Here is a 57,671-nt window from a genome sequence, read left to right as displayed (position 1 = left end):
GAAACGCCGAACGGCGACGAGCGGATCGAATGCGACGTGATCGTCGCGCGGCTGGGGTCGGTCGCGCCGCGCGGCTTCGTCGAATCGATGGGGATCGAATTCACCGGCCCGGACCGCGAAGCCTTTCCCAAATTGTCCCCGACCTTTGAATCGACCGTTCCGGGCATTTTCGTGATCGGTGCGCTCGCGGGCTATCCGCTGATCAAGCATTGCATGAACCAGGGCTATGACGTCGTCGAGTTCATCAACGGCAACAGCGCGCTGACCCCGGCCGACGAAAAGGATCTGGCGGCGATCTTTGCCGATTTGCCGCAGAAGAAATCGGTCAGCGAATGGCTCGACTATCTGCGCACGCGGGTCCGCATCTTCGCCGATGTCTCGCCGCTGCAGATGCGCGAATTCATGCTCGATTCGAAGGTTGCCTTCTATCGCCGCGGCGAGGTGGTGTTCGAAAAGGGCGAGCCGGGATCGTCGCTGTTCGCGATCGCCGACGGTCACGCCGAGGTGGAAGTGGCGCCCGGCGTCACGGTGCCCATCGAACAGGGGTCGATCTTCGGCGAGGTCGGGCTGATATCGGGCCGCAAGCGCGGTGCGACGATCCGCGCCGGCGAGGACAGCATCTTCGTCGAGGTATCGCGCACCGCCGCGCTCAAGCTGATGGCCGCAGTGCCGGGGGCGAAACGCGTCATCAACCGCATCTCGCTCGAACGCCAGTTGCTGCAAATCTTCAAGGGCGGGCTGACCGTCGATGATCTGCAGGAGGTCGTCGACCAGGCCGAGGTCGTGCGCGTGCCGGCGGGCAAGGTGGTCGTGACCGAAGGCGAGCAGGGCGACGATGTCTATGTCATCCGGTCAGGCTCGATGGTCGTCGAAAAGGATATCGGCGGCAAGCCGATCTTCCTACGCTATCTGCCCGCCGGCAGCTATTTCGGCGAGATGGGCGTGCTCAGCGGCGAGCCGCGCAATGCGACGGTCAAGGCCGCGGTCGGCAGCGAGGTCATCAAGCTGACCGGCGAAAGCTTTCGCAAGATGCTCGCCGCGCGGCCGCAGGTGCGCGCCGCGACCGAGGCGGCGGTCGCCGAACGCGCAGCGATGAACGCCTTCATCGAATCGCGCAAGGCAAGCTATTCGAGCGCGGTCGACCTTTATTCGGACACCGCCAGCTTCATCATGAAGGAAGGGCTGGGCGAGGCGACCGACGCGCTGCTGATCGACGAAAATCTGTGCGTCGGCTGCGACAATTGCGAAAAGGCCTGCGCCGACAGCCACGAGGGACTGTCGCGGCTCGACCGCGAGGCGGGCAAGACCTTCGCGCATCTGCATGTGCCGACAAGCTGCCGCCACTGCGAACATCCGCATTGCATGGCCGACTGCCCGCCGAACGTGATCCACCGCGGCCCCGACGGCGAGGTGTTCATGGAGCCGGGTTGCATCGGCTGCGGCAACTGCATGCGCAACTGCCCCTATGGCGTGATCCGCATGGAGGCCGCGCCGCCGCCGAAGCCGGGGCTGCTTAGCTGGCTGCTCTTCGGCAAGGGGCCGGGGCCGGGCGAACCGTCGCCCAAATGGACCAAGAAAAAGCTCGGCGACGAAAAGCCCAAGAAAATCGCGGTGAAGTGCGACATGTGCAAGGGCATTGCCGGCGGGCCGGCCTGCGTTCGCGCCTGTCCGACCGGGGCCGCGATCCGCGTGTCGCCCGAGGAGTTTCTGTCGATCGCGCGGCTCGAGGAGGATGCGGGCTGATGGCGAGTCTGTTTCCCAGAAGGCTTTTGGGCCGCCGCAACCGGGCCACCCAGACCGAACGCGTCCGCGAGCGCAAGCATGAGGGCTTTCTGCGCTACGCCAATTTCCGCTGGGCAAAGATTTCGGGCGGCCTCTGCCTGCTCGTCATCACCTCCTATGCGCTGATCGATGTGACGCCGCGGCCCAATGGCGGAAGCTGGTACGGCTATACGCTCGGCACCATCGGCGCGTTGCTGATCCTCTGGCTCACCGCGCTCGGCTATCGCAAGCGCAAGATGACGCGCGATGCCTGGTCGCTGAAGGCGTGGACGTCGGCGCATGTCTATCTGGGGCTGAGCCTGATCGTCATCGGCACCTGGCACACGGGTTTCCAGCTCGGCTGGAACGTCCATACGCTCGCCTGGGCGCTGATGATGCTCGTCATATTGTCGGGGCTTTATGGCGTCATCGTCTATGCGACGCTGCCCGCGGCGCTGTCGAACAATCGCGACGAGATGACGCAGATGCAGATGCTGGAGGCGATCCGCGCCTTCGACCGCCAACTGCACGCCGCCGCGCAGCCGCTGTCGCCGGAGGATACCGCACCGGTGCTCGCCTCGCTCGACGAAGATCCCTTTGCGGGAGGTATCAGGGCACGGCTTTCCGGGCGCTATCCGAAGGACGCGACGGCGGCGGCGCTGCGCGCGTTGTCGCTCTCGCACGGGGGCAACGCCGACGCGCGGCAGAAGGTCATCGGACTGCTTTCGCAAAAGGAAGCCGCACTGGCCCGTCTGCGCGCGCATTTGCGCATCCGGGCGATGCTGGAGATCTGGCTCTATGTGCATGTGCCGCTGACCTTCGCGCTGATCGCGGCGCTGTCGGCGCATATCATCAGCGTCTTCTTTTACTGGTGAGGCGGGGATCATGAGCTTCATCCTGCGCCGCATATCGACGACCAAGACGGGCAAGCAGATCGTTCGCGATCAGCCGCTGCCCGGTGCCAGCATCACGCTGGGCCGCGACGGCGGCAACACGATCCACGTCGCTGATCTGGCGGTGAACCCGCAGCATGCGACGATCAGCAGCGCCGACGGCCGCCATGTGCGGGTGCAGGCGAGCGAGGGGCTGGGGTTCGACCTCAACGGCCGGACGCTCGACATCGCCGACATCGACAGCGCGGCGGGGGCCGAACTGCGCTTTGGCGGCCACCGGCTGACGATCGCGCGCGAGGGGGAGAATATTATCCTGCTCGTCGAGCGGATCGACGAACTGTCGCAATCGTCGAAGGATGTCGACGAGGCCCGGGCCTTTTCGCTCGCCGCGGTAATGCCGGGGCGCCGCATGGGCGCCTGGGCCTTTGCGCTGGTCGTGCTGCTCGCCTTTCTGATCGGGCCGATCTGGGCCTGGCACAGCTATCGCAGCGTCGATGTCCGGCCGCAGGGCTATCATGCCGACAAGGCGTGGCTGTCGGGGCCGCTGTCGAGCGCGCACGCCAGCCTGAAGAATGATTGCCAGGCCTGCCATGTCGATGCCTTCGTCGCAGTAACCGACAAGGCGTGCGTCGGATGCCACACGGGCGAGCATAAGGCGATGAGCGCGAGCCATGCCGATGCCTCGACCGCGATGCTGCTCGCCGCACGGCACCCGCCGGGTGTCGGCGAGAAAGTCCTCGCCGGCTTCGCCAAGGCGTTCAACAAGCCGCAGGGGCGCTGCGTCGAATGCCATACCGAACATGAGGGCGCGGGGCCGATGCCGCCGACACCGCAAAAATTCTGCGCCGATTGCCACGATGGCATGGCTTCGCGGCTCAAGGCGGCGGGGTTCAAGGTCGATGTCGCCGATGCCGGCGATTTCGGCACCGCGCATCCCGAATTCCGCCCACTCGTCCGCGCGGCGCCGGGCGCCAAACCGGCGCGCGCGATGCCCGGCACGGGGCCGCTGGTCGATTATGACGGCCTGAAATTTCCGCACGACGTCCATCTGGCCGCCAACGGCGGGGTGGCGCGGATGGCGGCAAGTTTCCGCGGCCAATATGATTTCGGCAAGAAGCTCGAATGTCAGAATTGCCACCGCCCCGATGCCGACGGGGTGCGGATCAAACCTGTCGTGATGGAACGCGACTGTGCGATGTGCCACAGCCTGGCCTTCGAAACCGTCGGCGGCGTTACCCGGACGCTGCGTCATGGCGAGCCCGATCAGGTCGTGGCGGACCTCTACGCCTATTATCGCTCGACCCCGCCGAGCCGGCCGCTGCAACTCGGCGGCATGGAACGGCGGCGGCCCGGCCAATATGCCGAGGGTCAGCTTTACAATATCTATTTCCGCGAGGTCGCGGTGCGGCCCAATCGCGCCGCCGATGCGGTGCGCGCGGTCTTCTCCAAGGGCGGGGCCTGTTACGACTGCCACACCATTTTCGCGCCCGCATCGGGCAACAATTGGCGGGTGATGGCGGTGAATCAGACCCCGCGCTATTTGGAAAAGGGCTGGTTCGATCACGATGCGCACAAGGCTACGAAATGCGCCGACTGCCATACCGCCGCGCCGGGTTCGAAGGCGGCCAGCGACCTGCTGGTGCCGGGGCTGCGCCAGTGCCGCGACTGCCATGTGGGCGAGGGTGGCGCGCGGCTGGTGAAGGTCGAGACCGCGACCGAATCGCCGTGCGCCATGTGCCACGAATATCATTCGGACGGCGGCAAACCCTGGATGCCCGCCCGTCAGCGGAAGGTTAACAGCGCGGCAATCACGCATAAACCTCTGGCTGCTATCTATGATGTGAGCCTGATCACAGGCACCGAGGGGCGGGGCCTTTATGATGTGACGTGGCGCACACCTTCCTTGCACGGGGCAAGGCGGGGCGGGTGAGATATTGAAGGCCGCCAGAGGCCGAGCAGGGGACGGATATGCTGATCGCCCAGATCACCGATATCCATATCGGGTTCGATCCGGACAATCCGGCCGAATATAACCGCAAGCGGCTCGACGATGTGCTCGACGTGCTCATCGAGGGCCCAAACCGGCCCGACCTGTTGCTCGCGACCGGCGATATCACCGATCGCGGCGATGCCGACAGCTATCGCCGGCTCGCCACCGCCTTTTCGCGCTGCCCCTTTCCGGTCTGGCCGAGCGTCGGCAACCATGATTTGCGCGACAATTTCCACGCGCAGTTTCCGGGCTTCGACGACGGCAATGGCTTCGTGCAATATGCGATCGACCTGCCTGACGTGCGGCTGGTCACGATCGACACGCTGGAGGAAGGGCGCCACGGCGGCGCCTTTTGCGACGCGCGCGCCGCATGGCTCGACGCCGAGCTCGGCCGCGATACTGCCAAGCCGACCTATATCGTCATGCATCATCCGCCGGTCGAGAGCGGCATCGAGTGGATGAACACCCATCCCGACGAACCATGGGTGCATCGCTTCACCGATGTCGTGCGCGGCCATCCCCATGTTCGCGGCCTGATCTGCGGCCATTTGCATCGCAGCGTTACCGTGGCGTGGGAGGGGCGAACGGTCGCGATCTGTTCGTCGACCGCGCCGCAAGTGTCGCTCGACCTGCGCCCGATCGACGAAAATCATCCCGACGACCGCCCGATGATCGTGGCCGAAGATCCGGCCTATGCGCTCCATCGCTGGAACGGCCGTGAGCTCGTCAGCTTTTATGACCATGCCGGCGCGCACACGATGCTCGCCAAATATGACGCGCGGCTGCAGCCGCTGGTGCGCGAGTTGAAGGCGGAAAGGCCGGCTTAGGCGAGACCGGCAAGGGCAAGCACGCCCTCGATCCCCCGGCTCGTGATCGCCGGTTCGACGCCCAGCGGTTCGGCGGGGACGCCGAAGCGATTGACCCAGGCGGTGCGATAGCCGAACCAGGTCGCGCCCACCGCATCCCACCCGCCGAACGCCGCAAAGCCGATCTGTTCGCGCGGAATGTCCCACGCGTCGAGCGCCATCGCATAGGCCTTGGGCGACGGTTTGAAGGCGCTCACGCGGTCGGTACTCAGCGGCGGGTCGAAATAATGGGCGATGTCGTTGCGCCGCATATTGGCGGTGAGCGAGTCGGCGCCGAGGTTCGACAGAAAGGCAAGTCGAATTCCGGCGCCGCGCAGCGTTTCGAGCGCCGGACGAACATCGGGCCAGACGTCGAGTGCATCGTAAGCGCCGACAAGCGCCGCGCGTTCGGCGTCGCTCAGCGTTACCTGCATCGCTGCGGCGGTGTGCCGCAGCGCTGCGTCGGCGGTCGTGCGGAAATCGCGGTAACGGCCGGCGGCGGTTTCAAGCCAGCTATAGCCGAACAGCTTAGCCGACCATTGGGCCGCAAAGGCCTCTCCCTTGTCACCCACGATGGCTTTGACGCGCGCCGCAACGCCGCGCGGATCGAATATCGGAAAACCGTCGAAGCCGATCGCGCGGATCGGCGCGGCGGCTGCGGCGCGCGCGGGAAGGGCGGCCGCAACGGTCGAAGCCGCGGCGCCGATCAGCAACGTACGGCGAGGAAGAAGGGGAAACATGGCAATCCTTTGCACGATGGGAGAGGCCTCTTCCCATTCGCGCGAAAGGATCGAAAGGTGACGGCGCGGGCGATCAATAACCCAGGGTCAGGTCGACCTGCGGTTCGACCGCTTCACCCTTGTGCCAGCGATCCAGATTTTCAAGGAAGCGCTGGGCCGAGCGGACGAACATCTTGTCCTGCGCGCGGCCCGACAGGTGCATCGTTACATGCGCATTGTCGAGGCTCCACAGCGCATCGTCGGCTGGGAGCGGCTCGGGGGTCGTCACGTCGAGGAAGGCGGCGGCGATCTGCTTCGCGTCGAGCGCCGCGACCAGCGCATCCTGATCGACCACGCTGCCGCGGGCGATGTTGACGAGCGTGGCGGTCGGCTTCATCGCGGCAAGTTCGGCGGCGCCGATCATGCCATCGGTTTCGGGCGTCGCCGGAACCGCCAGAATCACCCAGTCGAAGTCGCCCAGTTTCGCGCGCCACTGGTCGGGCGTCAGCGTGTTGGGGTCACCTGAGTCTTTAGGGGGCGACCGGCGCACGATGGTCACATCGACCGCGAAGCCCTTCAGCCGCTCCTCGATCAGCTTGCCGATCGCGCCATAGCCGAGCAGCAGCGCCTTCGATCCGAACAGTTCGACCTTGCCCGGCGAATCCATCAGCCATTCGCGCCGATCCTGCGCCCGCACGACCTCACGATAGCCCTTGGCCACGGTCAGCATTCCCATCACGACATATTCGGCGATGGTGATCGCGTTGATCCCGGCGCCGTTGGTGACGACCGTCCCGCGCTCCGCGAGCAGATCGAGCGGCATGCCATCGACCCCGGCATAGATGGAGTTGAGCCATTTCAGCCGCGTCGCGGCGGTGATCGTTTCCGCCATGTCGTCCTTTTCGTACATATCGAACCAGCCGATCTCGGCCTCGGGCGCCATCGCCATCGCCTCGTCCTTCGTCGTGAAGAAGCGCGGCTCGACCCAATCTGGCAGGCGGCCTTCGACCAGCGGGCGGATCAGGCCGGACAGGACGGTGACGGTCTTGGTCATAAAATCTCCCCTCCCGCTTGCGGGAGGGGCCGGGGGTGGGCCAGTCCTGCACTGCGGGCGGGCCCTTCATGCCCACCCCTAACCCCTCCCGCAAGCGGGAGGGGAACTTAATTTTCCAGCCGCCAGTCCCAACCGAGCGGGTCGCCGTCCATCACCTCGACGCCAGCGGCGATCAATTCGTCGCGGAGCTTGTCCGAGGCAGCAAAATCCTTTGCCGCGCGCGCTTCCTTGCGGCGGAGAAGAATTGCTTCGATCTCCTCCTCCATGATCGTCGCCGCTTTGGGGCGGATACGCAGAGTTCGCTGAGCCGATCCTTCAAATAGCTCTAAACCGAGCACTTCATTCATCATACTCGCCGCGCGGACGACCTGCCGGGCATCCAACTTTTTGCGGCTAAGCAATTCTTCTAGAATCACGAGTGCTGCGGCTGTGTTTAGGTCGTTGCTCATGGCATCGTCGAATCGAGCGAGAAGGGCCTGAATCTCCGAATCGAACACGACCTGTTCGTTAGCTATTAGGCCGCTTTCAGGTGCTTCGACATGCATCCGGACTTGGGCATTTTTTACAGCCAAGTTCAGCCGCTTTAGGCGGGTAAATGCCGCGCCTAACCCCTCCCACGAAAATTCCAGCTCGCTGCGATAATGCGCCTGCAGGCACATCAAGCGGTAAGCGAGGGGGTGATAGCCGCGATCGACGAGCAATTGCAGGCGCAGAAATTCGCCTGCCGACTTGGACATCTTGCCGCCGCGATCGATCAGAAAATTATTGTGCATCCACATCCGAGCGCCCGAATGTTCGGCGCAGTCGAGGCTGCCGGCATCTCGATAGGCTTGGTTCTGCGCGATTTCGTTCGGGTGGTGGATTTCGCGATGATCGATGCCGCCGGTGTGGATGTCGAAGGGGAAGCCAAGCTCCTCTTCGCCCATTACCGAACATTCAAGGTGCCAGCCCGGCGCGCCCATCCCCCAGGGAGAATCCCATTCCATCTGGCGCGTTTCGCCTGGCGGAGTCTTGCGCCAGATTGCGAAATCGGCGGCGTGGCGCTTGCCGGTGACTTCTTCGATGCGTCCTTCACCCTCGTCGGTGACGGCGCGGGCAAGGCGGCCATAGTCTGCGACGGTCGAGACATCGAAATAGAGGCCGCTGTCGAGTTCGTAGCAATGCTTGTCGGCGATCGCTGTCGCAAATTCAATCATCTGCGGGACGTATTCGGTGGCGACCGTCCATTTGGCGGGATCGCGGACATTCAACCATTGCAGGTCGCGCTTGAATTCGCCCGTATAGAAATCCGCAATTTCGCGCGCCGATTTGCCCAGCGATGTCGCTGCCTTTTCCATCTTGTCGTCGCCGGCATCGGCATCGGACGTCAAGTGGCCGACGTCGGTGATGTTGATGACGTGGCGGAGCTTATACCCCTTGAACGACAGGGTGCGGCCCAGCGTGTCGGCAAAGACATAGGCGCGCATATTTCCGATATGCTGATAATTATAGACCGTCGGCCCGCAGGAATAGACGCGCGCTTCGCCGGGGTGGACGGGCGCGAAGGGTTCCAACTGGCGCGTCAGGCTGTTGAACAGCCGCAGCGGTGCGCCGGAGGCGGGGGCGGGGGGGGCGGGGGTATCGGTCATGCCCGCGCCCATGCCCCGGCCCGCCCGTCGGCGTCAACTGTGCACACGCGCGTCAGGGCGTCGTCGGCGTCCACAGATCGTCGTTGCCCGCGCCGGTAACCGGATCGTCGAGCAGCGGCGCGCCGCTCAGCGGATCGATGCCGCGGATCGTGATGAGCGGCACGGGCAGGCCGGTGCCGCCGCCGTCGCCGTCCTCATCGCCGCCAACCTCGTCCTCGACGACATCCTGCACGGGGAACTGATTGCCCGGATCGATGAAGGTGCAGCCGCCGGTGCTGATGATCAGGCACCCGTTGAAGGTCGACCGCATGTCGATCGTGCCGCTGGTCGGGGCCGAACCGTTGACGGTGAGGAACGGGATGGTGTCGAGCCCGGTGACTTGCCCGTTGGCGCCGAGCCGGACGCCGTTGATGACGATCCGCACGCCCGAAGACGGCGCATCGACGTTCAGCCCGCCCGCGGCGAAGGTCAGCCCGCGCCGCTGTGCGTAGTCGGTCCCGGCACCGCTGTTCTGGACATAGAAGCTGCGGGACGTCGTGACGTTGATGCCGCCGGCGAACAAAGCGCCTTCGTCGCTGGTGACGCCGTCATTCTGTGCGAGGCGCGTGTCGATCGCGCTGGTCGAGGTCGCTGCTTCGACATCGGTGATGGCCGACGCGGTGGCGACGAAGATATCGTTTCCGCGCAGATCCAGCACGCCTTCGGGAGCGCCATTCGCCGAAAGACGGATGCTACCCTGACCCAGAATGATCTCGACACGATCGTCGCCCGAGAGCGTCAGCCGGTTCGCGCTCGTCAGGCCGGTCAGTTCGACCGCGCCGATCACGCGTGCCCGCCCGGGCGTCTGCAGCGTCAGCGAGCCCGCCGCGCCCAGATTGGAATTGCCCGCCAGCGTGAAGCTGTCGACGATCAGGTCGGTCGCCGCTGCACCGTTGGGCGCGTTGACGGTGATGTTCGTCGCGAACAGCCGCGTCATCTCGGTCGCGTCGGCGTGATAGCCGTTCTGTGTGCCGTTGCCGCCGACGAAGGTGGGCGCGGCGCCATTGTTCGTTAGCGTCAGGCTCTGCGTGGTGCCCGCGGTCCCGACGCGGCCTTGTCCGGCAATCACGATGTCGTTCGACGCTAGCGCGATGCGCGGACCGCTGACGATGCCATCGACCTGAATGGCGCCGCTTGCGGTCGCGTTGAGGTCGCCGCCCGCCGACAGGTCGGTGAGGGCGATGCTGCCGCCTGTCGCCGCGAGATCGGCGCTGCCCGCCACGCTGCCGCTTGCGATCGAAAGATTGCCGGTCGAGCGGATCAGCGCGTTGCCGACATTGGCGGTAAGCGACGCGAATTGCATCGCGCCGCCGCGAATGTCGATGCTGTCGCCGCTTGCCGTGATCGGCCCGGCGGCGTTGAGCGCATCGACGCCGACCGCGCCGCCGCTGCTCGTGAGGGTGGTCGTCCCGCCCACGGTGATGGCGCCGAAATCGATGGCATCGACGGCCGTCAGCGCGAGATTGCGGCCCGCAGCGATGGCGTCGCTGCTGATCGCACCCGCCGAAGTCGCGACGATGTCGTCGAACGCGTCGAGGTTGGTGAGGACCGTATCGCCCGCCTGGGTGCGGATGCTGCTGTCGCCGCCGGTGATGCCGAGGCCCAGTGTCGTGCCGCCGTCGAGGGCGAGTGTCGTTGCCGCCGACAGCAGGATATCGTCGCCCGCCGACAGGTTCGCCGCGTCGATCGACGCCGCCGACGACGTGATATTGATGTCCGACCCGTCGATGCTCGACGTGCCTTCGCCCTGACCGATGGTAAAGCCGTTCCCTGGCACATAGTTGATCGCGAAGCCGTCGAGCCCGGCGCCGGTCGCGTCGAGCCCGTTCGCGATGATCGCGCCAGTGGCGCGGACGTCGATGTCGTCACCCGCCGTGACATTGGTCAGATTGGCGGTCGTACCGGCAAGGACGAGCAGATCCTCGCCGGCGGTCGCATTGGTGACCGTGGCCGCCTGTCCCGCGTTGACGCCGAACATGCGCGCCGCACCGCTGTCGGTCAGCGTGGCGTTGCCCGCCGCATCGGCGAAAACATTGCCGTCGGCGATCGCGCCGGTTGCCGGATCGGCATAGCCGCCATTGGCCGTCGCCGATGCGTTGATGTCGGCGTCCGAGGTCAGCAGGATGTCGCCGCCCGAGACATAGCTACCGCTGATATTGCCCACTGCGGCGACGACGATCGACCCTGCGACATCGGCATCGCTGATGCTCACCGCGCCGCCGGTGCCGGTCGCGAACAGCGGCCCGGCGCCAGTGACGGGGCCGGTGAGTGCGATGCTGTTGCCGGAGAGGCTGATCGAGCTGCCCGCGTCGATCGATCCGCCGGCGATACCTTCGGCCCCCGGCGCAGTGCCCGAGGCGTTGAGCGTGACGAAGCCGCCCGCGCCGATATTCGCGAACTGGATCGACTCCCCGTCGACCGAGACATAGCCGCCGGCAGTGGAATTGCCGAGATCGACCGCGCCGGGCGCGGTGACGATGATATTGCCGCCGGTGATGATCGAATTGAGCCCAGTGCGGAAACTCGCCGCGCTGGCGATGAAATCATTGTCCGCTTCGGCATGTTCGACGGATCCCGCACCGCTCGCGGTCACGAATATATTGCTTCCCTGCAGCCGATCGACGGCGATCGCGCCGTTGGACGCCGTCAACGACAGGTCGCCGCCCGCGATCAGGAAAGAACCGGTCGCGCCGCTGATGCCCGATCCCGCGGTCGCCGTAAAATCGCCACCGGCGCGGATCGTCGGCGGCGTGCCTTCGCCGAAATCGTGGCGGATATCGATCTGGTCGCCAGCTTCGATGGTCAGATCGCCCGTGATGTCGAACAACCCCGCCGCCTGCCCATAGACGCCGACCGAGCCGTCGCTGCGCAGCGATGCGTTGCCACCGACATTGATCGTGCCATCGGTCGTCGCGACGAAGATACCGCTGGTCGCGACGTCGGTGTCGTTATTCGTCGGATCGGCGATGCCGTAGGTTTCGGCATCGAGGCTGGCGAAGTCGATCGTGCCGTCGGTGCGGATCTCGATCCGGCCAGCGAGCGCGCCGCTTGCGACCAGCGTCGTGTCGCCAAGGTCCATCGCGCCGGGGCCCGATTGGGTTGCCAGCGCCTCGATGACGATACGCCCGCCGCGGTCGGCGAAGATCGCGCCGTTCGCGCCGTTGCCGCCGTTGCCGTCCGCGTCGACATTGCCGTCGCCGCCGATGCCGCCGTTGCCCGATGTGCCCGCCACGCTGATGTTGACCGGCGCACCCGCCGAACTGACCGTGCCGCCATTGGCAAGCAGATGGACGACGCCGCCCGAGCCCGCCCCGCCATCGCCGCCATCGCCGCCGGTGCTGCCCGGTATTTCACCATTGAAGGCGCCGTTGCCGCCATCGCCGCCGGTGCCGCCGCTCGCGAGCGTGACCGGCCCGCCATTCGCGCCGGCGAGGGTGAGCGTCGCATTTTCGCTCGCGATGGCTTCGATCGTGCCGCCGGTGCCATCGCCGCCCTTGCCGCCATCGGGGCCGACGGGGTTCAGGAAGAAGGTGGAATTGCCGTCGCCGCCGCGTCCGCCGGTGCCGCTGGCCAGGAAGTTGGCCTGGGTGATCGACGCCGCGCCGTTGGCGCCCGTCGCCTCGACGCGCGCGGTGCCGCCGGTTGCTGCGCCGCCGTCTCCGCCCGCGCCGTCATAGCCGGTTCCGCCGCCGCCGCCGAGCGCCGTGGCGTCGAGCACGACGCCGAGCGGTCCGGCGTCGAAATCGGTCACGATCAACTGGGCAAGGCCGCCCGTCGCCGCGCCGCCGTCGTTACCGACCGAGCCATAGCCGCCAAGCCCGCCCGACGCCGCCGCGCGCGCTGTCAGCGTGTTGGCGACCCCGACCGCCGCGGCGAGGTTGATCGTCGCCGTCCCGCCGGTGCCGGATCCGCCGCGGCCGCCGACGCTGATACCCGCAGGCGCGCCGAAGCTGCCCGAATCGTAACTGTTGCCGCCATTGCCGCCGATTCCGCCAGCGTCCGCGATCAAGTTGCCGGTGTCGATCGATCCGTCGGTGACGGTGATCGATGCCTGACCACCGGTGCCCGCACCGCCATCGCCGCCGTTGCCGACCGCGACGCCGATGCTGCTGAAATCGCCGCCACTGCCGCCGCGGCCACCCGCATAGGCCGCCAACGTGCCGGTATCGATCGCGATCGGTCCGTCGATGACGATCGTCGCGGTGCCGCCCTGTCCATCGCCGCCATTGCCCGCGGGCTGAACCGGGTTCGAGAAATCGTCGTAGCCATAACTGCCTTCGCCGCCGAAACCTTCGGCATAGGCGGCTGCGGTCGATGCGCCGAAGCTGCCGCCCGACAGGGTCATGGTCGCGGTGCCGCCGATACCGTTGCCGGTGCCGGTCAGCGTCGAACCGCCATAGCCGTTGGCGGTGATCGACATGTCGCCGAAGCTCGCATCGCCGCCGGTCTGCGTATAGCTGATGGTGCCGCCCTGGCCGGTGCCGCTACCGGACCCGGGTTGGCCGCCGAAACCGTTGGCCGACAGGGCGAAGCGGCTTGCGCTCAGCGTGCCGTCGCTCAGCGTGATGACGACATCGCCGCCGACGCCATTGGCCGCGCCAGTGCCCGCTCCGCCGGGCGATTCGACATTGCCATAGCCGCGCCCCTCGGCATCGGCCGCAAAATCGCCGAGCGTCATCGTGCCGCCGTTCAGCACCTCGATCAGCGCATAGCCGCCGAGGCCCACCGGGATCGCGCCACCGGCGGGGTCGGTGTTGCCGCCCGAATAGCCGCCCATCGACAGCCGGATCGTTCCGGCCAGATCGATCGTCCCGCCGTCGGCGTGAAGCCCGATGAAGCCGCCGAAACCGTTGGCGCCGCCAACGCTGTAGCCGCTCTGTCCATCGGCATTGAAGCTGCTTAACTGGCTGGGGTCGGTGGCGCTGATGCTGCCGCCGCCGCGGGCGAAAAGGTCGATATTGCCACCTTGTGCGGCGCCGGTCGCGCCCGCCGAATTGGCCGAGCTGCCGTTGGCGGTCAGATAATAATAGCTCGCACCGACCGATCCGCCGTCGGCGTTGATGAGGATGTTGCCGCCGTCGCCCGTTCCGCCGCTCGTCGCCACCGTGAAGCCGCCGAAGCTGCCGCCGTCGGCGGTCATCTGCAGCATGCCGTCGGTGGTGATCGACCCGCCACTCGTCGCGTCGATGCGGACGCCGCCGCCCTGGCCGTTGCCGATATTCTCGCTGCTCGAAACGATGCCGCCGGCATCGAGCTGGATATAGAAGGTGCTGGCGATCGTCGCGCCGTTACTTGCGGACAGGCTGACGGTGCCGCCCTGCGAGTCCCCCGAGACGCCCGTATCGCCGCCCGAACTCGACGCGCCGCCATTTTCGCCGTTGGCGAGAACGATCAGCGAGTTGAGATCGAGGGTGAAGGCGCCATCGGCCGACACCGACGCATCGCCGCCGGTGCCGTCGCCGCCTTGCGGCCCGGTGGCCGCATTGGCGCCCCCGCCGAGGCCGCTTGCCGACAGATAGAGGTTCCCCGGCGCGATCTGGGTCGAATCGTCACCGTTCGCGCCGAAGGACGCGGTGCCGCCGACGCCGTTTCCGGCGGAGGCGGAGAAGATCGATCCGCTGGAACTCGACTGGCTTCCGCCGCCAAAACCCTGCGCATTGATGTCGGTCGAACTCGATATGAAGGTCGTGCCAGGCCCGCCAGCGGTGATCCGCGCCGTCCCGCCTGCGCCGTCGCCCGAGCGGACAAGGCCGGTCTCGCCCTGACCATCGGCGGTCACGCGAACGAAGTTGCTGGCCTGAACCGTGGCGCCGTCGGATATATCGAGCGTGGCTGTCCCGCCCTGGCCGTCGCCACTGTCGTCCGTGACGGTAGGACCGCTTGGTCCGACATAGGCGCCGCCGCCGAGTGCACCGGCATCGACGATCAACGAGCCGACATTCAATGTGCTGCCGGGGCCGCTGACGCTGACGCTGGCGGTTCCACCGATCCCGGTTCCGCCGTCGCCGCCGTCGGTAAATCCGCCGAGGCCGCGCGCGCTGACCGTCACGCTGTTCGCCGAAACGCCGCCGCCGTTGAGGATGGTCAGACTGGCATTGCCGCCCTCGCCAACGCCGTTCACGTTATTGGCATCGCGCGAGGCCGTCACGAGGATGTCGGTGCCCGCGGCGAGTTGTCCGCCGTCGACGGTGATTGCCGAGGCCGCTTTCGAACGGACGATGAACTGACCGGTTGCACCGACCGCCTGAACCGCGCCGACGTTGATCGTCGCGCTGTTGTCGCCCTCGAACAGGGCATTGCCCTCGACGAGAATCCGGCCAAGCTGAGGCGGCGGGACGAAGGCTCCGCCGACCGGCGGAATCGTATCGATGGGCTGGCCCAGGAAATCGCCACTCGCGCGCGCGATCGTGCGGCTGCGGAACAGCGTGTCATTGACCGTGATATTGGCCCCGACGCTGTTCGCCGGTGCCGTGTCGATCGCGCCCCCGGTGATGTTATAGCCCGCCGACAGGATGACGGCGCCGTCGGAATCGGTCACCGCCGAAACGGCGTCCTGATAGCCGATCTGGCCCGACACGAGCATCGAGACGGCGTCATTCTTGGGAATGGCGACCATATAGATGCGCTGGGCGCCGCCGCTGACCTGCTGCTCCGGTCCCGTCGTAACGCCGCTGTGACTGATGACCTGACCGCCCTCGGCGCCGGTCAGGACGTTGATGTCGAACAGGCCCGCATTGATGCGGATGTCGGCCTGTTCGGCGGCGACATAGGCCGCTGACCCGTTGACGTTGACGATGCCGTCCTGGACGATGCGTGGGGCGACGAGCGCGACATAGCTGCCGCCCGCCGCGTCCATGTCGGCGGTGATCGAGGCGCCTGCGTCGATGCGGATCGCGGCGGTGCTGCCCGACGCGCCGCGAAAGCGAATTTCGCCCCCCGGTCCGAAAAGACCGCCGGTCGTGTCGATATCGTTGGCGGTGAGGAGAAGGCTGCCGACGTTGATCGCGCTGCCGCTGTTCAGCAGGATGCCGCCGGCGTTGTAGAACCAGATGCTGCCGCCCGGCCCGCTGACGGATGAATCGAAACTGTTGATCGTGCCGCTCAGCGCGATCTGCCGGCTCAGCGACCCACCCGATCCGTTCACGAAGCGGTTGAGCACGACATAATTGCCGTTGCCGTTGAAATTCCACGTGCTGTCGGCGGGCAGGAGGTCGATTGCCCCGCCGGTCGGTGCCGTGTCGGTGGGCACCCAGTTGATGATGCTCTGATTCTGGGTGACGGTGACCGTTGTCGTCTTGGTACCCGCATTGCTCGACACCGAAGAGCCGACCCCGACATTGACGAACACGGGGTTCGCCTGCACCTGCGCCAGTGCCGGCCCGCCATAGGCAAGCGCGGCAAGGCCCGCGGCGATTGCGCAGCCCTGCAACAAGTGGCGCTTCGCCGAGCGCGCGGCGGGAATGCTGGTGTTTGCGGTCTTTCGCATGGCGATCGTTTCCGGTTCGAATTGCATGATCAACGAGCCCTCACACCAAATTGCGTCGTCAGGGACAGCAGGAAGCGCGGGTCGGGCTTTTGCGCCATCAGCGCCGGACGGTTCAGCGGCACGGCGACGGTCATGTCGAGCCGGCCGAGCGTCCCGTAGGCAAGCCGCACGCCGCCCCCGGCCGAGAACAGCTTTTGCGGATTCAGGCCGTTGAAGCTGCTGTCCTTGTTCCAGACCCATGCCGCATCGAAAAAGGCGAAGGGCTGGATGGCGAGCGCCTTGGTATTGGCGGGGACGAACGAGCCGTAGCGGGCCTCTGTCGTCACCGCGACGCCGCTGTCGCCGATCACCGTGCCGGGGTCGAAACCGCGTCCGACGGTGAAATTGCCGCCCGAAAATTCTTCATAGGCGACGAGCGGATCGCTCGCCCATTGCGCGCGCGGCGCCACCGATAGGGCGAATTTGGGCGTCGGTCGCCAGTCGGCCTGTGCGTTGGCGCGCAGCACGAAGGCATCGGGTTTCGCCTCGATCCGGGTCAGCGGAACCGCGCCGGGCAGGAAGCAGGCGGTGCCGCCGGGGCCGCAGTCCTTGCTGGCGCCCAGGAAATCGACGCCCTGGCGCGCTTCGAGCGAGGCGCCGAAGGCCCAGCGCGGCTCGGCCGGGGTGTAGCCGTGCCGGCCCGCGATCGATGCCGGATCGGTCCAGTTGCCATCTATGTGAAGGTTGAAGACGCGCACGCGGTCGCGGTTGAGGGGGACGCCGCCGATGGCGATGTCCTGATCGATGATGTCGAGCCCGCCGCCGATCTGAATTCGCTTCGCCTGCGTCAGCACGAGCGGATAGCCGGCGAACAGGCTGATGATCTGCGTATGCGATTTCAGCGGCAGCGTCGCGACATCGGGGCGCGTCCATGCATAGGTATAGCTGCCGCCAAGCCGCAGACCTTCGCCGCCGACACGCATTTCGTGCGACAGTTGCAGCACCTGCTGCTCTTCGAAATCGGCGGTCGAATACAGGCTGACGGTCGTGAGGTCGCCCAAGCCGGTCAGGCCGGCGGCGCGCGCGCGGACCATGCCGCCCCAGCGGCCGACGTCGTGCGACCCGAAATTCTGGATATTGGCGTCGAAAGCGAACGGCGTGCGCGTGACCGTGACCTCGCCGATCACTTCGCCGGGCGCATTGCCGGGACGCAAGGTCAGCCGGGCATCGAGGCCGGGGATGTCGCGCGCGAGCAGCAGATAGCGCTCGGCATCCTCGACATTGAAGATCGGCGCATCGTCGAGATGCGCGAGATAGCGTTGCAGCAGCCGCTCGTTGCTGCCGGCATCGCCGCGCACTTCGACGCGCGCAAGGCGTGCCGAGAGAATGTCAAAGCGGACGATGCCGTCGCTGATTGTCTGAGGCGGGACGCGCACCGCGGCGAGATAGCCCTTGGCGCGCAGCAGCGTCGCGGCGCGGTCGCGAATGTCGCACACGACCGCGATCGGCAGATCCTGGCCGACCTTGTCCGACCAGGCGGGCGCCAGCATGGCGGTGTCGATCCCCGGCGCGGCGGAGAATTCGGCGCTACGCAGCGTCACCCGGACATTGGCGAATTCGGGCGCGGCGAGCGGGCAGGGGGCGTGTTCGATACTGTCGTCGGCCGACACGACGCGCTCGCCCGCGGGGGCGATCGGCGGCGGCGCGCTGCGGTCAATTTCCTCGCGCGTCGGGACCGGCGGCGCGCTTTGCGCCGATGCGGCGGCCGGCGCCATCAAGGCGGCGATCGCCACCGAACCGGCGAGCGCCGCACCGAAACCTGTCCTGTCGCCCTTGACCGTCATATTACCCCCAACCCCGAGCGCAGGCGTTTTCGAACGCGCTCCAGCGATCCTGCCGCCCCCACGGGCAGCTAGACCAATTTATCGACCCAAGGAAAGGACTTGCGGCTCTATCCGGCCGCATAGTCTGCAACAAATATCAGACCGGCGCGGCCCCTTCAATGCCCGCCAGCCGTGCGTTCAGCCGCCGCTCGCTTCGGCTTCCGCCATCGTGTCGACGAGCCGGTTGAGCTGCGGGGTGCAGCCCTTTGCCATCAGCGCATCGACCGACGCGTCGGGGGTCGCGGGCACCTCTCCCATCGGCTTGAAGCGGATGGTGACGGGGGCGCTGAGACCACCGCCCGACAGGCGATAATCGACATCATATTTGACCGGCATCGCATCGGACGGCCATTTGCGGAAATTGGCGCCGACGACGAAAGCAACGGTCTGCGTCTTGCCGTCCTGTTCGATCTTCAGAAGCTCGTCGGTGTCCATATAGGGGCGCCACAGCATCAGCGTCGCGGGATCGGCGACGCAGAAGGTGCCGGCTTCGCGATAGTCGATGAACCACAGGTTCGGCGCACGCAGTTCGGCGGGCTTGGGTTGGTCGGGACCGCGCGAAAACCCGCCCCGCGATCGCATCGACGGGCCGCTGGCGAGCATCCGCGTCACCGCGCTGCCCATCGTCTGGTTCGACTGGATCGGGCCGCTGGCGCCATAGGTGCCGGGCCCCGACAGGGTGCGCGTCTTGCCGCCCTGCATCAGCACGATCTTGTCGCCCGCCACGAGGGTCAGCTTGTCGCTGGCCTTCAGCTTTGCGCCGGTCGGATATTTGGACGCCGACGGACCGGTCGATCGCACGACCATCGATTGCGCTGCGGCGGTGCCGGCAACCGCGAAGGCAATGGCGGCTGCGGCGGTGGTCAGGCCCAGGCGGCGGGTCCGGAAGTCAGGAAAGGACATAGCTTTCTCCCTTGTCGGTATCGTTCAGGCGTTCGATCAGGAACATGATGGACAAATCCTTACCCCATTCGGCCGCCAATGCTGTGGCGCAGGTCACATAGGCCTTTTTATCGCCCGCCGCATGCGCGGCAACCAGCGCGGCGATCGCGGCGCGCTGATCGGGGCTGAGGTCGGCGCGCGGGGTGAAGACGTCGACCGGCTGCGCCCGCCCGCGCAGCGTCACGCGGCCCATCGGCACCAGATCGTCGCGCCCCGAGCGCTCGGCGGCTTCGGCCGAGATGAGGACGCCGGTCTTCAGGCTCTTGTTCGCCGCCTCCAGCCGCGAGGCGGTGTTCATGCTGTCGCCGAGCGCGGTATATTGGATGCGATCCTCACCGCCGAAATTGCCGACGATCGCGTCGCCGACATGCAGGCCGACGCGCGTCATGCCGATCGGCGGCACGCCCTCCGCCATATCGACACGAAAGGCTTCACCCGCCTGGTACATGGCGACCGCCGCCGCCGCGGCGCGCGCGCCATCGTCGGGGCGGCTGATCGGCGCGCCCCAGAAGGCGACGACCGCGTCGCCGACGAACTTGTCGATCGTCCCGCCATGTTCGAGGACGATGTCCGACAGGCGGTCGAGATATTCGTTGAGCAGCCGCGCCACCGTCTCCGGCGTCACCGCATGGCTGAGCTTGGTAAAGCCTTCGAGGTCGGTAAAGACGCAATAGATGTTGCGCCGTTCGCCGTGCAGCGAAAGCTGGTCGGGATCGCGCATGATCTGCGCGGCGACATCGACAGGCAGATATTTGCCGAGCGCCGACTGCGCGAAGGCGCGCTGACGCGAGCCGATGGTGCGCGCCGCGGTGCCGACCGCGGCATAGCCGAGCAGCCAGCCGACCGCCCAGCCGAAGGCGGGCAGGGTCGTCGTGTCGATGCCGTGGCGGTGCAGCCAGAAAGGGAAGGCGACGAAGAAGGCAAGCTGCCCCAGAAACGCAAGCGCGACCCAGCGCGCACGCATGTCGATCAGGCTGGTCAGTCCCCCGGCGACGACGACGAGGATGGCCAGCACCCACAGCGACGGCCCCGGCACCGGCGCTGGCCAGTCGCCGTCGAGTTGCTGCGCCAGCATATGCGCATGAACTTCGAGCCCGATCATCGTTTCGTGCAGCCCGGTGATCGGATCGACAAAGCGGCTCATTGGCGTGTTGAACTGGTCGTTGTCGATGATGTCGCCGCCGATCAGGACATAGCGTCCGCGCACCAGCTCGGCGAGGCCGGCGAGCATTTCATCGTCCATCGGCACCGCAAATGTGTCGATCGGGATGTTGGCGAAGACCGGCTCCTCCTGTCCGGCATTGGCGCGGGCGGGCAGGAGGAAGCGGATATTGCCCTGATAATCGGCGTGGGCGGCGTCGACCGGCGCCAGCGCATTCGCCATCAGCGGCGGCAGATTCTTCGGCCGGTCGGGCCAACGGCGGATCACGCCGTCGCCGTCGGTGCGGAACAGGACGCTCGTCGGCCGGGTCTTGTCGGTGCGCACGTCGGCGATGAAGGACTGAAGGAATCTCTGCTGTTCGTAGAAGATGGTGTTCGGATTGCTCGCCTGTTCGGCATAGGCGAGCCATGTCGGCGTCGTCATGGCGCGCAACTGCGTCTTGAGCAGATCGTCGTCGGGGCGCGGCGAATCGAAAGCGATATCGATGCCGATCGCTTTCGCACCCATGCGGTCGATATTGGCGAGTGCGCGCGCAAGCAGCGTCCGGTCGAGCGGCGAGCGGATGCCGGTGTTGAACAGCGTTTCGTCATTATAGGTGATCATGACGATGCGCTGATCCTGCGCGACATGCGGTGCCATCAGGGTCGCGCGCGCATCGTAGAGCGCGCGTTCGGCATCGTTGACGAGCGGCATGTCCCAACTGAAGCGCGCGAACAGCGTCGCGACGATCAGGAACAGGATCGTCGCCGCCATCCGCGACGGACCGAGCTGCATGACCAGCCGCCGGACCCGCTTGCGCAGCGGGATCGTCGCCGGGCCGTTGGCGGCCGGCATTGCGTCGGGCGCGGCGTCCGGGGCGATGCTCGCGGCCATCGGGTCAGCGCGCCGCGCGTCGGGTCGAAACTCCGGTGGCGGGGGCGGTGGCCGTCGTCGCGGGGAGGCCGTGCAGCAGCGGTTGCGCGCCGTCGCCGATGATCGCGAACCCGGCCCAATAATAGGGGTGCGAGGTTTGCTCGTCGTCCATCAACTGGCTTTGCGTGGTCCACAGCGCATCGGCGACGCTTTCGCCCTGAGGGGCCGCGAACAGGCCGCCGATCAGCCGCTTCGTTGCGTCGAAATCGTCGGGCGCCGGCCAGTGGCTTGCGATGACCGAACGCCCCCCGGCGCCGATGAACGATCGGACGAGCCCGTCGAGCGCGCTGCCGCCGCCGCTGGCGACGCCGGCCTCGCGCGTGGCGGCGACCGAGGCGGCGCCCGCGGTATCGCACGCCGACAGGATCACCAGGTCGGCGTCGAGTTTCAGGTCGAAGATTTCCTGGAAGGTGAGCAGGCCGTCCGAATCCTTGTCGCCGAACGAGGTGACGAGTGCGGGGCGCGCCGGGCAGGACGGGTTCGGTGCGGTGACGAGACCGTGGGTTGCAAAATGGATGATGCGATAGTCGCTAAGGTCTCCGCGTTCCTTGACCGCGGTATCGGTGAAGGCACCGCCGGTGAGCAGGGTCGAGCTGTCGCGCCCGATGGTGCTGCTTGCGGTCACGAGTTCGGCGGCCGAGATCGGACGCGCCCATTGCGAGGCGCTCCACTGGCAGGTGCCATCGACGCTGTCGCTCGCCGCGCCGCGGGTGCCGAGCGAGGGCAGGACACCGCCGGCGAGCGGCAGATTTTCGCCAAGCCCGAAATATTGCCGCCGTGCGGTCGATGGCGGCGCCTGGCGCGCGTTGCGGAAAGCGAGCGCCGATACCGCGGTGCTCGGCCGGGTCGAGCGACCGAGCCAGGCGATGCCGCGCATGTCGAAGGGGTCGGCGGCGGGATCATTGACCCGCTGTTCATAGGCGGCGAGCCCGGTGTCGGAAGTGATGAGCAGGTTGACGGGAAGTTTCAGCATCGCGCCATCGGGTTCGAAGACAAGGTGCTTGATCGCCGGCAGGTGATCGGCGGCCGGGCCGAACAGCTGGACATAGAGTTTGCGCGCGGTGGCCGCGTCGAACGGATAAGTGACGCGGCGCCCGTTTTCGACCGTCGAAATCGTCGAGCGGATCGCATCGACGGCGTTTTCTAGGCCGTCGGCGTCGATGTCGGCGCGCCAGAGCTGGGCATTGCCCGGCTCGATCAGCATCGCATAGACAGCGTCGCCGACGACGAGCATCTTCAGATAGGCTTCGTCGGGGCGCAGTACCTGCTGCAATTCGCCGAGATCGAGCTTGCCCGACGATACGACGCGATATTGCGGGAACGCCGACAGTTTGGCGACGGTTTCGGCCTGCTGGAACGACAGATTGTCAATCTGTGTCTTCACATCGGCGAGCCGTGCGACGACCTCGCCGGTCGCGGGGAGCTGGATCAGGCGCGCTTCCTCGATCCGCGCGCGTTCGATGTCGCGATTGAGCGTCGTCGCCTGACGGAACAGCCGGGCGCCGTCGCCGTCGCCGCCCGACAGTTCGCGCGCCAGCACAGCCTGCGTATCGGCGACGCCGGGACGAACCTGGAGCTGGCTGGCGACGAAGAAATCGGCGACGGCGGCGGGATCGGTCGGCGCGCGTGCCGCAAGCAGGCGGTAATAGGGCGCCATGATATTCGCCATGCCGGTCGACGACCGCTGCGTGTCGGCGAGCGCCTTTACCACCGCGTGATAGAGGGCGAGCGCCTCGTCGTCGCGGCCCTGGCGGGTCAGGAAGGCGGCGTAGCGCGCGCGCGCCGAAGCGAGCGCATTGGTTTCGGGATATTCGATCGCGAGCGCATCGACCGATTCGCGGAAGCGCGCATCCGCCGCGCCCATGTCGCCCAGTGCCTCTTCGGTCAGCGCAAGCTCGCCGAGCATCTGCGAACGCAGCCGGACGATCGAAGTGACACGCCCCTGCCGCACGGCCAGCGCGTCGGTCAGACCCTTGAGCTGGAGCTGCTTGGCGGTCTTCGCATCGCCGCGGAGGCGATCGACGGTGCCGAGCAGATGCGTCGCCTGTGCGTCGATGATCTGCGCGCGCTCGAGCGGGCTCAGACGCTCGCTGTCCGATGTCTGGCGGATGGCGCGGGCGTTGCTGCCGCTGTTGACCCCCGCGGTGATCGCAGGGGTCAGCGTGACGCTGCCGTCGGCGGTTTCGATCGACGCGGTGGTCGGCGGCACCGGACGCTGCAGGATTTCGGCGGCGCGCGCATAGTCGCGCTGGTTGAGCGCATCGATCGCCTGAAAATTGCGCCGCAGCCGCAATTGCACCGGGTCGCTCGTCGGGATCGCATCGACTTCGGCGAACAGGCGCGCGGCTTCAGCAAATTCGCCGAGGTTCGATTTCTGGAGCGCGCGGTTAAGCGTGAATTCGCTCGGGTCGATGTCGCCGGTCGACGCATCGTTCGCGGTGCGGCGCGACAGCGCTTCGAAAAATTCGGCCGCTTCGGCATAGTCGCCGCTGTGGTTGCGGCGATAGCCTTCGGCGAGCGCCCGGTCGAGGTCGATCGTCCCGGCGAGCGTGCGCGCAAAGCCTTCGTCGCCGCCGCCAACCGATGTGGTCGCGACCTTGATGACGCCCGGTGCGACCTTGTGCCGGCGGATCGACTGGAGCGCGAGCGTCAGCGCATCGCCATAAGCGGCAAAGCCTTCGGCGGTGTAGGCGGTCGCGCCGTCCATTTCGATGCGGCTCGCCCATTCGACGCTGCTGCCCTTGATCGTGCAGCGACCATCGGCGCCGCAGACAATGTTGGGATCGCGCGCCGCCGCCAGTCGCTGCACCGCCTCGGCTTCGCTGGCACGCAGCGCGCGGATATAACCGACGGGCTGGCTCGCGTCGCGGCAGACGATCACCCAGGCGCGGTCGAACATGCCCTTGACGACGGCGTCGCGGACCGTTGCCTGCACCTCGCACAGCGAGCCGCCCTGGCTGCCGATCGAAAAGCTGTCGCGGAGCGTCGGGTCTTCGCCTTGCGCCCAGGCCGGGACAGGCGCCGATGCGGCGAGCAGCGCCAGCAAGGACAGGCGAAACGCAGGTCGTACGGTCATCACGATATTCCCCCAGGGTCACGGCATCGGGCACCTGGCCATCTGGTTGGCGGCAAGGCGCAGTCTGTTGCTGCGGTACGACCCATTCCCGTTGCGGCGGACCCTAAACCCCTTGTGGCGAAAAGGGAAGTGATCTGCCGCACAGGCGGCTTGCGCGCCGGGGCGCGGCCACCTATCTGCCATCCCGACAGGGTCAATTTCCAAAAGAGGGTGAAATGAGCGGATTCGACGATCGTGAACGGGCTTTCGAGGCGAAGTTCGCCCGCGACCAGGAGGTGCAGTTCCGCATCACCGCACGCCGCAATCGCCTGCTCGGCGAATGGGCCGCCGAGCGCATGGGGCTGACGCCCGAGGAAACCGACGCCTATGCCAAGGCGGTCGTGCAGGCCGATTTCGAGGAGGCCGGCGACGAAGATGTGATCCGCAAGCTGGCTGGCGACCTGACCGCCGCCGCGGTCGAGATCAGCGACGCCGAAATCCGCTCGATGCTCAACGAAAAGACGGCCGAGGCGCGCCGCCAGTTCATCGACACGCAGAACTGATCGCGGAACCAGGCAGGACATCCGGCATGGGCATGCGCGAATCCGATTTGCGGGCGATGATCGAGGCGGCGCTTCCCGACGCGGAGGTGACGATCACCGATCTTGCCGGCGACAATGATCATTATGCGGCGCATATCGTCAGCGAATCCTTTCGCGGATTGAGCCGCGTCGCGCAGCACAAGGCGGTCTATGCGGCGCTTGGTGGGCGCATGGGCGGCGAACTTCACGCCTTGCAATTGACCACCGCCATCCCTTCATAGGGGTATGACCCCAATGCGGCGCGCCCGCGCCCGTGCCGGAGACCTGTTATGACCGAAGCCACTCACGACCGCATTGCCAAGCTGGTCGCCGACAATCCCGTCCTGCTCTTCATGAAGGGCACGCCGCTTTTCCCGCAGTGCGGCTTTTCGTCGCGCGCCATTGCGATGCTCGACCGCCTTGGCGTCGAATATGCCAGCGTCGATGTGCTGCAGGACATGGAAATCCGGCAGGGCATCAAGGAATTTTCGGACTGGCCGACGATCCCCCAGCTCTATGTGAAGGGCGAATTCGTCGGCGGCAGCGATATCATGATGGAAATGTGGGAAGCCGGTGAGCTGCATCAGCTCGTCAACGGTCTTCCCGCGCGCGCCGACTGACATGACGCAGACCATCGGCTGACCGGCCGGGCCGGCGGTATAGACCGCGCGCCCGGCTCGACCTTGCCTATTGCCAGTCGACACGCAGCGGCGCTTCGCGAAAGGCGAAGCGGTCGAGATGACGCGCGACCGCGCCCTTCAGTGCCTCGAGCTGGCCTTCGGCGCTCGCATCGATGCGAACCGACAGCGCGGCTTCGCCGGCGTCGAAGGTGACCAGCCCGTCGCCGGGCCAGTCCGCTCCGCGCGCGTCGCGCGGAAAGGTGACGGTGCCGTGATCGGCGGTGAAGGCGACCGCCAGATTATGCTGCCAATGCTTGCAAAGCTGCTGCAGATATTTGCTCGCATGCGCCGTGGGGACCTGCGCGGTGGCGGTATGGGTCATCTGAGCCTCCATCAAAGCCGCTCGATCTTCTGTGCCGCTTCGTCGATCCGCGCCACAATCTCGTGGAGCGTGGCTTCGTCGAGCTCGCGGTCGCGCAGCCGGTTCATCAATACGGCACGCAAATTGCCCATCGCCCGGCGCACTGAAGCGCTGTCGGTGCGCTGCTGCTCATCGCCGACCTCCGCCAGCCGCGCCAGCAGTTCGTCGACGAGCGCGGCATTGGCGTCGAGTTCGGCCTGACCCTCCGGCGTAATCGCGAACAGCTTCTTGGCGCCCTCGCTGTCGGCGGCGGCAATCTGGCCCATGTCGTCGAGCAAGGTGAGGGTAGGGTAGATCACGCCGGGGCTGGGCGCGTAGGCGCCGCCTGTCAGTTCCTCGATCCGCCGGATCAGGTCGTAGCCGTGGCGCGGTTCGTCGGCGATCAGCCGCAACAGGACGAGGCGCAGTTCGCCGCTGTCGAACATCCGGCGACGCCGGCCGCGGCCCTCGTCATCGTGGCCGTGACGGCCACCAAAGCCGCGTCCGCGGCCGAAGCCGGGTCCGAATCCGCGCCCGCCGTGTCGCATGCCATGGCGCATGCCGCATCCGCGATCGCCTCTATGTCCATGAAAGTGCATGTCTTTATCCTTCAGACTGTTTTTAGATAGCTCTAAGATATATCTTAAATAAAATTGCGCAAGGGGTTTTGCGATTTTATGCGCGAGCGCTCTGTGGCCGGAGCGGCTATTTCCCTTGACTCGCTGCGGCTCGCCGCTATTAGGCGCCCCCGTGTTGTCAGGGTTCCGATCCTGGCAATTCCGTCCGAGACAGTTGGTGCGGGGGATTTGCTCCGCTTAATTTCCAGCCTAGACGGGGAACAGTCTTTTTCGGTCGCCCGCCTGTATCCAGGCGCCCGCGGCTTGACCGACCCCATCGGACATCGCCACGCAACGGACAGACGGGATGCGTCCTTTCTGGCCTTTGCGTTCGTTAGCCGCCCGGCGGCGCGCCCTGTTGCGCGCATCCGGGCACAGAGTGGAGAAACAGGCATGGATCGTGCTCAAAAAGCCGATGCCGTATCCTCGCTGAACGCTACGCTGTCGAATGCGGCTTCGGTTGTGATCGTTCGCAACCTTGGTCTTACCGTCGCCCAGTCGACGGTGCTTCGCCAGCAGATGCGCGACGCGGGCGCGAGCTTCAAGGTCGCGAAGAACCGCCTGGCCAAGATCGCGCTCGAAGGCACGCCCTACACCGGCATCAGCGATTATCTGACCGGTCCCACGGCTATTGCCGCTTCCACCGATGCGGTGGCGGCTGCGAAGATCGCCGTGGAATTTGCCAAGACCAACGACAAGCTTGAAATCGTTGGCGGCGGCATGGGGGATGTGGTCCTCGACGTGGAAGGCGTGAAGGCGCTCGCTTCGCTGCCGTCGCTCGACGAGCTGCGCGGCACGCTTATCGGCCTGCTTCAGGCTCCGGCCACCAAGGTTGCCCAGATTGCGGCAGCCCCGGCTGGTCAGCTGGCGCGGGTCTTTGGTGCCTATGGCGCCAAGGAAGCGGCATAAACCCTACCTACCCTTACCAATTCACCGGGCTATCCCGGTTCTGATGGAGAATGAAAATGGCTGATCTTGCTAAGATCGTTGAAGACCTGTCGGCGCTGACCGTTCTGGAAGCTGCTGAACTTTCGAAGATGCTCGAAGAAAAGTGGGGCGTTTCGGCCGCCGCTGCTGTCGCTGTTGCCGCTCCGGCTGCTGGCGCTGGCGCTCCGGCTGCTGAAGAAAAGGACGAGTTCGACGTCGTCCTGACCGGCGACGGTGGTCAGAAGATCAACGTCATCAAGGAAGTCCGCGCGATCACCGGCCTGGGCCTGGGCGAAGCCAAGGCGCTCGTCGAAGGCGCGCCGAAGGCTGTCAAGGAAGGTGTCAACAAGGCCGAAGCCGAAGACATCAAGAAGAAGCTGGAAGCTGCCGGCGCGACCGTCGAACTCAAGTAAGTTCGCTGTCGTTCGCAGCAGTTGCCGCCGGCTCCCGGCGGAACCATGGCGACAAGAAAAAGGGCGGTGCCTTGCGGCGCCGCCCTTTTTCCTTGCGCGACGAACAAACTTGGCGCGCGCGGCTGGTCAGCCTCTGGCTCAGCCCTTGGCGAAACCGGGGCGCAGGCCCGGGCGCGCGGGGCGGATATCCGGACGATGCACGTCCTGCTGCGCCGGGGCCGGTTCGGGACGCTGGGCGATGTCCCACGCGCTGGCCGGCTGGCGGCGCATATCCTTCTGTTCAGCGAGCAGCGCATCATAGTCCATCCGTTCGCGGCGGTCATAGAAGCGCGCGCGCTTCAGCCGCTTCTTGAGCGTCAGGAAGGGATTGTCCTCGCTCGGGCCGGCGATGGCCAGCGCCTCATGGCGGCCCATGCTGCCGTGCGGCGCGGTGGCGAATGCGGGCGCCGAACGCGGCTTGGCGGGCGGCGCCGTAATGACAGGCGCGCGATAGGCTTCGGGCGCAGGGGCCGCGACCGGCCCATCTTCGTAGCGCGTTTCCTCGACGACACCATCGGCGCGACGGCGGCGCATCAAGGCGAAGGCTGCGCCGCCCGCGAGCAGAAGAGCGGCGGCGCCGCCAGCGATTTCCCAGGGGAAGGCGTCGCCGCCGGCATCGGCGCGCTGCGCGACCACAGGATCTGCCGGTTCGGCAACCGGCGCCGCGAGCGGCGGCGTCAGTGCGCTATCTTCGGCGAGCGTCGATGCGGCTGCGGTAGCCGGTGCGGCTGGTTCGGTTGCGGGGCTGGCCGGGGCTGCGGCGGGCTCGCGGGTCCGCTCGGCCGGTGCGGCTTTCGCCTGACGTTCGGCGCGCGGCGCGGGGAGCGCCTCGGCCTGCGGTTCGGCCACCTTCGGCGTTGCTTCGGTAGCGGGGGGCGCGACGTCGAGCGGCACGCGGATGACCGGCGCAGGTACGGGCGTCGCAGGCTGCGTCGTCTGCGGAGCCGGTGCGGCGACCGGCGGCACCATCACAACCGGCGGCGCGACGGGTTCGGGCGCCATCGCGGGGGGCGTGGTTTCGGCCGGCGCGGTCTGCGCAAAGGCGGCCGGGGTGGACAGGACCAGGAACGCGGCCATCGCGCTCGTGGCAGGGCGGAGGAGGGGGAGCTTCTTCGTCATAGTGAAAGGAAAACGAACCGCGCGTGAAAAGCGCTGCCAAATGACAGCGCTTTTCACGACGAGCCGTGGCGGCCCGGCGATTGGACGAAGATTCGGCGCGTCGGCGAACCGAGTCGGGGTTGCGACCGGCCGCCGCGCCGTGGCTCAGTCAGCGATCCAATTGCCATGAAAGCCGGGCGGGATCCGGTGCGGCAGATGGATTACCGCTTGCGGCGCGCCGGTAAAATCGTCGGCGTTGAGGATGACGAGCTCGCTCGTCTCGTTGGTCATGTCGACCACCAGGCCGATCAGCCAGCCGTCATCTTCGGCCCCGGCGGCGCTGCGCGGGACGAAGACAAACTCGCCGGGGTGGCGTCCAGGACCGAAATCGCGCGCCTCGGTCACACCCTTTTCCAGATCGTGGCGGAACAGCCGGGTATCGGCGATCGCCATTTCGACCGCGTCACCGCCCGGAATGGCGACGCTGTAGATATAGCGATAGGGGCGGGTGGTCAGGCGCTCGTCGTAGCGCGGAAATTCCTGCGGATGATCGTGTACAACTGCGCGCGTCGTGGTCCCTGCCACCGGGTCGATCGTCCAGCGTTCCATGCGCGACCGTTCGCTGTCGGGGCCGCGCTTCGAGCGCGCGAACATCGTGTCGTGCGCGACGACATCGACGATGACCTTGCCGTCGGTGGTTTCGAACGCATTGGCGGGGTGAAAGACATAGCAGGGATCGACCGGCACCCACACCACCTCGTCGCCACGGCCTTTCCTGGGGAGGAGGCCGACCCGCGCGGGATGGGCTTCGTTCCACGCATAGGGAAAGCGATAGCCGGCGAGCAGCGATTTCATCGAAAAGGTGACGGGCAGATCGAACACCAGCACGTAATGTTCGGTGATAGCGCAGTCGTGAATCGACGGACCGTCGTTCACTGCGACCGCTTCTTCACGGATCACCTGCGCCTTGTCGTCGAGCACGACGTGCCAGACCTTGTTCATTTCGTCGCCGCGGTAGGTGATCGCATGCGTCTCGCCGGTGAGCGGGTCATGATGCGGGTGCGCCGTGTAAGGGCCAGCGAGGGTGCCGTCGAAGGGGTTGTGGGCGATCGTCATGAGTTGATCGTCGAGTTCGACGGGCTTGCCGCCCGCCTCGACGATCGCAAAGGTACGTCCCGCCAATCCGACGACATTGGTGTTGGGGGCATCGAAGCCGTCGGTGCGCGGGCCGGGGGGGATCGGCTCGCCGAGCTTTGCGCACGCCTCGGTCCCGCGCACCCAGCGGTTGCGATACCAGTGCGCCTTGCCGTCGCCGATGCGCAGCCCGTGGACCATGCCGGCGCCCGTGAACCAGTGGTAGCTCGCGGGATCGGGGGGGAGAGCCGGGTTGGGGCCATTGCGCAGATAACGCCCCGAAAGCGCCGCGGGAATGTCCCCGTCGACGCGCAGGGCCTCGATCGTCAATTCCTCGGTCATCGGTTTGTGGATGCCGGTCAGATAGGGATGCGCGTCGGTGGGGCGGGGCAGGCGCTTGCGGTTGAAATCGGCGACCTTGCCGATTCCTTTGGTGACCGCGCCGCGGATCAGCGTTTCCATATTGCTCGCCATGCCCTTCTCCTTTCGCTTGCGCGACCGACTCGCGATGTTTACAGTGCAAACATGATCGACGAAGATAACAGTGTCAACATGGAAAATGTCGATGCGGTGGCGACGCCGCGTGGCAAGGGCTATCATCATGGCGACCTGCGCGCTGCGGTGATCGCCGCCGGGATGAAGCGGCTGACCGAGGGCGACGATGCGGAACTCGGCCTGCGCGCGCTGGCGCGCGACGTCGGCGTCAGCGCGACCGCGCTTTACCGGCATTTCCCCGACAAGGAGGCGCTGCTCGACGCGCTGGCCGACGAAGGATTGCGGCGGCTGGGGGCGTTGCAGGCGCAGGCGTGGCTCAAGGCGGGCGGCGGCAAGGCGGGCTTTCTTGCGATCGGTATCGCCTATGTCCGCTTTGCGCACGAAGACCCCGCTATCTTTCGGCTCAGCTTCACGCGCCAGATGCCCGAACGCTATCGCGAAGCGGGGACCGATGGCGGCGAAACCGCCTTCAACCTGCTGCGCGTCGGGGTGTCGCAGGCGCTGCCGCAGCTCGATGCGCCCGACGTCGCGGCGCTCCACGCTTGGTCATTGGTGCACGGGCTGGCAATGCTGATTCTCGACCGCCGGATCGAATGGGACGAAGCGCGGGTCGAACAGGTCGTCGCAATGACTTTCGGCGGGTTCGACTAACGCGATGATTTGCAGAGATTTCGCGCCCGTTCCCGGCTAAACAGGTGGCGATGTTAGCCATTTGTTTTCCAGTTTTTGCCAGATAACGGGCATGACGCGGACACTCCCCCCACGAGTAGAAGCGACGTTCTGGTCGCTGCTGATGGCGCTTGGCTATTTCATGCTCGCCAGCCTGTCGCTGCATGCGACGAAGGGGGAGGACAATATCGCCGCGATCTGGCCGCCGAGCGGCTATTTCCTGGCGTTGCTGCTGTTGATGCCGGGGCGCGCACGACCGGCGGCGATCGGCGCCGCAGCGGCGGCCAGCCTTGCCGCGAACATGCTGAGCGGGGCGCCCTTCCTGATGGCGGCGATTTTCACGCTCGCCAATTCGGTCGAGGCGGGGCTCGCCTTCTGGATCGTTCGCCGCCGCGAGGGCGAGGACCTCTCGTTCATGGTGCCGCGCGCCGTCGCCAGCTTCTGCCTTGCGGTGATCGTGGCCAGCATGGCCAGTGCCTTGATCGCGGGGGGCGGTACGATGCTGGCTTTCGGCGGCATCGGCCTCGACTTCTTCCTCTCGTGGATGACGACCGTGGCGCTCGGCATGCTGATCGTGGCGCCGCCGTTGATCATGCTGACGCGGCTTGTCGCGTCGAAGGCGCTCGACAATGCGACCATGCGCATGAAGATCGAAGCGATCTCGGTGCTCGCGCTTGCGGCGCTGATCACCGCGGTCAGCTTCGAACAATCGCATTTTCCGGCGACATTCCTTCCGGTCATCGCGGTGATCGTCGCCGCCTATCGCGTCGGTCCGTTCGGCGCCGCGGCCGGCATGCTCATCATCGCCGGCATCGCGGCCTGGCTGACCGGGCAGGGGCACGGGCCGGTCGCGGCGATGGAGGCCAGCGTCAAGGAGCAGGTCTTCTTCCTGCAATTCTATCTGCTCGCGCTTCAGTCGACCGCGCTGCCGCTCGCTGCATCGCTCGTCGTCCAGCGCCGGCTCGCCAAACGGCTCGAGCAGAGCAATCGCTGGCTGGTGCAGGCCGAAGCGGCTGCGCTGGTGGGCCATTGGCGCGTCGATCTGATGCGCTGGACGATCCACTGGTCGGACCAGACCTATCGCATCCACGGGCTCGAACCCGGCGCGCCGGTCAGCGTGACGACCAGCGTCGAGCAATATGTCGAAGAGGATCAGCCCGCGGTGAGGGCGATATTGGAAGAGGCGGTGCGCACCGGCGAACCCTTCGAATATCAGGGACGGATCATCCGCGCCGACGGCGCGATACGCTATGTCAAATCGCACGGTTCGATCGAGCGCGGGCGCGGCGGGCGCAGCGTCGGCATTTTCGGTACGGTGCAGGATGTCACAGCAACGGTCGAAAATGCCCGCAGCCTGGAAGCCGCGCGCAGCATCGCCGAGGAAGCCGCGAACACCGACATGCTCACTGGGCTGCCCAACCGGCGCTCGACACTCGCGCTGCTCAATCGCGCCTTGCTGGCGGCAGGCGAGGGGCGGACGCAGCTCGCGGTGGCGATTTTCGACATCGATCATTTCAAGCAGATCAACGATCGTCACGGTCACGCAGTGGGCGACGAGGTGATCCGCTGGGTCGGGCAGCGCGCGAAGGCGACGCTGCGCGAGGAAGATGTCGTTGGCCGTTATGGCGGCGAGGAATTTGTGTGCATCTTTCAGGGGCCGAGCGCCCGGTCGGCGGAACTGGTCGCCGAGCGCATTCGGGCATCGATCGAAAAGGCCGATGTCGAGGCCGAAGGCCCGGCGCATGTCACGATCAGCATCGGCCTTGCGGCCTATGCCGCCGACGCCAGCGTCGAGGAATTGCTGCACCGCGCCGACAAGGCGCTCTATCTCGCCAAGCGCGAAGGGCGCAACCGGCTGCGCATGGCGGCCTGATCCGCGGACAAAAAGAAGGGCGCGAGGGATGTCCCTCGCGCCCACCTTTAACCAATCGCGCTGCGATCAGTTGGCTTCTTTTGCCGTCGCTTCCGCGGGCGCCGGATCGGCTGCCGCTTCGGCGGTCGCCGCGGGCTGCGCTGCAGCCTTGGCTTCGGCAATCGCCGCCGCAAACTGCTCGGCGGTGAAGCTCGTGGCCAGACCCTGCTGCGACTGGAAGAAAGCCGACTTCGGCAAGCGCATGTCGCCTTCGGCGGTCGTCAGCACGACGGCGTCGGCTTCGACAACCTTGACCTTGCCAACGATAGCGGTGCCCTTGGCGCTGCGGATGTCGACGCCGGGGACGAGCGCGGCGTTCAGCGCCGCGGTGGCGGCGGCGGCCTGCTGGTCGAGCCAGGCGGTGAGCTGTTCGAGGGTCAGCGTGATCGCCGGGCCCTTGTCGGTTTCCATGAACGACGTCTTGGGCAGTGCGACCGACTTGCCATCGACAGTGATGACGACGTTGGGGTCGGCGACACTGGCAATCGGGCCGATCGCCTTGCCGGCCGAGTCATAGACCGTCGTGCCGGGCGCGAGGTTGATGGTCGGCGCCGCGGCGGGCGCGCTCTGCGCGAATGCCGGCGCGCCGGCGGCCATTGCGAGGCCGAGAGAGAGGGACGTGACAATGCCTGCGATCTTGCGCATAGCTTCTTTTCTCCTTGGTGGTTTTCGGATTGACATGGACCTTGAACGCATGCCGCGACGCGAAGGCCATGCCAAAGCTGCCGAACCGTGGCAGAGCCGCGACGAAGCGAGCCGCGGCGCGCAATCGGCACGGAATATTAGCTGCGGGACGACGTCATGGAGCCGGCGGGCCTGATGCAAAGCTTATATTGGGGGACGACAATTGACAGTGGCGGGCCCCGATCCTATATCCGCCTCACACCTTTCCGTCCGGGAAGCGGCCTGACTTTGCGCAGCGGGCGGCACGAATAGGGCGGTCGGGATTTCGAGATGCGTTGGAAAGCTGCGGTAAACCGGCAACGGTTGCCTGCGGCTTTTTTGCGTCTCTATCGCGCTCGCGAGTCGAATTTTTACAGGCGAGACAATCCTTTATGGCGACCAAGGCGAAGTCGGTGGGCAAGGCCCTCGAAGCAACCGCAACCAAGCGAATCCGCAAGCTGTTCGGCAATATCCACGAAGCCGTGGAAATGCCCAACCTCATCGAGGTGCAGCGCGAATCCTATGAACAGTTCCTGCGTTCCGATCCGTCGGTCGGTTACGTCTCGGGCCTTGAAAAGACGCTGCGCAGCGTGTTTCCGATCCGCGACTTTGCCGGGACCGCGGAGCTGGACTTCGTCCATTACGAGCTCGAAGAGCCCAAATATGACGTCGAGGAATGCCGTCAGCGCGGCATCACCTATGCAGCGCCGATGAAGGTCACGTTGCGCCTGATCGTCTTTGAAGTCGACAGCGAAACCGACACGCGTTCGGTTCTCGATATCAAGGAGCAGGACGTCTACATGGGCGACATGCCGCTCATGACCGAGAACGGCACCTTCTTCATCAACGGCACCGAGCGTGTCATCGTCAGCCAGATGCACCGTTCGCCGGGTGTGCTGTTCGACCATGACCGCGGCAAGACCCACTCGTCGGGCAAATATCTCTTTGCCGCGCGCGTCATTCCGTATCGCGGTTCGTGGCTCGATTTCGAATTCGACGCCAAGGACATCGTCAACGTCCGTATCGACCGCAAGCGCAAGCTTCCGGTGACCAGCCTGCTGTATGCGCTGGGCATGTCGGGCGAAGAAATCCTGAACTTCTTCTACGACCGCATGATCTTCGAACGTGCGGCCGATGGCTGGAAGATTCCGTTCGTCCTCGAAAACTGGCGCGGCGCGAAGCCGGCGTTCGATATCGTGGACGCCAAGACCGGCGAAGTCGTGTTCGCCGCTGGGCACAAGATCAGCCCGCGCCTCGCCAACAAGGCGGCGAAGGACGGTCTTGAAACGCTGCTGATCCCGACCGAGGAAATCTTCGGCCGTTACAGCGCCTATGACCTGATCAATGAATCGACCGGCGAGATCTACATCGAAGCCGGTGACGAAGTGACCGCGGAAAATCTGGAAAAGATGGACGCCGCCGGCATCGACAAGCTGGTGCTGCTCGACATCGACCACAACAACACCGGTCCGTGGATCCGCAACACGCTGAAGGCCGACAAGGCCGAGGATCGCGATCAGGCGCTGAGCGACATCTATCGCGTCATGCGCCCCGGCGAACCGCCGACGCGCGAAACCGCCGACGCGCTGTTCGCGGGCCTGTTCTTCGATCCCGAACGCTATGACCTGTCGGCGGTGGGCCGCGTTAAGCTCAACATGCGCCTCGGCCTCGATGCAGAGGACACGGTGACGACGCTGCGCAGCGAGGACATCCTCGCCGTGGTCAAGGAACTGGTGAATCTGAAGGACGGCAAGGGCGAGATCGACGATATCGACAATCTCGGCAACCGCCGCGTCCGTTCGGTCGGCGAGCTGCTCGAAAACCAGTATCGCGTCGGCCTGCTGCGCATGGAGCGTGCGGTCAAGGAGCGCATGTCGTCGGTCGACGTCTCGACCGTGATGCCGAACGATCTGATCAACGCGAAGCCGGCGGTTGCTGCGGTGCGCGAATTCTTCGGCTCGTCGCAGCTTTCGCAGTTCATGGACCAGACCAACCCGCTGTCGGAAGTCACCCACAAGCGCCGCGTCTCGGCGCTCGGGCCGGGCGGTCTGACCCGCGAACGCGCGGGCTTCGAAGTCCGCGACGTCCATCCGACGCACTATGGCCGTATCTGCCCGATCGAAACGCCGGAAGGCCCGAACATCGGTCTGATCAACAGCCTCGCGACCTTCGCGCGCGTCAACAAATATGGCTTCATCGAAACCCCGTACCGCCGTGTCGTCGACGGCAAGGTGACGAGCGAAGTCGTCTATCTGTCGGCGATGGAGGAATCGAAGCACACGGTCGCGCAGGCGAACGCCGATCTCAACCCCGACGGCAGCTTCGTCGAGGAGCTGATCTCGGCGCGTGAAGCCGGCGAATTCCTGATGGCGCCGCGCGAACAGATCACGCTGATGGACGTGTCGCCGAAGCAGCTGGTTTCGGTTGCGGCCTCGCTCATTCCGTTCCTGGAAAACGATGACGCCAACCGCGCGCTGATGGGATCGAACATGCAGCGTCAGGCCGTGCCGTTGCTGCGGGCCGAAGCGCCCGTCGTCGGTACCGGCATGGAAGGCACCGTCGCACGCGATTCGGGTGCGGCCATCGCGGCACGCCGCGGCGGCATCATCGACCAGGTCGATGCGACGCGTATCGTCATCCGTGCGACCGACCTTGTCGAACCCGGCAAGTCGGGCGTCGACATCTATCGCCTCCAGAAGTTCCAGCGGTCGAACCAGAACACCTGCATCAACCAGCGTCCGCTGGTGAAGGTGGGCGACGTGATCCGCACCGGCGACATCATCGCCGACGGTCCGTCGACCGAGCTTGGCGAACTGGCGCTCGGCAAGAATGTGCTCGTCGCGTTCATGCCGTGGAACGGCTACAATTATGAGGACTCGATCCTCATTTCCGAACGCATCGTGAAGGACGACGTCTTCACCTCGATCCATATCGAGGAATTCGAAGTCACCGCCCGCGACACGCGCCTCGGGCCGGAGGACATCACGCGCGACATTCCGAACGTCGGCGAAGAAGCGCTCCGCAACCTCGACGAAGCGGGCATCGTCTACATCGGCGCCGAAGTCGGCCCGGGCGACATCCTGGTCGGCAAGATCACGCCGAAGGGCGAAAGCCCGATGACGCCGGAAGAAAAGCTGCTGCGCGCCATCTTCGGCGAAAAGGCCAGCGACGTGCGCGACACGTCGCTTCGCTTGCCGCCTGGCGTGTCGGGTACGGTCGTCGAAGTCCGCGTCTTCAACCGTCACGGCATCGACAAGGATGAACGCGCGATCGCGATCGAACGCGAGGAAATCGAGCGTCTGAAGCAGGACGCCGACGACGAGCGCGCGATCCTCAACCGCGCGACCTTCTCCAGCCTCAAGGAACTGCTGGTCGGCCAGGCCACCAGCGCAGTGCCCAAGGGCATGAAGAAGGGCGACGTGCTGACCGAAGATCAGCTCGCCGAACTCGATCGCGGCGACTGGTGGAAGCTCGCGGTCGTCGACGACAAGGCGCAGGCCGCGCTCGAAGCGATCAAGGCGCAGTATGACGACGCGATCAAGCGGATCAACGCGAAGTATGAAGACCGCGTCGAAAAGCTGCAGCGCGGCGACGAACTCGCGCCGGGCGTGCTCAAGATGGTCAAGGTCTTCGTTGCCATCAAGCGCAAGCTGCAGTCGGGCGACAAGATGGCCGGCCGTCACGGGAACAAGGGTATCATCAGCCGCATCCTGCCGATCGAGGACATGCCGTTCCTCGAAGACGGCACGCATGTCGACGTGGTGCTCAACCCGCTGGGCGTGCCGTCGCGTATGAACGTCGGTCAGATCCTCGAAACGCACCTCGGCTGGGCATCGCGCGGTTTCGGCCGCCAGATTACCGCGGCGCTCGAAGATTGGCGTGCGGCAAACCCGAACCCCGAAGCGGGCGCGCCGCCCGAAGCGGTACGTGAGGCGCTGCTCACCGCCTATGGCGACGATTATGCCGAAGACATCAAGGGTCGCAGCAATGATCAGATTGTCGAGATGGCGGGCCACCTGTCGCTCGGTATTCCGTTCGCGACGCCGGTGTTCGACGGCGCGCGCGAAGGCGATGTGTCGACGATGCTGGAACGTGCCGGTCTCGACCGGTCGGGTCAGGTCGATCTGTACGACGGCCGCACGGGCGATCGTTTCGACCGCAAGGTGACGGTGGGATATATGTATATCCTGAAGCTCCATCACCTGGTCGACGACAAGATCCACGCGCGCTCGATCGGGCCGTACAGCCTCGTCACCCAGCAGCCGCTGGGCGGTAAGGCGCAGTTCGGCGGCCAGCGCTTCGGTGAAATGGAAGTGTGGGCGCTCCAGGCTTATGGCGCCGCCTACACGCTGCAGGAAATGCTGACGGTGAAGTCGGACGACGTGATCGGCCGCACCAAGGTTTACGAAGCGATCGTCAAGGGCGACGACACCTTCGAGGCAGGCATTCCCGAAAGCTTCAACGTGCTCGTCAAGGAAATGCGCTCGCTGGGCCTCAACGTCGAACTGTCGTCCTATACGGACGAAGACGACAAAGATGGTCCGGACGCTCTTCCCGAAGCCGCCGAATGATTTTCCTCACCCCCTTCCGCCGGCGGTGGAGGGGGAAGAGTGGAGCTAGAATATGAACCAGATTACCAACTTCATGAACCCGGTCGCGAAGCCCGAAACCTTCGACATGATCAAGATCGGCATCGCGAGCCCGGAGCGCATACGCTCGTGGTCGTTCGGTGAGATCAAGAAGCCCGAAACGATCAACTACCGCACGTTCAAGCCTGAACGCGACGGCCTGTTCTGTGCGCGCATCTTCGGTCCGATCAAGGATTATGAATGCCTGTGCGGCAAGTACAAGCGCATGAAATACAAGGGCATCGTCTGCGAAAAATGCGGTGTCGAAGTCACGGTGACCAAGGTCCGCCGCGAACGCATGGGCCATATCGAGCTCGCCGCGCCCGTCGCGCACATCTGGTTCCTGAAGTCGCTGCCCTCGCGCATCGGCCTGCTGCTCGACATGCAGCTCAAGCAGCTTGAGCGCGTCCTCTATTTCGAAGCCTATATCGTTCTCGAACCCGGCCTGACGCCGCTCGAGAAGTTCCAGCTTCTGACCGAGGACGAACTGCTCGACGCGCAGGACGAATATGGCGAGGACGCCTTCTCGGCCGGCATCGGCGCCGAGGCGATCCGCGTGCTCCTCGAAGGGCTCGACCTCGAACAGGAACGCGTCGATCTGATGGAAGAGCTGGCGACGACCAAGTCGGAGCTGAAGCCCAAGAAGATCATCAAGCGTCTGAAAGTCGTCGAAAGCTTCATCGAATCGGGCAACCGTCCCGAGTGGATGATCCTCGAAGTCATTCCGGTCATCCCGCCCGAACTGCGCCCGCTGGTGCCGCTCGACGGCGGCCGCTTCGCGACGTCGGATCTCAACGACCTGTATCGCCGCGTCATCAACCGTAACAACCGTCTGAAGCGCCTGATGGAGCTGCGTGCGCCGGACATCATCGTCCGCAACGAAAAGCGCATGCTGCAGGAAGCCGTCGACGCGCTGTTCGACAACGGCCGCCGCGGCCGTACGATCACCGGTGCCAACAAGCGTCCGCTGAAGTCGCTCAGCGACATGCTCAAGGGCAAGCAGGGCCGCTTCCGTCAGAACCTGCTCGGCAAGCGCGTCGACTATTCGGGCCGTTCGGTCATTGTGACCGGTCCGGAACTCAAGCTGCACCAGTGCGGCCTGCCGAAGAAGATGGCGCTCGAGCTGTTCAAGCCGTTCATCTATGCGCGCCTCGACGCCAAGGGTCTGTCGATGACCCTCAAGCAGGCGAAGAAGTGGGTCGAAAAGGAACGCAAGGAAGTCTGGGACATCCTCGACGAAGTCATTCGCGAGCACCCGGTCCTGCTGAACCGCGCCCCGACGCTCCACCGCCTCGGCATCCAGGCGTTCGAACCCGTGCTGATCGAGGGCAAGGCGATCCAGCTTCACCCGCTGGTCTGCGCCGCGTTCAACGCCGACTTCGACGGCGACCAGATGGCCGTGCACGTCCCGCTGAGCCTCGAAGCGCAGCTGGAAGCGCGCGTGCTGATGATGTCGACCAACAACATCCTCAGCCCCGCGAACGGCAAGCCGATCATCGTTCCGTCGCAGGACATGGTCCTCGGCCTCTATTATCTGTCGATGGAACGCGAAGGCGAACCGGGCGAGGGCATGCTGCTGGCCGACATGGCCGAAGTGCACCAGGCGCTCTACACGGGCGCGGTCACGCTGCACTCGAAGATCACCAGCCGCGTTCCGCAGACCGACGAAGCAGGCAATGAATATCTGCGCCGCTTCGAAACAACGCCGGGCCGCATGCTGATCGGCGAATGCCTGCCGAAGTCGCACACCGTGCCCTTCGACGTCGTCAACCGCCTTCTGACCAAGAAGGAAATCGGCGACGTGATCGATCAGGTCTATCGTCACACCGGCCAGAAGGAGACGGTGCTGTTCGCCGACGCGATCATGGCGCTGGGCTTCCGCCACGCGTTCCGTGCCGGCATCTCGTTCGGCAAGGATGATATGATCATCCCCGACGCCAAGGAAAAGCTGGTCGACGAGACCCGCGCGCTGGTGAAGGATTTCGAGCAGCAGTATCAGGACGGCCTGATCACGCAGCAGGAAAAGTACAACAAGGCGATCGACGCCTGGTCGCAGTGCGGCGACAAGGTCGCGAACGCGATGATGGACGAAATCCGGGCGACGCCGAAGCTCGACGACGGCCGGCTTGCTCCGGTCAACTCGATCTACATGATGGCGCACTCGGGCGCGCGTGGTTCGCCGGCGCAGATGAAGCAGCTTGCCGGCATGCGCGGCCTGATGGCCAAACCGTCGGGCGAGATCATCGAAACGCCGATCATCTCGAACTTCAAGGAAGGCCTGACCGTTCTCGAGTATTTCAACTCGACCCACGGTGCCCGTAAGGGTCTGGCCGACACCGCGCTCAAAACGGCGAACTCGGGTTACCTGACCCGCCGTCTGGTCGACGTGTCGCAGGATTGCGTCGTGATCGAGGATGATTGCGGTACAACCCGCGGCATGGAAATGCGCGCGATCATCCAGGGCGGTTCGACGATCGCCTCGCTGGGCGAGCGCATCCTGGGCCGCACGACGCTCGAGGATGTTGTCGACAAGGACGGCAATGTCATTGCCCCCGTCGGCACGCTGCTCGATGAACCCACGGTCGCCAAGATCGAGGAAGCCGAAGTGCAGGCGGTGAAGATCCGCTCGCCGCTGGTCTGCGAAGCCAGCCTGGGCGTCTGCGCCAAATGCTACGGCCGCGACCTTGCGCGCGGTACGCCGGTGAACATCGGCGAAGCGGTCGGCGTCATCGCGGCGCAGTCGATCGGTGAACCGGGCACGCAGCTGACGATGCGGACCTTCCACATCGGCGGTGCGGCGCAGGTCAACGAACAGTCGAACCTTGAAGCGATTTCGGACGGTACGATCGAATATCGCGACATGGAAACGATCGTCGACCAGCGCGGTCGCCGTCTGGCGCTGTCGCGTTCGGGCGAAATCGCGGTCATCGACAGCGAAGGTCGCGAACGCGCGACGCACAAGCTGCCCTATGGTGCGCAGATCATGCACAAGAATGGCGAGAAGGTGAAGAAGGGCGACCGGATTGCCGAATGGGATCCGTTCACCATGCCGCTCATCACCGAAAAGAACGGCATCGTGAAATATCAGGATCTGGTCGATGCCAAGACGCTGACCGAACAGGTCGACGAAGCGACAGGTATCGCCCAGCGCGTCGTGATCGAATATCGCACCACCGGTCGCGGCAAGAAGGAAGACCTTCAGCCGCGCCTGACCCTGCTCGACGATGCGTCGGGTGAAGCCGCGCGCTATCTGCTCGCGGTCGGCACGATGATCTCGGTCGAAGACGGTCAGGAAGTGAAGGCGGGCGACGTTCTGGCCCGTGTCACCCGCGAAGCGTCGAAGACGCGCGACATCACCGGCGGTCTGCCGCGTGTTGCCGAGCTGTTCGAAGCGCGCATTCCGAAGGACAATGCGGTCATCGCAAAGCTTTCGGGCCGCATCGAATTCGTCAAGGATTACAAGGCGAAGCGCAAGATCGCGATCGTTCCGGAAGAGGGCGATGCGGTCGAGTATCTGATCCCGAAATCCAAGGTGCTCGAAGTGCAGGAAGGCGACTATGTGAAGCGCGGCGACGCGCTGATCTCGGGCTCGCCGAATCCGCACGACATCCTCGACGTGATGGGTGTCGAAGCGCTGGCCGAATTCCTCGTCGCGGAAATCCAGGAAGTCTACCGACTGCAGGGCGTGAAGATCAACGACAAGCACATCGAGGTGATCGTTCGCCAGATGCTGCAGAAGGTCGAGATCACCGATGGCGGCGACACCACGCTGCTGCCGGGCGAACAGCTCGATTATCTGGAGATGATGGAATATAACGCCAAGCTGCCGAAGAACGGCAAGCCCGCCGAAGGGCGCCCGGTTCTCCTGGGCATCACCAAGGCGAGCCTGCAGACGCGCAGCTTCGTCTCGGCGGCATCGTTCCAGGAAACGACCCGCGTCCTCACCGAAGCATCGGTGCAGGGCAAGGTCGACTCGCTGATGGGCCTCAAGGAAAACGTCATCGTCGGCCGCCTCATCCCGGCGGGTACCGGCGCGGCGATGAACCGCATCCGCGTCACCGCCTCGTCGAAGGACGCGGCGCTGCGTGCCGCCATGCGCGCCGCCAATGAAGCGCATCTCATCGCGCCGCAGACCGCGGCCGAAGAGCATGCCGCCGAACTGGCGCAGGGCCCCGAAGCGGCGATGGGCGACGATCCGCTCGGCGCGGTCGAAGGGGAAACCCACGGCACCGACGCCGATGCCGGCGATTATCTGATCCAAAGCGACGAGGACTAAGTCCTCGCGCGCCGGGGCCGCAGATACGTCACAGAAGAAAAGCCCCACCGGAGCGATCCGGCGGGGCTTTTTCTTTATCCTTGAGGGTTTCTGCGGGGATGCCGCCTGCGCCGCTATCAGCTCGCGCCGACCTCCAGCCCGCGCTGGACGGCCGGGCGAGCAAGGCCGCGGTCGAGCCATGCCTGCACATGTTTGAAGCGATCGAAACCGACGATGTCGGCCGCATCATAGAAACCGATCAGGTTGCGCACCCAGCCGAGCATCGCGATATCGGCGATGCTGTAATCGGCATCCATCACCCAGTCCCGGCCATCGAGCCGCGCGTCGAGGACGCTGAGTAACCGCGCCGATTCCGCGGCGTAACGATCGCGCGGGCGCTTGTCCTCATAGTCGCGACCGGCGAATTTGTGGAAGAAGCCGAGCTGGCCGAACATCGGTCCCATACCGCCCATCTGCCACATTACCCACTGGATCGCTTCGTAACGCCGGCCCGCCTCGGCGGGTAGAAACTGGCCGGTCTTGTCGGCGAGATAGATCAGGATCGCCCCCGATTCGAACAGCGCCAGCGGGGTGCCGTTCGGTCCGTCGGGATCGTAGATCGCGGGAATCTTGCCATTCGGATTGAGCGCCAGAAAGGCCGGGTCATGGCTTTCGTTAGCCATGATGTCGATGCGATGCGCTTCATAGGGCAGGCCGCATTCCTCGAGCATGATGCTCGGCTTGACCCCGTTCGGGGTCGGCGCGGTGAAAAGCTGCAGCCGCTCGGGATGCTGTGCGGGCCATTTGGCGAAGATGGGATGCGCCGCGGTCATGCGCCGGCCTCCCGCTTCAGATGTTCGTGGTGGCGGATCACCTCGTCGATGATGAAGCGCAGGAATTTCTCGCTGAATTCGGGATCGAGGTCGGCCTCGCGCGCCAGCGCGCGCAGCCGTTCGACCTGCCGTGCCTCGCGGTCGGGGTCGGCGGGGGGCAGGTCGATCTTCGCCTTGAGTTCGCCGACCGCCTTCGTCACCTTGAACCGTTCGGCGAGCATGTAGACGAGCGCCGCGTCGATATTGTCGATGCTCTGGCGGTAGCGGCTGAGTTGATCGTCCATGCGCGGCTCCTCTTGCGTCGGGCACGCTTGGCACCGGCGGGGGGCGGGTGGCAAGCCGAAAGTCGTTGCAAAATTGCAGGCGCACGGCCAAGGCAGCCCGTGTCATGACTGCCGAAATCCATCAGCTCCACGGCGACCGTCCGCCCTCGCTCGATCCGATGATGGCGCTTGTCGCCGCCGACATGAACGAGGTAAACTCGGTCATCCTCGACCGGATGCAGTCCGAAATTCCGCTCATTCCTGAACTCGCCGGCCATCTGATCGCGGGCGGCGGCAAGCGGATGCGTCCGATGCTGACGCTCGCCTGCGCTCAGTTGCTCGACTATCCCGGGCGCCGCCATTGCAAGCTCGCCGCCGCGGTCGAATTCATCCACACCGCGACCCTGCTCCACGACGATGTCGTCGACGGATCGGACCTGCGCCGCGGGCGCAAGACCGCGAATATCATCTGGGGCAACAGCGCGTCGGTGCTCGTCGGCGATTTCCTGTTCGCGCGTTCGTTCGAACTGATGGTCGAGGACGGCTCGCTCAAGGTGCTCAAGATCCTCAGCCATGCTTCGGCAGTGATCGCGGAAGGCGAAGTGAACCAGCTTTCGGCGCAGCGCCGCGTCGAAACCAGCGAGGACCAATATCTCGCGATCATCAACGCCAAGACCGCCGAACTGTTCGCCAGCGCGTGCAAGATCGCTGCGGTCGTTGCCGAGCGCGACGAGGCGACCGAGGCAGCGCTCGACGCTTACGGCCGCAATCTGGGCATCGCCTTTCAGCTTGTCGATGATGCGATCGACTATGTTTCGGACGCCGAAACGATGGGTAAGGGGGTCGGTGACGATTTCCGCGACGGCAAGGTCACCCTGCCGGTCATCCTCGCTTACGCGCGCGGCAGCGCCGAAGAACGCGAATTCTGGAAGCAGGCCATCGTCGGCCACCGCGCTTCGGACGACGATCTCGTCTATGCGACCTCGCTCCTGCTCAAGCACGACACGATCGCCGACACGCTGGCGCGCGCGCGGCATTATGGTCAGCGCGCGGTCGATGCCATCGGGGGCTTTCGCAGCAGCCAGGCCAAGGCGGCGCTGACCGAAGCCGTCGCCTTTGCGGTCGCCCGCGCCTATTGAGGCGGCGATGACGACCGCCGGGCCCTTCCTGCCCATCGACGCGGTGCTGCCCGACATCATGGCGGCGCTGCTCTTGAAGCCCAACGCCGTCGTCGTCGCGCCGCCGGGCGCGGGCAAGACGACGCGCGTCGCGCCGGCCTTGCTGCGCGAGCCATGGTGCAAGGGCGCGGTGTGGCTGCTCTCGCCACGGCGCCTCGCGGCGCGGGCGGCGGCCGAGCGCATTGCCGAGGAAATGGGCGAAGCGGTCGGCGGGACGGTCGGCTATGCGACGCGCCTCGACAGCAAGCAGTCGGCGGCGACGCGCCTTCTGGTGATGACGCCGGGTCTGTTCCGCAACCGCATTCTTGCCGATCCTGAACTGGAAGGCGTGTCGGCGGTGTTGTTCGACGAAGTCCACGAACGCAGCCTCGACGGCGATTTCGCGCTCGCGCTCGCAATCGATGCGCAACAGGGGCTGCGCGACGATCTGCGGCTCGTGGCGATGTCGGCAACGCTCGACGGCGCGCGCTTCGGGGCGCTGCTCGGCGATGCGCCGGTGGTGAAGAGCGAAGGCAAGAGCTGGCCGCTCGATCTGCGCCATATCGGGCGCCGCGCCGAGGATTGGCTGGAGGCGAGCGTGCTCGCCGCGGTACGGCAGGCGCTGGCCGATGAGAAGGAAGGCGACATGCTCGCCTTTCTGCCCGGCGCCGCCGACATCGAGCGCGCAGCGGCGGCGGTCGAGGCGGCGGGTCTGCCGCTTGTCGTCCACCGGCTCCATGGGCAGATCGACCCTGCGATGCAGCGCAAGGCGCTGGTTCGCGATCCCGGCGGCGCGCGCAAGCTGATCCTCGCGACGAGCATTGCTGAAACCAGCCTGACCATCGACGGGGTGCGAATCGTGATCGATGCCGGCCTGTCGCGGCGTCCGCGCTTCGACAAGGCGGCGGGTATCGCGCGACTGGTCACCGAACGCGCGAGTCAGGCGTCGGCGACGCAGCGCGCGGGGCGCGCGGCGCGGCAGGGGCCGGGGGTTGCCTACCGGCTGTGGGAGGCGGCGGCGACCGCCGGGATGCCCCCCTTCGATCCGCCCGAAATCCACGAGAACGACCTGATGCCCGTGGTGCTCGACTGCGCGAGCTGGGGGATCGTCGACCCGCGCCAGCTCGGTTGGCTCGATCCGCCATCGCCCGCTGCGATCGCAGAGGCGAAGGCGCGGTTGCAGGCGATCGGTGCGCTGGGTGAGGATGGGCGAATTACCGCGCATGGCAAGGCGCTCGCGGCGGTGCCGCTGCCGGTCCCGCTCGCGCATATGCTACTTGACGCGGCGGCGGCGGGCGAGGGCGATCTGGCAGGGGAACTGGCGGTCCTGCTGACCGAGCCGGGCCTCGGCGGCCGCGGCGCCGATGTCGAGGCGCGGTTGGGGCGCTGGCGGGGCATCAGGGGCGAGCGTGCCGAGGGTGCGCGGCGGCTCGCGCGACGGCTTGCCCGGGTTGGCGAGCGATTGGCGTCCGGCCCGCGAACGGACGAAACACGCTCGATCGGCGGCTGGATCGCCACCGCCTGGCCCGACCGCGTTGCGCGCCAGCGCGCCGGCCAGCGCGGCGAATATCTCAGCGTCGGGGGGCGGGCCTACAAGATCGATCCCGTCGACCCGCTCGCCAATGCCGAATGGCTCGCCATCGCCGATGCGCAGGGCCATGCCGCCGGCGTCCGCATCCTCGCCGCTGCGCCGATCGCGGCGGCCGAGGTCGAGGCGATCTTCGCCGATCGCATCGTCCAGCAGAGCGCAAGCGTCTATGACGCCGCGAACGACCGCGTCGATCACCGGCGCGAGCGGAGACTGGGCGCGATCGCGCTGTCAAGCGGCAAGGCCGGGCGCGATGCGGGGGCGGAGGATGATGTGGCGGTCCGGCTTGCCGCGGTTCGCGACAAAGGGCTGGGGCTGATCGGCTGGGGGTCCGCGGCGCAGGCGCTGCGCCAGCGCGCGTCCTTTGCCGGGCTCGACGCGTTGTCGACGGGCGCGCTCGCCGACAGTCTCGACCTGTGGCTTGAACCGTTGCTCGATGGCGCGCGCGGGCTGCGCGATATTGGCGATCGCCGGCTTACCGATGCGCTGATGGGATTGCTCGACTGGCCGGCGCGGCAATTGCTCGAAAAGCTTGCTCCCGCCGATTACACCACCCCTGCCGGCAGCCGTCATGCGATCGATTATGGTGCCGAGGGCGGCCCGACGGTCAGCGTGCGGGTGCAGGAGATGTACGGGCTGGCGCGCCATCCGACCGTCGGCGACCCGCCGATTCCGCTGGTTCTGGCGTTAACCTCGCCCGCGCACCGTCCGATCCAGACGAGCCGCGACATCGCGTCGTTCTGGAGCGGAAGCTGGCGCGAGGTCGCGAAGGAAATGCGCGGCCGCTATCCCAAGCATAGCTGGCCCGACGATCCGGCGACCGCGCGCCCAACGTTGCTGACCAAGGCGGCGCAGGCGCGGCGCGATGCGCAATAGCCCCCTTTTCGCGGCGCGACAGAGCCGCTAAGGCGACGGCATAGCAATCCAGTCAGGGACTCTCCGATGAAAGCGCGTATTTTCCAGAAGCCCAAGAATGCGATGCAGTCGGGCCGTGCCGGCACCCAGCGCTGGTTTCTGGAATATGCCCCTGCCGAAGCGCGCAAGGCCGATCCGCTGATGGGCTGGGCGGGTAGCGGCGATACGCAGCGGCAGCTTCGTCTGAGCTTCGCAACGCGCGACGAAGCGATTGCCTATGCGGCGAAGAACGGGATCGAGGTCGAGGTCATGCCGACCCCGGTGCGCACGCTCAAGATCCAGGCTTACGCCGACAATTTCCGTTGATCGGTCGTCGTCCCCGGGTTTGCGGGGGCGACGCGGGCCATTCGCCTGTCGGCGCTTATGCCGCGTCGGGCTGCAAGAGCTTGTGCAGGTGGACGACGACATATTTCATCTCGGCATCGTCGACCGTGCGCTGCGCGGCGGCGCGCCATGCCTTTTCGGCCGACTTGTAATCGGGAAACAGGCCCACGACGTCGAGGTTCGACAGGTCGACGAAATCGAGGCCCTGCGGATCGCTGACGCGCCCGCCGAACACCAGATGCAGTTTGCTCATTTTCAGGTTCCTTGCCGCTACGGCGTGGGGAAGGGAGAGGCCGAGGCCCCTAACAGCACCGCGCCGTCCGGGCAAGTAGGCCCTGCATAGGCTTTAGTCGGATTTGCGACCCTTCGGAAGCAGCGAACCGAGCAGCGCGCCGATCGCGGCGGCACCGGCGAGCAGCGTCAGCGGCTGGTCCTTCGCGATGTCCTTGAGCTTGCCGTTGGCACGGGTCGCCTGCGCCTTGCCCTTTTCATAGGCGTGACCGGCGGCTTCGCGCGCGGCGTCGGCCCGTTCGCGTCCCTTTGCGGCCAACTCGCTCGACGCAGCGCGGGTGCGGTCTGCGATGTCGCTGGTCGCGGCGCGGGCGCGGCCATAGCCTTCCTGGATGCGCGCCTTGGCCGCCTCGGCGGTAGCACGCGCATTTTCCGCGGTTTTCTCCGCAAGTTCACTCGCTTTTGCTTGCGCGTCGCGGGCGGTTTCACCGAAGGGCTTCATCGTCTTCCTCCATTTGTTCGATATCTTCGACCGCGTCCGCGGTAGCGGGACGCAGCCGGTCGGCAAGATCGCTCGCCACATTCTGGATGCGCCGCGCGAGGCGGGGGGCATGCTCCTTGATCGGCTCGCGCAGGAGCCACAGAGTACCGGCGACCGCGGCCAGCGCGATCGGCAGGCGGTTGCTGCGAAATTCATCGCGGACCGCCTGCGCGGTGTCGTCGACCTTTGCCTGCAAGCGATATTTGCCGCGATCGATGAGCGCACTCGGTTTGAAGGCGGCGCGCGCCGTGTCGGCCTGACGCCGCAAGGCCGTGCGCTGCAGCATCGACCGGCGCAGCGCGTTGACGAGGCGGTTGCGGGCGGCGGACATCAGTCGTCACTCCCTTGCGGTGACAGGTCGCTGCGCAGGGCAAGCTTCACATCGCCCGCACTGCGCTTCGCGCGCCAGCCGGCGAAGCCCGCGAGCCCGATGAGCGCCGCGACCACGATCAGCGTCGCGAGCAGCGGGCCGACGTGCGGCGCGAGCACCAGGATCGCGCCGAAGGCAACCGCGAGCAACGCCACGAGCAGCGCGCAGGCCGCGACGAAGCCCCACGCCGACGCCCATTTGACCCCGTGCGAGGCCAGCGCACCGCGCGCTTCGAGAAGCGCCAGTTCGGCCTGCACCGTCTGCTTGGCATCGTCGACGAGATCGCGGACGATATCTTCGAGCGGTACCGGCGGCGGCGTGCTGGGCGGCCCGTCGGGCGCATAGCCGTGGCTGACGCCCCCGAAGCCGTGCGGATCGGACGCCGATGCAGAGGTCGGTGGAGGGGTCGGTTTCTGTGCGGGCAAGGGGCGATCAGTCGTTGCTCGACCCGCCCTTGAGCATACGGGCCAGCACGAAGCCGATCACCGCCGCCGCACCAACCGCGACCGCCGGGCTCTTCTTGACGAAATCGCGGGTCGCACCCGCCAGTTCGTCGAGATCCTTCTGATCGAGGGACGAGGCAAGGCCGGCCACCGTGGTCGCGGCGGAGCGGGCATAATCGCCATATTGCTTGCCGAATTTCGAATCCACCGTGTCTGCGCTATCCTCGAGCATCTTGGCGAGGCTGCCGACGGTTTCGGCCGCCTTGTCCTTGCCCTTGGTCGCGGCTTCGCGCGCCTTTGCCGATGCCTGATTGGCAAAGCTCGTCGCATCTTCCTTGATCGATGCGGCCTTCTTCGACGCTTCGGCCTTGATCGTGTCGCGGGTCACGGCGAGCTGGTCGCGGATCGGATGATCCTTTGCCGCCGCCTTCGCCTTCGCGGCCGGCGCTGCCTTGGTGGCGGCGGGCTTTGCGGGTGCCTTGGGGCGGGGAGCTGCCTTCTTGGTCGCGGGAGTAGCGGCTTTGGCCATCACATCGTCCTCTTCATTCTTGTTGGGGGCGCGCACGCGTCGCGCCGTCCGCGGTCCTACCTCAATCTATATAGCAAGCGCGGCGATTTGGTTCCATAGCGCGCCGAAAATCCCGTGAAATTCCTATGCGACGTGTTGCTTTGGCGGCGGGGCGCCGATAACAGGCGGGCGCCTTTCCAATCGGCCGCCCTTTGGCCCCGCAGCAGGACCCAACCCATGACCGCCATCATCGACATTCACGGCCGCGAAATTCTCGACAGCCGCGGCAATCCGACCGTCGAAGTCGACGTGCTGCTGGAAGACGGCAGCTTCGGCCGCGCCGCGGTTCCTTCGGGCGCTTCGACCGGCGCGCACGAGGCGGTCGAGCTGCGCGATGGCGACAAGGGCCGCTATCTGGGCAAGGGCGTTACGAAGGCGGTTGCCGCCGTCAATGGCGAGATTGCCGAGACGCTGATCGGCCTCGATGCCGAAGATCAGCGTGAGATTGACATGGCGATGATCGACCTTGATGGCACGCCCAACAAGGGCCGCCTCGGCGCCAATGCGATCCTCGGCGTCAGCCTGGCGGCGGCGAAGGCCGCGGCCGACGCGCGCGGCCTGCCGCTCTACCGCTATGTCGGCGGCGTCTCCGCCCGCACGCTGCCGGTGCCGATGATGAACATCATCAACGGCGGCGAACATGCCGACAACCCGATCGACGTCCAGGAATTCATGATCATGCCCGTCGGCGCCGGCAGCATCGCCGAAGCCGTGCGCTGGGGCAGTGAAATATTCCACACGCTGAAAAAAGGCCTGTCGGCGAAGGGCCTCGCCACCGCGGTTGGCGACGAAGGCGGCTTCGCCCCGAACCTCGCGTCGACGCGCGCTGCGCTCGACTTCATCGCCGCGTCGATCGATCAGGCGGGCTTCAAGCTTGGCAGCGACGTGGTGCTGGCGCTCGACTGCGCCGCGACCGAGTTCTTCAAGAACGGCAAATATGAGATCAGCGGCGAAGGCCTGTCGCTCAGCCCTGAGCAGATGGCCGACTATCTTGCCGCGCTGGTCAAGGATTACCCGATCAAGTCGATCGAGGACGGGATGAGCGAAGATGATTTCACCGGCTGGCAGGCGCTGACCGACCTGATCGGCGACAAGTGCCAGCTCGTCGGCGACGATCTGTTCGTCACCAATCCGGTGCGGCTGGAGGAGGGCATCAAGACCGGCCTCGCCAACTCGCTGCTCGTCAAGGTCAACCAGATCGGCACGCTGTCGGAAACGCTCGACGCGGTCGATATGGCGCACCGGGCGCGCTACACCGCGGTGATGTCGCACCGTTCGGGCGAGACCGAAGATGCGACGATTGCCGACCTCGCGGTCGCGACCAACTGCGGCCAGATCAAGACCGGCAGCCTCGCGCGCTCGGACCGGCTAGCAAAGTACAATCAGCTCATCCGCATCGAGGAAGAGCTGGGCGACATGGCGCGCTATCCGGGGGCGGCGATTTTCGGGTAAAGGGAGCCCGATCAGTCACCAGTCACGCGTCGTCCCGATTTTTGTTGGGATGGCGCGCCGGGACGACGCGAATGCGGCGATGCCGCCTTGACGCCGCGAATCAACTCTGATTCAAGAACCGAAATGACGCAGCGCCACAAATTCCGTAAATCGATAAGCCGGGCGGTCGGGCCGACGGTGGCGCTGATCGCGGTGCTGGCGATGATCGGCTATATCATTTTCGGGCCCACCGGCCTTTATGCGTGGGGCGATTACGGCCAGTCGGTCGAAAAGAAGCGCGTCATCCTGTCCGAGCTCACCAAGAAGCAGAACGAGCTGCAGAACCGGGTGAACCTGCTCGGGCGACAGCGCGTCGATCCCGATCTGGCCGACGAATATGTTCGCGAAAAGCTGGGCGTGATGCACCCCGACGAGATCGCCATTCCGATGGACCCCGCGGAAAAGCCCGCGGCCCCCGCGCCCAAGGCCGACGGCCAGCGCTGACCGGCGCTTTCCCGCCGATAAATGCATAGGTAGCCACGCAGTCGCGCCATGCCCGCGGGGCGTTGCCAAGCGGGGCGTCGCTCTCCTATAGGGGCCTTGCCGTAACGGCCAAACGCAAAGGATATCGCCTTGGCAAAAGCACCCGCGCGCAAGACTGCCGCGCCAAAAAAGACTGCATCCACCCCAGCTGCCGCGAGCAATCGCGAAACCCCGCGCGAGCCCGTCCCCTATGCGGCGACGCCCGAAGAGCTCGAGAAATTCTATCGCGAGATGCTGCTCATCCGCCGCTTCGAGGAAAAGGCGGGCCAGCTTTACGGCCTCGGCCTGATCGGCGGCTTTTGCCACCTTTATATAGGGCAGGAAGCCGTGGCGGTCGGTCTGCAGTCGGCGCTCGACGGCGACAAGGACAGCGTGATCACCGGCTATCGCGATCATGGCCATATGCTCGCCTATGGCATCGATCCGAAAGTCATCATGGCCGAACTGACCGGGCGCGCGGCCGGCATCTCGAAGGGCAAGGGCGGCTCGATGCACATGTTCAGCGTCGAGCATAAATTCTACGGCGGACACGGCATCGTCGGCGCGCAGGTCGCGCTGGGCACCGGGCTTGCCTTCGCGCACAAATATCGCGGGGACGGCGGCGTTGCGATGGCCTATTTCGGCGACGGCGCCGCTAACCAGGGCCAGGTGTACGAAAGCTTCAACATGGCCGAGCTGTGGAAGCTGCCGATCATCTTCGTGATCGAGAATAACCAATATGCCATGGGCACCAGCGTCAACCGTTCGTCGGCCGAGGACCAACTCTATCGCCGCGGCGAAAGCTTCCGCATTCCCGGTATGCAGGTCGATGGCATGGACGTGCTCGCGGTGCGCGGCGCGGCCGAGGCGGCGCTCGAATGGGTGCGCGCGGGCAAGGGACCGATCCTGCTCGAACTCAAGACCTATCGCTATCGCGGCCATTCGATGTCGGACCCCGCCAAATATCGCAGCCGCGAGGAAGTGCAGGCGGTGCGCGACAAGAGCGACGCGATCGAGCATCTGAAAAAGGCGATGATCGACGCCGGCATCGGCGAGGATCGCATCAAGGACATCGACAAGGAAATCCGCGCGGTTGTCGCGGAATCGGCCGACTTCGCCGAAAGCGCGCCCGAACCCGATCCGTCCGAACTTTATACCGACGTGCTGGTGGAGCAATATTGAGATGGCCATCGAATTGAAGATGCCGGCGCTGTCGCCGACGATGGAAGAAGGCACGCTCGCCAAGTGGCTCGTCAAGGAAGGCGACGCGGTCAAATCGGGCGATATTCTCGCCGAGATCGAAACCGACAAGGCGACGATGGAATTTGAAGCGATCGACGAAGGCACGATCGCGCAGATCCTGGTTCCCGAAGGGACCGACAATGTGAAGGTCGGCACCGTGATCGCGACGATTTCGGGCGAGGGCGAAGAGGCGGCTCCGGCGCCCGCGCCTGCCGCCGCTCCGGCACCCACCGAGGCTCCGGCTCCGGCCGCCACTCCCGCTCCGGCGGCCGAAAAGCCGGCGCCGGCCATGCGCGCCGCCGATCCGTCGATCCCCACGGGCACGGCGATGGTCAAGCTGACCGTTCGCGAGGCGCTGCGCGATGCGATGGCGGAGGAAATGCGCGCCGACGACCGCATCTTCGTGATGGGCGAGGAAGTCGCCGAATATCAGGGCGCCTACAAGGTGACGCAGGGTCTGCTCGACGAATTCGGCCCGCGCCGCGTGATCGATACGCCGATCACCGAATATGGCTTTGCGGGCCTTGGCGCCGGCGCGGCGATGGGCGGGCTGAAGCCGGTCATCGAATTCATGACCTTCAACTTCGCGATGCAGGCGATCGACCACATCATCAACTCGGCGGCCAAGACCAATTATATGTCGGGCGGCCAGATGCGCTGTCCGATCGTCTTCCGCGGCCCCAATGGCGCGGCGAGCCGTGTCGGGGCGCAGCACAGCCAGAATTATGCGCCCTGGTATGCCAGCGTTCCCGGCCTGATCGTGATCTCGCCCTATGACGCCGCCGACGCCAAGGGGCTGCTCAAGGCGGCGATCCGCAGCGAAGACCCGGTGGTGTTCCTTGAAAACGAACTCCTTTACGGCCGCAGCTTCGAGCTTCCCGACGTCGAGGATTATGTCCTGCCGATCGGAAAGGCGCGGATCATGCGCGCCGGGACCGACGTCACCATCGTCAGCTATTCGATCGGCGTCGGGCTTGCGCTCGAGGCCGCCGACGCGCTGGCCGGTGAGGGGATCGAGGCCGAGGTGATCGACCTGCGCACGCTGCGTCCGCTCGACACCGAAACCGTGCTCGCCAGCCTCAAGAAGACGAACCGCATGATCGTTGTCGAGGAAGGCTGGCCGACCTGCTCGATCGCCAGCGAACTTGCGATGGTGGCGATGGAACAGGGCTTCGACGATCTCGACGCGCCGGTGTTGCGCGTGACCGACGAGGACGTTCCGCTGCCCTATGCTGCCAATCTTGAAAAGGCGGCGCTGGTCGATGTCCCGCGCGTGATCGCGGCGGCGAAGACGGTTTGCAATCGCGGCTGACATCCCGAACCTGCCCGAACTCCGCTCGTGCTGAGCCTGTCGAAGCACCGTTTTTCGTTCGCAACGACGAAGTGAAGAACAGCCCTTCGACAAGCTCAGGGCGAGCGGTTCTTATTTGGCGCCGTCTGTTCTATCGCGCGATCGCATGACGACCGAAACCTCGCCGATTCTCTACGGCTATCCCGACATTCGCGACCCGCGCGTGATGGTTGCGGTGCCGCGCGCGCGGCGCGAGGCGCTGGCGGCGCTGTGGGCGCTCGCGGAGCGGTTGACCAAATTGCTGGCCGATGCGCGCGAGCCGATGATCGGCCAGATCAAGCTCGCCTGGTGGCGCGACATGGCGGGGTTGCTTGCGTCCGATCCCGCCGCGCTGCCGAAGGGTGAGCCGCTGCTCGCCGAATTGCAGCAGAGCTGGGCGGGGCAGGACGGGCTCGAGGTGCTGGTCGATGCCGCCGAGGCGGTGCTGCTTGCCGAAGACGCCGCCGCACGGACTGCGGCAGGTGCAGCGTTCGGTGAGGCGCTGTTCGTGCTGTCGGGCGGCGCGGGCGGTGCGCGATGGGGGCTGGTCTGGCTGGCCGGGCAGCAGGACGCGGCGGACGCCGCGACGCAGCTTTTTCGCGATGCCTGTAACCGGCCGGCCCCCCCGCCCGGATTGCTCGGCGGCAGGGCGCTGCTGATGCTCGATCGCTGGTCGGCGGCCATTGCGGCACGTGGCGGCGAACGGCGCTGGCGCAGCGAAGGCTTGCTGCTTTTCCGGATCGGCCTGACTGGCCTTTGACGGGCCTTACCGGCCTTTGACCGGAAAGTGTTGTGGCGGGGGTGGAAATGCCGCCCCCGAGCCTCTATCTTGGCGCAAACGAGATAGGGTCGCAGGGGAAATTGCGATGTTTAACGGGCTCGTCGCCTATCTGGACTCGATCAAGGCGCGCGATCCCGCGCCGCGTTCGCGCTGGGAAATTCTGCTCTATCCGGGGCTGCTCGCCGTCGGCATGCACCGCATTGCCCACTGGTTGTTCGAGGCTGACCTGTTCTTCCTCGCGCGCTTCGTCAATCATCTGTCGCGCTGGCTGACCGGCATCGACATCCATCCCGGCGCCACGATCGGCCGCCACCTGTTTATCGATCATGGCTTTGGCGTCGTCATCGGCGAAACCGCGGAGATCGGAGACAATGTATCCATCTATCAGGGCGTGACGCTGGGCGGCACCGATCCCGCGAACGGCATCGGCGGCAAGCGCCACCCGACGCTGTGCGACGATGTGATCGTCGGGTCGGGCGCGCAAATTCTGGGCCCGGTGATCGTCAATTCGCGCGCGCGCGTCGGCGCCAATGCGGTGGTGACCAAGGATGTGCCCGAAGGCGCGGTGATGGTGGGCATCCCGGCGCGGTCGACCTTGCTCGACGCGACCGAATATGCGCGCGACTTCGTGCCCTATGGCACCCCGTGCAATGAAGCCTTCGACCCGGCGACGCAGAAGCTCGAAATCCTGCAATGTCAGCTCGAAGTGTTGCAGAAGCAGCTCAAGACGCTGCTCGATGAGCGCGCCGCATCGGGTGAGGGCGATGATGCGCCGCGCCGCAAGGGAGGCCGGAAAAGCGCCTGATGGGGACGGTAACGCCCCTTCCATATGCGGGGCGGGCATTGCCGCAACAGACCGGCTTCGACCGCGACGAGCTGATGCGCATCCTCGATCTCTATGGCCGCATGGTCGCAGCGGGGAAGTGGCGCGACTATGCGATGGATTTCCACCGCGACGTCGCGATCTTCTCGGCTTTTCGACGCACAGCCGAACGTCCCGAATATCGCATAGAAAAACGCCCCGCCTTGCGGAGCCGTCAGGGCATGTGGGCCCTTGTCTCCGAAGGCGGGGCAGTGCTCAAGCGCGGGGACGAGCTTTCTAACGTGCTCGCCCCCGTCGAGCGCAACCTTATGAAGCTGGTTGGGGACGGATCGTAGCGGGCAACTGGTTCGCCACGTCCGCCGGCAGCATGCCGACAACCACCGCCCGGGCATTCTGCCAGAAGGCCGACAGCATCAGCAGCGCCGAACCGATGACGAAGGCCGTGAGCGCGACGTTTAGTTCGACCGCGCCGAAGGTGCGGAACAATTCGGTCATTGCGAACAGCACATAGGCGAGTGCCGAGACGAGTAGCGCGCGGCGATCGATCGCAAGCGCGATCAGCCCGAAGACGATATAAATGCCCACGACCATCACCGCGGCGCCGCTGGTGATATTGTCGCCGCTCGTGACGCCGAGCAGATGGAACACCGGGTGCGCGATCATCGGCGCGGCGAGCAGGTGAAGCCAGAAGGCAACGTCGCTGCGCCGCGTCGTGCGCGTCCGATCGCTGCGGTCCCACCACATGGCGAGCGTAAAGACGCCGACACCGGCGACGAGGATCAGTGCCATCAACAGCGTCTGCGACGGATCGGGCATTCCGACGGCCGAGAGGATCAGCCCGACCGCGGTGGCGGCAAGCGCGGCGGTGCCGGCGGCAATCGTCACGGGTACCATGAACCGCCTCCAGTGCAGCCATGTCGCGCCCGCGGTGACGAAGGCGATGACGCTGGCGATCAGCGCGCCGGTCGTTTCGCTCAGATGATTGCCGAAGATTGCCTCGCCATGCTTGACGAGGAAGCCGATCATCGTCGCGGCGACGCCGCCTGAAAAGGCGAGGACGAGCAGGATGCTGGGCAGCGCCATGCGGCGGCGGCGGGTGAAATATTCGGCGAGCAGCCACGCCGACCCGGCGACGAAGACCCCCGCGAGCGCCGGATGGATCGATTCGCCGATCCACGCCACGGCGACCAGCAGGATCACCGCGGCAATGCTGACGAAAATATCGTTGAAACCGGTAATGAGCCGGAAGGATTCCTCATCCGCTCCGGGGGCGTCGCGCAGCGATGCAATATGCGTCCGAAAGGCGGTGGCCGCCTCCGGCGTCAGAACTTTTGCATCGACCGCAGCTTGCAGGTCGCTTTCGCTATACATCGGGGTCGTCCTTCTTAGACCGATCCCCTTGCCCCATGCAGGGCATAGCGAAAGCGTATTGCTGTGTCAATGCAGTGGGGCGCCATATCCTCCCTGTCGCTAAGCGATGGGGAGGGGGGCCGCCCGAAGGGTGGTGGGG

44 protein-coding genes (1 of these 44 running past the window's edge) are annotated in these 57,671 nt (G+C 65.8%); 23 read left to right on the top strand and 21 right to left on the bottom strand.

The features are described from left to right. The 4 genes in view from STE01S_RS15430 to STE01S_RS15415 are tightly spaced (at most 38 nt apart) and all read left to right on the top strand, a layout consistent with a single transcriptional unit that may run on beyond the window. Positions 1–1,743, top strand: the 3' portion of a protein-coding gene (locus STE01S_RS15430; RefSeq protein WP_062769292.1) for a cyclic nucleotide-binding domain-containing protein. 693 nt of this gene lie to the left of the window's left edge; only the last 1,743 of its 2,436 coding nucleotides appear in the window; its start codon lies beyond the left edge, outside the window; the stop codon is at positions 1,741–1,743. Continuing rightward, positions 1,743–2,636 (top strand): hypothetical protein, encoded by an 894-nt coding sequence (locus STE01S_RS15425; RefSeq protein WP_238929655.1) that lies wholly within the window; start codon positions 1,743–1,745, stop codon positions 2,634–2,636. Before STE01S_RS15430 ends, STE01S_RS15425 begins: the two co-directional genes overlap by 1 nt. A 10-nt stretch (positions 2,637–2,646) precedes the next feature. Then, entirely contained in the window at positions 2,647–4,584 is a 1,938-nt protein-coding gene (locus STE01S_RS15420) for a cytochrome c3 family protein (protein WP_062769287.1), read from the top strand. A 38-nt stretch (positions 4,585–4,622) separates the two neighbouring features. Beyond that, positions 4,623–5,471, top strand: a complete 849-nt coding sequence (locus tag STE01S_RS15415; protein WP_062769284.1) for a metallophosphoesterase — start codon at positions 4,623–4,625, stop codon at positions 5,469–5,471. Here the strand turns inward: STE01S_RS15415 and STE01S_RS15410 are convergent. From STE01S_RS15410 to STE01S_RS15375, 8 genes are all read right to left on the bottom strand, one after another. Further along, a complete protein-coding gene (locus tag STE01S_RS15410; RefSeq protein WP_062769281.1) occupies positions 5,468–6,229 on the bottom strand; it encodes a haloacid dehalogenase type II in 762 nt (253 codons plus the stop codon). The genes STE01S_RS15415 and STE01S_RS15410 overlap by 4 nt on opposite strands. A gap of 73 nt (positions 6,230–6,302) precedes the next feature. Beyond that, the gene (locus tag STE01S_RS15405) at positions 6,303–7,262 is read right to left on the bottom strand and encodes a D-2-hydroxyacid dehydrogenase (RefSeq protein ID WP_062769278.1); all 960 of its coding nucleotides are present in this window, start codon (positions 7,260–7,262) and stop codon (positions 6,303–6,305) included. Between the two features lie 107 nt (positions 7,263–7,369). Continuing rightward, positions 7,370–8,890 carry a cysteine--tRNA ligase gene (gene cysS / locus STE01S_RS15400; RefSeq protein WP_062769354.1) on the bottom strand — a complete coding sequence of 507 codons (1,521 nt, stop codon included), beginning with the start codon at positions 8,888–8,890 and terminating at the stop codon, positions 7,370–7,372. Positions 8,891–8,942: 52 nt separating this feature from the next. After that, a complete protein-coding gene (locus tag STE01S_RS20450) occupies positions 8,943–16,442 on the bottom strand; it encodes a translocation/assembly module TamB domain-containing protein (RefSeq protein WP_062769276.1) in 7,500 nt (2,499 codons plus the stop codon). 2 nt (positions 16,443–16,444) lie between these two features. Beyond that, on the bottom strand, positions 16,445–18,238 hold the full coding sequence (locus tag STE01S_RS15390; RefSeq protein WP_062769273.1) for a ShlB/FhaC/HecB family hemolysin secretion/activation protein: 1,794 nt from the start codon (positions 18,236–18,238) through the stop codon (positions 16,445–16,447). Between the two features lie 177 nt (positions 18,239–18,415). Further along, positions 18,416–19,180: a hypothetical protein gene (locus STE01S_RS15385; RefSeq protein ID WP_062769270.1), complete on the bottom strand. Its 765-nt coding sequence runs from the start codon at positions 19,178–19,180 to the stop codon at positions 18,416–18,418. Continuing rightward, complete coding sequence (locus STE01S_RS15380; protein ID WP_082657352.1) at positions 19,167–21,254, bottom strand: adenylate/guanylate cyclase domain-containing protein; 2,088 nt, start codon at positions 21,252–21,254, stop codon at positions 19,167–19,169. The genes STE01S_RS15385 and STE01S_RS15380 overlap by 14 nt, the downstream gene beginning before the upstream one ends. A 4-nt stretch (positions 21,255–21,258) precedes the next feature. Next, positions 21,259–24,369 (bottom strand): CHAT domain-containing protein, encoded by a 3,111-nt coding sequence (locus STE01S_RS15375; RefSeq protein ID WP_062769267.1) that lies wholly within the window; start codon positions 24,367–24,369, stop codon positions 21,259–21,261. Positions 24,370–24,584: 215 nt separating this feature from the next. Between STE01S_RS15375 and STE01S_RS15370 the strand changes: the two genes are divergently transcribed. The 3 genes from STE01S_RS15370 to grxD are packed head-to-tail and all read left to right on the top strand — an operon-like array spanning position 24,585 to position 25,549. After that, a complete protein-coding gene (locus STE01S_RS15370; protein WP_003039183.1) occupies positions 24,585–24,911 on the top strand; it encodes a DUF1476 domain-containing protein in 327 nt (108 codons plus the stop codon). A gap of 26 nt (positions 24,912–24,937) precedes the next feature. Beyond that, positions 24,938–25,171, top strand: coding sequence for a BolA/IbaG family iron-sulfur metabolism protein (locus STE01S_RS15365; RefSeq protein ID WP_062769264.1), 234 nt, complete (start codon positions 24,938–24,940; stop codon positions 25,169–25,171). Positions 25,172–25,219: 48 nt separating this feature from the next. After that, entirely contained in the window at positions 25,220–25,549 is a 330-nt protein-coding gene (gene grxD, locus STE01S_RS15360; RefSeq protein ID WP_003039178.1) for a Grx4 family monothiol glutaredoxin, read from the top strand. Between the two features lie 67 nt (positions 25,550–25,616). Here grxD and STE01S_RS15355 read toward each other — a convergent pair whose 3' ends face one another. After that, positions 25,617–25,931: a DUF2218 domain-containing protein gene (locus tag STE01S_RS15355; protein ID WP_062769351.1), complete on the bottom strand. Its 315-nt coding sequence runs from the start codon at positions 25,929–25,931 to the stop codon at positions 25,617–25,619. Between the two features lie 11 nt (positions 25,932–25,942). Beyond that, the gene (locus STE01S_RS15350) at positions 25,943–26,509 is read right to left on the bottom strand and encodes a PadR family transcriptional regulator (protein ID WP_003039172.1); all 567 of its coding nucleotides are present in this window, start codon (positions 26,507–26,509) and stop codon (positions 25,943–25,945) included. 450 nt (positions 26,510–26,959) lie between these two features. Here STE01S_RS15350 and rplJ point away from each other — a divergent pair, with 450 nt between their 5' ends. Both rplJ and rplL read left to right on the top strand, forming a co-directional pair. Beyond that, entirely contained in the window at positions 26,960–27,475 is a 516-nt protein-coding gene (gene rplJ / locus STE01S_RS15345; protein ID WP_003039169.1) for a 50S ribosomal protein L10, read from the top strand. A gap of 56 nt (positions 27,476–27,531) precedes the next feature. Beyond that, positions 27,532–27,906: a 50S ribosomal protein L7/L12 gene (rplL, locus tag STE01S_RS15340; protein ID WP_003039166.1), complete on the top strand. Its 375-nt coding sequence runs from the start codon at positions 27,532–27,534 to the stop codon at positions 27,904–27,906. A gap of 138 nt (positions 27,907–28,044) precedes the next feature. Here rplL and STE01S_RS15335 read toward each other — a convergent pair whose 3' ends face one another. Both STE01S_RS15335 and STE01S_RS15330 read right to left on the bottom strand, forming a co-directional pair. Beyond that, entirely contained in the window at positions 28,045–29,064 is a 1,020-nt protein-coding gene (locus STE01S_RS15335) for a hypothetical protein (protein ID WP_062769261.1), read from the bottom strand. Between the two features lie 144 nt (positions 29,065–29,208). Next, positions 29,209–30,651, bottom strand: a complete 1,443-nt coding sequence (locus STE01S_RS15330) for an 8'-apo-carotenoid 13,14-cleaving dioxygenase (RefSeq protein WP_062769258.1) — start codon at positions 30,649–30,651, stop codon at positions 29,209–29,211. 51 nt (positions 30,652–30,702) lie between these two features. Here STE01S_RS15330 and STE01S_RS15325 point away from each other — a divergent pair, with 51 nt between their 5' ends. Beyond that, a complete protein-coding gene (locus STE01S_RS15325) occupies positions 30,703–31,323 on the top strand; it encodes a TetR/AcrR family transcriptional regulator (protein ID WP_003039152.1) in 621 nt (206 codons plus the stop codon). A gap of 91 nt (positions 31,324–31,414) precedes the next feature. After that, complete coding sequence (locus STE01S_RS15320; RefSeq protein WP_234179651.1) at positions 31,415–33,214, top strand: sensor domain-containing diguanylate cyclase; 1,800 nt, start codon at positions 31,415–31,417, stop codon at positions 33,212–33,214. A 66-nt stretch (positions 33,215–33,280) separates the two neighbouring features. Here the strand turns inward: STE01S_RS15320 and STE01S_RS15315 are convergent, their stop codons facing one another. Further along, entirely contained in the window at positions 33,281–33,898 is a 618-nt protein-coding gene (locus tag STE01S_RS15315) for a hypothetical protein (protein ID WP_062769252.1), read from the bottom strand. 410 nt (positions 33,899–34,308) lie between these two features. Here STE01S_RS15315 and rpoB point away from each other — a divergent pair, with 410 nt between their 5' ends. Both rpoB and rpoC read left to right on the top strand, forming a co-directional pair. Further along, the gene (gene rpoB / locus STE01S_RS15310; protein WP_062769249.1) at positions 34,309–38,487 is read left to right on the top strand and encodes a DNA-directed RNA polymerase subunit beta; all 4,179 of its coding nucleotides are present in this window, start codon (positions 34,309–34,311) and stop codon (positions 38,485–38,487) included. A 52-nt stretch (positions 38,488–38,539) separates the two neighbouring features. Beyond that, on the top strand, positions 38,540–42,820 hold the full coding sequence (gene rpoC, locus STE01S_RS15305; protein WP_058812020.1) for a DNA-directed RNA polymerase subunit beta': 4,281 nt from the start codon (positions 38,540–38,542) through the stop codon (positions 42,818–42,820). Between the two features lie 116 nt (positions 42,821–42,936). Here rpoC and STE01S_RS15300 read toward each other — a convergent pair whose 3' ends face one another. Together STE01S_RS15300 and STE01S_RS15295 are read right to left on the bottom strand one after the other, a co-directional pair. Further along, a complete protein-coding gene (locus STE01S_RS15300) occupies positions 42,937–43,632 on the bottom strand; it encodes a glutathione S-transferase N-terminal domain-containing protein (protein WP_062769246.1) in 696 nt (231 codons plus the stop codon). Further along, positions 43,629–43,916: a chorismate mutase gene (locus STE01S_RS15295; RefSeq protein WP_058812022.1), complete on the bottom strand. Its 288-nt coding sequence runs from the start codon at positions 43,914–43,916 to the stop codon at positions 43,629–43,631. Before STE01S_RS15295 ends, STE01S_RS15300 begins: the two co-directional genes overlap by 4 nt. A gap of 104 nt (positions 43,917–44,020) precedes the next feature. Here STE01S_RS15295 and STE01S_RS15290 point away from each other — a divergent pair, with 104 nt between their 5' ends. From STE01S_RS15290 to STE01S_RS15280, 3 genes are all read left to right on the top strand, one after another. Next, positions 44,021–45,034, top strand: coding sequence for a polyprenyl synthetase family protein (locus STE01S_RS15290; protein ID WP_062769243.1), 1,014 nt, complete (start codon positions 44,021–44,023; stop codon positions 45,032–45,034). 7 nt (positions 45,035–45,041) lie between these two features. Further along, a complete protein-coding gene (gene hrpB, locus STE01S_RS15285; RefSeq protein WP_062769241.1) occupies positions 45,042–47,516 on the top strand; it encodes an ATP-dependent helicase HrpB in 2,475 nt (824 codons plus the stop codon). Between the two features lie 66 nt (positions 47,517–47,582). After that, entirely contained in the window at positions 47,583–47,861 is a 279-nt protein-coding gene (locus STE01S_RS15280) for an ETC complex I subunit (protein WP_003039130.1), read from the top strand. Between the two features lie 55 nt (positions 47,862–47,916). On the opposite strand, the gene STE01S_RS15275 is transcribed toward STE01S_RS15280, so the two are convergent. The 5 genes from STE01S_RS15275 to STE01S_RS15255 all read right to left on the bottom strand — a co-directional run bounded on the left by STE01S_RS15275 (position 47,917) and on the right by STE01S_RS15255 (position 50,029). After that, a complete protein-coding gene (locus STE01S_RS15275; protein WP_062769238.1) occupies positions 47,917–48,132 on the bottom strand; it encodes a DUF4170 domain-containing protein in 216 nt (71 codons plus the stop codon). Positions 48,133–48,225: 93 nt separating this feature from the next. Further along, positions 48,226–48,612, bottom strand: a complete 387-nt coding sequence (locus tag STE01S_RS15270; protein ID WP_062769235.1) for a hypothetical protein — start codon at positions 48,610–48,612, stop codon at positions 48,226–48,228. Next, positions 48,596–48,982, bottom strand: a complete 387-nt coding sequence (locus STE01S_RS15265; protein ID WP_062769232.1) for a hypothetical protein — start codon at positions 48,980–48,982, stop codon at positions 48,596–48,598. The genes STE01S_RS15270 and STE01S_RS15265 overlap by 17 nt, the downstream gene beginning before the upstream one ends. Next, positions 48,982–49,446 (bottom strand): phage holin family protein, encoded by a 465-nt coding sequence (locus STE01S_RS15260; RefSeq protein WP_003039121.1) that lies wholly within the window; start codon positions 49,444–49,446, stop codon positions 48,982–48,984. The genes STE01S_RS15265 and STE01S_RS15260 overlap by 1 nt, the downstream gene beginning before the upstream one ends. 7 nt (positions 49,447–49,453) lie before the next feature. Further along, positions 49,454–50,029, bottom strand: coding sequence for a hypothetical protein (locus STE01S_RS15255; protein ID WP_040589091.1), 576 nt, complete (start codon positions 50,027–50,029; stop codon positions 49,454–49,456). A 180-nt stretch (positions 50,030–50,209) separates the two neighbouring features. Between STE01S_RS15255 and eno the strand changes: the two genes are divergently transcribed. The 7 genes from eno to STE01S_RS15220 all read left to right on the top strand — a co-directional run bounded on the left by eno (position 50,210) and on the right by STE01S_RS15220 (position 56,496). Continuing rightward, positions 50,210–51,484 (top strand): phosphopyruvate hydratase, encoded by a 1,275-nt coding sequence (eno, locus tag STE01S_RS15250; RefSeq protein WP_062769229.1) that lies wholly within the window; start codon positions 50,210–50,212, stop codon positions 51,482–51,484. 123 nt (positions 51,485–51,607) lie between these two features. Further along, the gene (locus STE01S_RS15245) at positions 51,608–51,967 is read left to right on the top strand and encodes an FtsB family cell division protein (protein WP_058812028.1); all 360 of its coding nucleotides are present in this window, start codon (positions 51,608–51,610) and stop codon (positions 51,965–51,967) included. Positions 51,968–52,096: 129 nt separating this feature from the next. Further along, on the top strand, positions 52,097–53,167 hold the full coding sequence (gene pdhA / locus STE01S_RS15240) for a pyruvate dehydrogenase (acetyl-transferring) E1 component subunit alpha (protein ID WP_003039108.1): 1,071 nt from the start codon (positions 52,097–52,099) through the stop codon (positions 53,165–53,167). 1 nt (position 53,168) lies between these two features. Next, positions 53,169–54,539, top strand: coding sequence for a pyruvate dehydrogenase complex E1 component subunit beta (locus STE01S_RS15235; RefSeq protein ID WP_062769226.1), 1,371 nt, complete (start codon positions 53,169–53,171; stop codon positions 54,537–54,539). Positions 54,540–54,684: 145 nt separating this feature from the next. Next, positions 54,685–55,317 (top strand): hypothetical protein, encoded by a 633-nt coding sequence (locus STE01S_RS15230; protein WP_062769223.1) that lies wholly within the window; start codon positions 54,685–54,687, stop codon positions 55,315–55,317. Positions 55,318–55,423: 106 nt separating this feature from the next. Then, positions 55,424–56,143 (top strand): serine O-acetyltransferase, encoded by a 720-nt coding sequence (cysE, locus tag STE01S_RS15225; RefSeq protein ID WP_058812031.1) that lies wholly within the window; start codon positions 55,424–55,426, stop codon positions 56,141–56,143. Continuing rightward, positions 56,143–56,496, top strand: a complete 354-nt coding sequence (locus tag STE01S_RS15220; RefSeq protein ID WP_062769220.1) for a DUF2794 domain-containing protein — start codon at positions 56,143–56,145, stop codon at positions 56,494–56,496. The genes cysE and STE01S_RS15220 overlap by 1 nt, the downstream gene beginning before the upstream one ends. Here the strand turns inward: STE01S_RS15220 and STE01S_RS15215 are convergent. Further along, on the bottom strand, positions 56,468–57,532 hold the full coding sequence (locus STE01S_RS15215) for a hypothetical protein (protein ID WP_062769217.1): 1,065 nt from the start codon (positions 57,530–57,532) through the stop codon (positions 56,468–56,470). The genes STE01S_RS15220 and STE01S_RS15215 overlap by 29 nt on opposite strands. Positions 57,533–57,671 lie beyond the last annotated feature (139 nt).

It is taken from the genome of Sphingopyxis terrae subsp. terrae NBRC 15098 (assembly GCF_001598815.1).
GTDB classification, from domain to species: domain Bacteria; phylum Pseudomonadota; class Alphaproteobacteria; order Sphingomonadales; family Sphingomonadaceae; genus Sphingopyxis; species Sphingopyxis terrae.
Note: the sequence above shows the minus strand (reverse complement) of the source record. Positions and strands in the feature narration are given on the sequence as shown.

What these genes read in the sequence shown, in the direction of transcription:
- STE01S_RS15350 (WP_003039172.1), bottom strand. Translation starts at nt 26,509, where the DNA reads ATGCGCCATGGCATGCGACACGGCGGGCGCGGATTCGGACCCGGCTTC.
- STE01S_RS15300 (WP_062769246.1), bottom strand. Translation starts at nt 43,632, where the DNA reads ATGACCGCGGCGCATCCCATCTTCGCCAAATGGCCCGCACAGCATCCC.
- STE01S_RS15405 (WP_062769278.1), bottom strand. Translation starts at nt 7,262, where the DNA reads ATGACCAAGACCGTCACCGTCCTGTCCGGCCTGATCCGCCCGCTGGTC.
- STE01S_RS15385 (WP_062769270.1), bottom strand. Translation starts at nt 19,180, where the DNA reads ATGTCCTTTCCTGACTTCCGGACCCGCCGCCTGGGCCTGACCACCGCC.
- STE01S_RS15380 (WP_082657352.1), bottom strand. Translation starts at nt 21,254, where the DNA reads ATGGCCGCGAGCATCGCCCCGGACGCCGCGCCCGACGCAATGCCGGCC.
- STE01S_RS15235 (WP_062769226.1), top strand. Translation starts at nt 53,169, where the DNA reads ATGGCCATCGAATTGAAGATGCCGGCGCTGTCGCCGACGATGGAAGAA.
- STE01S_RS15425 (WP_238929655.1), top strand. Translation starts at nt 1,743, where the DNA reads ATGGCGAGTCTGTTTCCCAGAAGGCTTTTGGGCCGCCGCAACCGGGCC.
- STE01S_RS15365 (WP_062769264.1), top strand. Translation starts at nt 24,938, where the DNA reads ATGGGCATGCGCGAATCCGATTTGCGGGCGATGATCGAGGCGGCGCTT.
- STE01S_RS15295 (WP_058812022.1), bottom strand. Translation starts at nt 43,916, where the DNA reads ATGGACGATCAACTCAGCCGCTACCGCCAGAGCATCGACAATATCGAC.
- STE01S_RS15390 (WP_062769273.1), bottom strand. Translation starts at nt 18,238, where the DNA reads ATGACGGTCAAGGGCGACAGGACAGGTTTCGGTGCGGCGCTCGCCGGT.
- STE01S_RS20450 (WP_062769276.1), bottom strand. Translation starts at nt 16,442, where the DNA reads ATGCAATTCGAACCGGAAACGATCGCCATGCGAAAGACCGCAAACACC.
- STE01S_RS15415 (WP_062769284.1), top strand. Translation starts at nt 4,623, where the DNA reads ATGCTGATCGCCCAGATCACCGATATCCATATCGGGTTCGATCCGGAC.
- STE01S_RS15275 (WP_062769238.1), bottom strand. Translation starts at nt 48,132, where the DNA reads ATGAGCAAACTGCATCTGGTGTTCGGCGGGCGCGTCAGCGATCCGCAG.
- STE01S_RS15290 (WP_062769243.1), top strand. Translation starts at nt 44,021, where the DNA reads ATGACTGCCGAAATCCATCAGCTCCACGGCGACCGTCCGCCCTCGCTC.
- STE01S_RS15370 (WP_003039183.1), top strand. Translation starts at nt 24,585, where the DNA reads ATGAGCGGATTCGACGATCGTGAACGGGCTTTCGAGGCGAAGTTCGCC.
- cysE (WP_058812031.1), top strand. Translation starts at nt 55,424, where the DNA reads ATGTTTAACGGGCTCGTCGCCTATCTGGACTCGATCAAGGCGCGCGAT.
- grxD (WP_003039178.1), top strand. Translation starts at nt 25,220, where the DNA reads ATGACCGAAGCCACTCACGACCGCATTGCCAAGCTGGTCGCCGACAAT.
- STE01S_RS15320 (WP_234179651.1), top strand. Translation starts at nt 31,415, where the DNA reads ATGACGCGGACACTCCCCCCACGAGTAGAAGCGACGTTCTGGTCGCTG.
- eno (WP_062769229.1), top strand. Translation starts at nt 50,210, where the DNA reads ATGACCGCCATCATCGACATTCACGGCCGCGAAATTCTCGACAGCCGC.
- rplL (WP_003039166.1), top strand. Translation starts at nt 27,532, where the DNA reads ATGGCTGATCTTGCTAAGATCGTTGAAGACCTGTCGGCGCTGACCGTT.
- STE01S_RS15220 (WP_062769220.1), top strand. Translation starts at nt 56,143, where the DNA reads ATGGGGACGGTAACGCCCCTTCCATATGCGGGGCGGGCATTGCCGCAA.
- rplJ (WP_003039169.1), top strand. Translation starts at nt 26,960, where the DNA reads ATGGATCGTGCTCAAAAAGCCGATGCCGTATCCTCGCTGAACGCTACG.
- STE01S_RS15230 (WP_062769223.1), top strand. Translation starts at nt 54,685, where the DNA reads ATGACGACCGAAACCTCGCCGATTCTCTACGGCTATCCCGACATTCGC.
- STE01S_RS15335 (WP_062769261.1), bottom strand. Translation starts at nt 29,064, where the DNA reads ATGACGAAGAAGCTCCCCCTCCTCCGCCCTGCCACGAGCGCGATGGCC.
- STE01S_RS15265 (WP_062769232.1), bottom strand. Translation starts at nt 48,982, where the DNA reads ATGTCCGCCGCCCGCAACCGCCTCGTCAACGCGCTGCGCCGGTCGATG.
- STE01S_RS15315 (WP_062769252.1), bottom strand. Translation starts at nt 33,898, where the DNA reads ATGCGCAAGATCGCAGGCATTGTCACGTCCCTCTCTCTCGGCCTCGCA.
- STE01S_RS15420 (WP_062769287.1), top strand. Translation starts at nt 2,647, where the DNA reads ATGAGCTTCATCCTGCGCCGCATATCGACGACCAAGACGGGCAAGCAG.
- STE01S_RS15270 (WP_062769235.1), bottom strand. Translation starts at nt 48,612, where the DNA reads ATGAAGCCCTTCGGTGAAACCGCCCGCGACGCGCAAGCAAAAGCGAGT.
- STE01S_RS15330 (WP_062769258.1), bottom strand. Translation starts at nt 30,651, where the DNA reads ATGGCGAGCAATATGGAAACGCTGATCCGCGGCGCGGTCACCAAAGGA.
- STE01S_RS15280 (WP_003039130.1), top strand. Translation starts at nt 47,583, where the DNA reads ATGAAAGCGCGTATTTTCCAGAAGCCCAAGAATGCGATGCAGTCGGGC.
- rpoC (WP_058812020.1), top strand. Translation starts at nt 38,540, where the DNA reads ATGAACCAGATTACCAACTTCATGAACCCGGTCGCGAAGCCCGAAACC.
- STE01S_RS15325 (WP_003039152.1), top strand. Translation starts at nt 30,703, where the DNA reads ATGATCGACGAAGATAACAGTGTCAACATGGAAAATGTCGATGCGGTG.
- STE01S_RS15375 (WP_062769267.1), bottom strand. Translation starts at nt 24,369, where the DNA reads ATGACCGTACGACCTGCGTTTCGCCTGTCCTTGCTGGCGCTGCTCGCC.
- STE01S_RS15215 (WP_062769217.1), bottom strand. Translation starts at nt 57,532, where the DNA reads ATGTATAGCGAAAGCGACCTGCAAGCTGCGGTCGATGCAAAAGTTCTG.
- STE01S_RS15245 (WP_058812028.1), top strand. Translation starts at nt 51,608, where the DNA reads ATGACGCAGCGCCACAAATTCCGTAAATCGATAAGCCGGGCGGTCGGG.
- STE01S_RS15355 (WP_062769351.1), bottom strand. Translation starts at nt 25,931, where the DNA reads ATGACCCATACCGCCACCGCGCAGGTCCCCACGGCGCATGCGAGCAAA.
- rpoB (WP_062769249.1), top strand. Translation starts at nt 34,309, where the DNA reads ATGGCGACCAAGGCGAAGTCGGTGGGCAAGGCCCTCGAAGCAACCGCA.
- hrpB (WP_062769241.1), top strand. Translation starts at nt 45,042, where the DNA reads ATGACGACCGCCGGGCCCTTCCTGCCCATCGACGCGGTGCTGCCCGAC.
- STE01S_RS15410 (WP_062769281.1), bottom strand. Translation starts at nt 6,229, where the DNA reads ATGTTTCCCCTTCTTCCTCGCCGTACGTTGCTGATCGGCGCCGCGGCT.
- cysS (WP_062769354.1), bottom strand. Translation starts at nt 8,890, where the DNA reads ATGACCGATACCCCCGCCCCCCCCGCCCCCGCCTCCGGCGCACCGCTG.